This is a genomic window from Microbacterium sp. 01T413_2 (genome assembly GCF_056398985.1).
In genome coordinates, this window is sequence record NZ_JBFTQL010000024.1 from 1 (window position 1) to 57,416 (window position 57,416).

The 57,416-nt window shown below is 70.2% G+C and carries 46 protein-coding genes and 1 tRNA gene (1 of these 47 running past the window's edge); 29 read left to right on the forward strand and 18 right to left on the reverse strand.

The features are described 5' to 3' along the window. Positions 1 to 61: 61 nt before the first annotated feature. The 3 genes from AC1DMN_RS13125 to AC1DMN_RS13135 are packed head-to-tail and all read right to left on the reverse strand — an operon-like array spanning position 62 to position 4,077. A complete protein-coding gene (locus AC1DMN_RS13125; RefSeq protein WP_477229221.1) occupies positions 62 to 961 on the reverse strand; it encodes a universal stress protein in 900 nt (299 codons plus the stop codon). Further along, complete coding sequence (locus AC1DMN_RS13130; protein WP_477229220.1) at positions 958 to 2,460, reverse strand: amino acid permease; 1,503 nt, start codon at positions 2,458 to 2,460, stop codon at positions 958 to 960. The genes AC1DMN_RS13125 and AC1DMN_RS13130 overlap by 4 nt, the downstream gene beginning before the upstream one ends. A gap of 60 nt (positions 2,461 to 2,520) precedes the next feature. Next, positions 2,521 to 4,077, reverse strand: coding sequence for an aminotransferase class I/II-fold pyridoxal phosphate-dependent enzyme (locus tag AC1DMN_RS13135; protein WP_477229219.1), 1,557 nt, complete (start codon positions 4,075 to 4,077; stop codon positions 2,521 to 2,523). 118 nt (positions 4,078 to 4,195) lie between these two features. Here AC1DMN_RS13135 and AC1DMN_RS13140 point away from each other — a divergent pair, with 118 nt between their 5' ends. The 5 genes from AC1DMN_RS13140 to AC1DMN_RS13160 all read left to right on the forward strand — a co-directional run bounded on the left by AC1DMN_RS13140 (position 4,196) and on the right by AC1DMN_RS13160 (position 10,938). After that, complete coding sequence (locus AC1DMN_RS13140) at positions 4,196 to 5,122, forward strand: LysR family transcriptional regulator (protein WP_440731551.1); 927 nt, start codon at positions 4,196 to 4,198, stop codon at positions 5,120 to 5,122. A 109-nt stretch (positions 5,123 to 5,231) separates the two neighbouring features. Beyond that, positions 5,232 to 5,307 (forward strand) — tRNA-Ala (locus AC1DMN_RS13145). Positions 5,308 to 5,405: 98 nt separating this feature from the next. Beyond that, complete coding sequence (locus AC1DMN_RS13150; RefSeq protein ID WP_477229218.1) at positions 5,406 to 6,872, forward strand: DUF3375 domain-containing protein; 1,467 nt, start codon at positions 5,406 to 5,408, stop codon at positions 6,870 to 6,872. Further along, complete coding sequence (locus AC1DMN_RS13155; protein ID WP_441975745.1) at positions 6,869 to 7,585, forward strand: DUF4194 domain-containing protein; 717 nt, start codon at positions 6,869 to 6,871, stop codon at positions 7,583 to 7,585. Before AC1DMN_RS13150 ends, AC1DMN_RS13155 begins: the two co-directional genes overlap by 4 nt. After that, positions 7,582 to 10,938, forward strand: coding sequence for an ATP-binding protein (locus AC1DMN_RS13160; protein ID WP_477229217.1), 3,357 nt, complete (start codon positions 7,582 to 7,584; stop codon positions 10,936 to 10,938). Before AC1DMN_RS13155 ends, AC1DMN_RS13160 begins: the two co-directional genes overlap by 4 nt. 48 nt (positions 10,939 to 10,986) lie before the next feature. Here the strand turns inward: AC1DMN_RS13160 and AC1DMN_RS13165 are convergent, their stop codons facing one another. Next, positions 10,987 to 11,217, reverse strand: a complete 231-nt coding sequence (locus tag AC1DMN_RS13165) for a hypothetical protein (protein WP_477229216.1) — start codon at positions 11,215 to 11,217, stop codon at positions 10,987 to 10,989. Between the two features lie 85 nt (positions 11,218 to 11,302). Here AC1DMN_RS13165 and AC1DMN_RS13170 point away from each other — a divergent pair, with 85 nt between their 5' ends. Both AC1DMN_RS13170 and AC1DMN_RS13175 read left to right on the forward strand, forming a co-directional pair. Further along, positions 11,303 to 12,319 (forward strand): helix-turn-helix domain-containing protein, encoded by a 1,017-nt coding sequence (locus AC1DMN_RS13170; RefSeq protein ID WP_477229215.1) that lies wholly within the window; start codon positions 11,303 to 11,305, stop codon positions 12,317 to 12,319. 139 nt (positions 12,320 to 12,458) lie between these two features. Further along, a complete protein-coding gene (locus tag AC1DMN_RS13175; protein ID WP_477229214.1) occupies positions 12,459 to 13,958 on the forward strand; it encodes an RNA polymerase sigma factor in 1,500 nt (499 codons plus the stop codon). On the opposite strand, the gene AC1DMN_RS13180 is transcribed toward AC1DMN_RS13175, so the two are convergent. Beyond that, positions 13,955 to 14,236, reverse strand: coding sequence for a hypothetical protein (locus AC1DMN_RS13180; protein WP_441975750.1), 282 nt, complete (start codon positions 14,234 to 14,236; stop codon positions 13,955 to 13,957). The genes AC1DMN_RS13175 and AC1DMN_RS13180 overlap by 4 nt on opposite strands. Before the next feature lie 169 nt (positions 14,237 to 14,405). Between AC1DMN_RS13180 and AC1DMN_RS13185 the strand changes: the two genes are divergently transcribed. Continuing rightward, positions 14,406 to 15,479 (forward strand): NAD(P)-binding domain-containing protein, encoded by a 1,074-nt coding sequence (locus AC1DMN_RS13185; RefSeq protein ID WP_477229213.1) that lies wholly within the window; start codon positions 14,406 to 14,408, stop codon positions 15,477 to 15,479. Between the two features lie 134 nt (positions 15,480 to 15,613). On the opposite strand, the gene AC1DMN_RS13190 is transcribed toward AC1DMN_RS13185, so the two are convergent. After that, a complete protein-coding gene (locus AC1DMN_RS13190; protein ID WP_440731560.1) occupies positions 15,614 to 16,897 on the reverse strand; it encodes a threonine/serine exporter family protein in 1,284 nt (427 codons plus the stop codon). 70 nt (positions 16,898 to 16,967) lie between these two features. Between AC1DMN_RS13190 and AC1DMN_RS13195 the strand changes: the two genes are divergently transcribed. Next, entirely contained in the window at positions 16,968 to 18,179 is a 1,212-nt protein-coding gene (locus tag AC1DMN_RS13195) for a glycoside hydrolase family 3 N-terminal domain-containing protein (protein ID WP_477229212.1), read from the forward strand. Between the two features lie 154 nt (positions 18,180 to 18,333). Here the strand turns inward: AC1DMN_RS13195 and AC1DMN_RS13200 are convergent, their stop codons facing one another. Further along, a complete protein-coding gene (locus AC1DMN_RS13200) occupies positions 18,334 to 19,275 on the reverse strand; it encodes a 3-methyladenine DNA glycosylase (RefSeq protein WP_477229211.1) in 942 nt (313 codons plus the stop codon). Then, positions 19,272 to 20,330 (reverse strand): App1 family protein, encoded by a 1,059-nt coding sequence (locus AC1DMN_RS13205; RefSeq protein WP_477229210.1) that lies wholly within the window; start codon positions 20,328 to 20,330, stop codon positions 19,272 to 19,274. The genes AC1DMN_RS13200 and AC1DMN_RS13205 overlap by 4 nt, the downstream gene beginning before the upstream one ends. A gap of 123 nt (positions 20,331 to 20,453) precedes the next feature. Here AC1DMN_RS13205 and leuS point away from each other — a divergent pair, with 123 nt between their 5' ends. Continuing rightward, positions 20,454 to 23,063, forward strand: a complete 2,610-nt coding sequence (gene leuS / locus AC1DMN_RS13210; protein ID WP_477229209.1) for a leucine--tRNA ligase — start codon at positions 20,454 to 20,456, stop codon at positions 23,061 to 23,063. Between the two features lie 54 nt (positions 23,064 to 23,117). Then, on the forward strand, positions 23,118 to 24,851 hold the full coding sequence (locus tag AC1DMN_RS13215) for an SGNH/GDSL hydrolase family protein (RefSeq protein ID WP_477229208.1): 1,734 nt from the start codon (positions 23,118 to 23,120) through the stop codon (positions 24,849 to 24,851). A gap of 11 nt (positions 24,852 to 24,862) precedes the next feature. Here the strand turns inward: AC1DMN_RS13215 and AC1DMN_RS13220 are convergent, their stop codons facing one another. Further along, a complete protein-coding gene (locus AC1DMN_RS13220; protein WP_477229207.1) occupies positions 24,863 to 25,465 on the reverse strand; it encodes an HD domain-containing protein in 603 nt (200 codons plus the stop codon). A 167-nt stretch (positions 25,466 to 25,632) separates the two neighbouring features. Between AC1DMN_RS13220 and AC1DMN_RS13225 the strand changes: the two genes are divergently transcribed. From AC1DMN_RS13225 to holA, 3 genes are all read left to right on the forward strand, one after another. Beyond that, positions 25,633 to 26,298 (forward strand): helix-hairpin-helix domain-containing protein, encoded by a 666-nt coding sequence (locus tag AC1DMN_RS13225; RefSeq protein ID WP_477229206.1) that lies wholly within the window; start codon positions 25,633 to 25,635, stop codon positions 26,296 to 26,298. Positions 26,299 to 26,408: 110 nt separating this feature from the next. Next, positions 26,409 to 28,886 (forward strand): ComEC/Rec2 family competence protein, encoded by a 2,478-nt coding sequence (locus AC1DMN_RS13230; RefSeq protein WP_477229205.1) that lies wholly within the window; start codon positions 26,409 to 26,411, stop codon positions 28,884 to 28,886. A gap of 29 nt (positions 28,887 to 28,915) precedes the next feature. Then, positions 28,916 to 29,959: a DNA polymerase III subunit delta gene (gene holA, locus AC1DMN_RS13235; RefSeq protein WP_477229204.1), complete on the forward strand. Its 1,044-nt coding sequence runs from the start codon at positions 28,916 to 28,918 to the stop codon at positions 29,957 to 29,959. Between the two features lie 117 nt (positions 29,960 to 30,076). Here the strand turns inward: holA and rpsT are convergent, their stop codons facing one another. Then, positions 30,077 to 30,337, reverse strand: coding sequence for a 30S ribosomal protein S20 (rpsT, locus tag AC1DMN_RS13240; protein WP_477229203.1), 261 nt, complete (start codon positions 30,335 to 30,337; stop codon positions 30,077 to 30,079). A gap of 268 nt (positions 30,338 to 30,605) precedes the next feature. Here rpsT and AC1DMN_RS13245 point away from each other — a divergent pair, with 268 nt between their 5' ends. Further along, positions 30,606 to 31,961, forward strand: a complete 1,356-nt coding sequence (locus AC1DMN_RS13245; RefSeq protein ID WP_477229202.1) for a GH1 family beta-glucosidase — start codon at positions 30,606 to 30,608, stop codon at positions 31,959 to 31,961. Then, positions 31,958 to 33,250, forward strand: a complete 1,293-nt coding sequence (locus AC1DMN_RS13250) for an MFS transporter (protein ID WP_477229201.1) — start codon at positions 31,958 to 31,960, stop codon at positions 33,248 to 33,250. Before AC1DMN_RS13245 ends, AC1DMN_RS13250 begins: the two co-directional genes overlap by 4 nt. Here the strand turns inward: AC1DMN_RS13250 and AC1DMN_RS13255 are convergent. The 5 genes from AC1DMN_RS13255 to AC1DMN_RS13275 form a co-directional block, all read right to left on the reverse strand. Further along, on the reverse strand, positions 33,201 to 33,926 hold the full coding sequence (locus AC1DMN_RS13255; protein WP_477229200.1) for an alpha/beta fold hydrolase: 726 nt from the start codon (positions 33,924 to 33,926) through the stop codon (positions 33,201 to 33,203). The genes AC1DMN_RS13250 and AC1DMN_RS13255 overlap by 50 nt on opposite strands. Before the next feature lie 114 nt (positions 33,927 to 34,040). Beyond that, positions 34,041 to 35,750, reverse strand: a complete 1,710-nt coding sequence (locus AC1DMN_RS13260; RefSeq protein WP_440731572.1) for an ABC transporter family substrate-binding protein — start codon at positions 35,748 to 35,750, stop codon at positions 34,041 to 34,043. A gap of 121 nt (positions 35,751 to 35,871) precedes the next feature. Next, positions 35,872 to 37,926 (reverse strand): ABC transporter ATP-binding protein, encoded by a 2,055-nt coding sequence (locus AC1DMN_RS13265; RefSeq protein ID WP_477229199.1) that lies wholly within the window; start codon positions 37,924 to 37,926, stop codon positions 35,872 to 35,874. Then, a complete protein-coding gene (locus AC1DMN_RS13270) occupies positions 37,923 to 38,843 on the reverse strand; it encodes an ABC transporter permease (protein WP_477229198.1) in 921 nt (306 codons plus the stop codon). The genes AC1DMN_RS13265 and AC1DMN_RS13270 overlap by 4 nt, the downstream gene beginning before the upstream one ends. A gap of 1 nt (position 38,844) precedes the next feature. Continuing rightward, positions 38,845 to 39,828: an ABC transporter permease gene (locus AC1DMN_RS13275; RefSeq protein ID WP_440731575.1), complete on the reverse strand. Its 984-nt coding sequence runs from the start codon at positions 39,826 to 39,828 to the stop codon at positions 38,845 to 38,847. 342 nt (positions 39,829 to 40,170) lie between these two features. Here AC1DMN_RS13275 and lepA point away from each other — a divergent pair, with 342 nt between their 5' ends. The 3 genes from lepA (at position 40,171) to hemW (ending at position 44,023) form a co-directional block, all read left to right on the forward strand. Continuing rightward, positions 40,171 to 42,024 (forward strand): translation elongation factor 4, encoded by a 1,854-nt coding sequence (gene lepA / locus AC1DMN_RS13280; RefSeq protein ID WP_440731576.1) that lies wholly within the window; start codon positions 40,171 to 40,173, stop codon positions 42,022 to 42,024. A 72-nt stretch (positions 42,025 to 42,096) separates the two neighbouring features. After that, positions 42,097 to 42,747, forward strand: a complete 651-nt coding sequence (locus AC1DMN_RS13285) for a DUF1990 family protein (protein ID WP_440731577.1) — start codon at positions 42,097 to 42,099, stop codon at positions 42,745 to 42,747. A 31-nt stretch (positions 42,748 to 42,778) separates the two neighbouring features. Further along, complete coding sequence (gene hemW / locus AC1DMN_RS13290) at positions 42,779 to 44,023, forward strand: radical SAM family heme chaperone HemW (protein ID WP_477229197.1); 1,245 nt, start codon at positions 42,779 to 42,781, stop codon at positions 44,021 to 44,023. Positions 44,024 to 44,112: 89 nt separating this feature from the next. On the opposite strand, the gene AC1DMN_RS13295 is transcribed toward hemW, so the two are convergent. Continuing rightward, entirely contained in the window at positions 44,113 to 45,552 is a 1,440-nt protein-coding gene (locus tag AC1DMN_RS13295; RefSeq protein WP_477229196.1) for a carboxylesterase/lipase family protein, read from the reverse strand. Between the two features lie 98 nt (positions 45,553 to 45,650). On the opposite strand from AC1DMN_RS13295, the gene hrcA reads away from it, so the two are divergent. The 9 genes from hrcA to AC1DMN_RS13340 all read left to right on the forward strand — a co-directional run bounded on the left by hrcA (position 45,651) and on the right by AC1DMN_RS13340 (position 53,666). Beyond that, the gene (hrcA, locus tag AC1DMN_RS13300) at positions 45,651 to 46,685 is read left to right on the forward strand and encodes a heat-inducible transcriptional repressor HrcA (protein ID WP_441975771.1); all 1,035 of its coding nucleotides are present in this window, start codon (positions 45,651 to 45,653) and stop codon (positions 46,683 to 46,685) included. Positions 46,686 to 46,734: 49 nt separating this feature from the next. Continuing rightward, complete coding sequence (gene dnaJ, locus AC1DMN_RS13305; RefSeq protein WP_477229338.1) at positions 46,735 to 47,841, forward strand: molecular chaperone DnaJ; 1,107 nt, start codon at positions 46,735 to 46,737, stop codon at positions 47,839 to 47,841. A 6-nt stretch (positions 47,842 to 47,847) separates the two neighbouring features. Further along, a complete protein-coding gene (locus tag AC1DMN_RS13310; RefSeq protein WP_441975772.1) occupies positions 47,848 to 48,576 on the forward strand; it encodes a 16S rRNA (uracil(1498)-N(3))-methyltransferase in 729 nt (242 codons plus the stop codon). Positions 48,577 to 48,613: 37 nt separating this feature from the next. Then, the gene (locus tag AC1DMN_RS13315) at positions 48,614 to 48,961 is read left to right on the forward strand and encodes an HIT domain-containing protein (protein ID WP_233309285.1); all 348 of its coding nucleotides are present in this window, start codon (positions 48,614 to 48,616) and stop codon (positions 48,959 to 48,961) included. Positions 48,962 to 49,031: 70 nt separating this feature from the next. Further along, on the forward strand, positions 49,032 to 50,057 hold the full coding sequence (locus AC1DMN_RS13320; RefSeq protein WP_477229337.1) for a PhoH family protein: 1,026 nt from the start codon (positions 49,032 to 49,034) through the stop codon (positions 50,055 to 50,057). Beyond that, positions 50,054 to 50,518, forward strand: coding sequence for an rRNA maturation RNase YbeY (gene ybeY, locus AC1DMN_RS13325; protein ID WP_045270489.1), 465 nt, complete (start codon positions 50,054 to 50,056; stop codon positions 50,516 to 50,518). The genes AC1DMN_RS13320 and ybeY overlap by 4 nt, the downstream gene beginning before the upstream one ends. Beyond that, a complete protein-coding gene (locus AC1DMN_RS13330) occupies positions 50,515 to 51,813 on the forward strand; it encodes a hemolysin family protein (protein WP_441975773.1) in 1,299 nt (432 codons plus the stop codon). Before ybeY ends, AC1DMN_RS13330 begins: the two co-directional genes overlap by 4 nt. After that, complete coding sequence (gene era / locus AC1DMN_RS13335) at positions 51,803 to 52,723, forward strand: GTPase Era (protein WP_441975774.1); 921 nt, start codon at positions 51,803 to 51,805, stop codon at positions 52,721 to 52,723. Before AC1DMN_RS13330 ends, era begins: the two co-directional genes overlap by 11 nt. Position 52,724: 1 nt before the next feature. After that, the gene (locus AC1DMN_RS13340) at positions 52,725 to 53,666 is read left to right on the forward strand and encodes an NADP-dependent oxidoreductase (protein ID WP_477229195.1); all 942 of its coding nucleotides are present in this window, start codon (positions 52,725 to 52,727) and stop codon (positions 53,664 to 53,666) included. Between the two features lie 61 nt (positions 53,667 to 53,727). Here the strand turns inward: AC1DMN_RS13340 and AC1DMN_RS13345 are convergent, their stop codons facing one another. Next, positions 53,728 to 55,515, reverse strand: coding sequence for a DUF2207 family protein (locus AC1DMN_RS13345; RefSeq protein WP_441975776.1), 1,788 nt, complete (start codon positions 55,513 to 55,515; stop codon positions 53,728 to 53,730). A gap of 87 nt (positions 55,516 to 55,602) precedes the next feature. Beyond that, positions 55,603 to 57,024, reverse strand: a complete 1,422-nt coding sequence (gene thrC, locus AC1DMN_RS13350; protein WP_440731586.1) for a threonine synthase — start codon at positions 57,022 to 57,024, stop codon at positions 55,603 to 55,605. 246 nt (positions 57,025 to 57,270) lie between these two features. On the opposite strand from thrC, the gene leuA reads away from it, so the two are divergent. Continuing rightward, positions 57,271 to 57,416: the 5' portion of a 2-isopropylmalate synthase gene (leuA, locus tag AC1DMN_RS13355; RefSeq protein WP_477229194.1), read on the forward strand. Its footprint extends 1,618 nt past the window's final position; the window shows 146 of its 1,764 coding nt (coding positions 1-146); the start codon lies at positions 57,271 to 57,273; its stop codon lies off the right edge, out of view.

Sequence of the window (57,416 nt, forward strand, 5' to 3'; positions counted from 1 at the left end):
GTGCGGTGCGGTGCGGTGCGGTGCGGTGCGGTGCGGTGCGGTGCGGTTCGGGGTGGCGGCGTCAGGCGGGATCCAGGGCGCGTCGCGGGACGACCACGACAGGCACGGGGGAGTGCCGCACGACCTTGGTCGCGTTGGATCCGAGGAAGACCCGGGCGATCGGCCCGAGACTGCTCGATCCTACGACCAGCACCTCGTCGGCGTCCCACTCCACGTCATCCACGGCGGACTCCCACGTGTCGCCCAGGCCGATCACGGTGCCGGCGAGTTCCGGCGCGTCCGGAAGGGCGGAGACCTCCGAGAGCAGCTGTGCGGTGTGGGCGTGGATGTCGTCGGCCCACTGCTCGGCGATGCTCCGCTCAGCGTCGAACCCCGCCCCGGCCGTGCCGGAGACGTTCGGCACGACGGCGAACGACGCGATCCGCAGGGCCGCACCGACCGACCTGGCCACGGTCGCCGCGCCGAAGACGAGATCCGCCGACGAGTCCGTGCCGCGGTAGGCCGCGGTGACGCGACCGACCCTGGCGTCCCCCTTGGTGCGGAAGCCGCGCGGCGCGATCGCCACCGGTACCGCGGAGGCGTGCAGCAGCGCGTCGCTCTCGGATCCCAGGGCGATCCGTCCCAGCGGAGCGGCGGACGAGGATCCGATCACGATCATGCCCGCGTCGCGGAGCTCGGCGAGCTCGAGCAAGCCGCGCCGGGCGGACGATGCCTCGTGCACGACGAACTGCGCAGGCACCGATCCGCCGAGCACCGCGGCGGCGTGGTCGAGCACGGCGTTCGCGGCGTCGCGGGTGAACGCGTGCCATTCCGCATCGTCGTGTCCCACGGAGCGCGGCCAGGTCTCCGGGATCACCGTGGTGACGATCAGGCCGGTGTCCGCCGACCGCGCCAGCATCGCGGCGAGGTGCAGCACCGACGCCGAGCGGCTCGCGGGGCTCAGGCCGACGAGCAGGCTCATCGGTCGCCGTCCGTCCGGCGTTCGGCGGCGGCCTGGCGCACGGCGTCCGTGCTCGGCTGGGCGACGGCGGTGGTGTACGGGACGTCCGGGGCGGCGACGACCGGATGGCCCACCCTGAGCGCCGAGTGCGTGCGCCCGTAGAACCAGTAGAAGACCAGGAACACTGCCGCCCAGATCACGAAGACCACGATCGTGATCACGCGCAGCTGGGTGATGATCGCGATGCAGCCGATGATCGACAGGATCGGGATCGTCCAGCCGAGCGGCAGGCGGAAGCCCCGCTCGAGCTCGGGTTCGCGCACGCGCAGGATGATCACGCCGATCGACACCACGAGGAAGGCGACGAGCGTGCCGATGCTGGTCATCTCGGCGAGGAAGTTGATCGGGACGACGGCCGCGAGGATGCTCGTCGCTATCACGACGATGATCGTGTTGTTCACGGGGGAGAGGGTGCGCGGGTCGACCTTCGCGAAGACCGGGGGGATCATGCCGTCGCGCGACATCGCGAACAGGATCCTCGTCTGGCCGTAGAGGCAGACCAGGGTGACCGAGAAGATCGAGATGATCGCGCCGATCGCCACGACCGTGCCGGGCCAGGTAGATCCGATGATGTTCTGCAGGATCGCGGACAGGCCTGCGTCCTGGTTCTCGAACTTCGCCGGGGCCTGGGCGCCGAGGGCGGCGAGGCAGGTGAGCACGTACAGCGTGATGATGATGCCGAGGGCGAACATGATCGCGAGCGGCAGGTTGCGCTTCGGGTTCTTCGCCTCGTCACCGGCGGTCGAGACGGCGTCCAGACCGACGAAGGAGAAGAAGATGATGCCGGCGCCGCCGACGATGCCGGCGAAGCCCGCCGGCGCGAAGTTGTGGAAATGGTCGGCGTTCCAGCCGGTGAAGGCGATCGCGCAGAAGAACAGCACGACCGCGATCTTGACGACCACCATGATGCTGTTGACGAGAGTCGACTCACGGGCGCCGCGCATCAGCAGCAGGCCGCACAGCACGATCACGATGACGGCGGGGACGTTGACGATGCCGCCCTGCTCGGGAGCCTGCGACAGCTGCACCGGGATCTGCCAGCCGAACAGATTCTGCAGGAGCTGGTTGACGTACTGGGACCAGCCGACCGCGACCGCCGCGGTCGAGACGCCGTATTCCAGCAGCAGACATGCGCCGACCGCCATCGCCGTGCCCTCGCCGAGAGTCGCGTAGGCGTAGGAGTAGGTGGATCCGGACACCGGCACGGCGCCGGCCATCTCGGCGTAGCAGAGCGCCGTGAGACCTGCCACCACGCCTCCGATCACGAATGACCAGATCACCGCCGGACCGGCGACGGGCACGGCCTGCGACAGGATGAAGAAGATCCCCGTGCCGAGGGTGCCGCCGACGCCGATCATGGTCAGCGAGAACAGCCCGATGCTGCGTTTCAGGTGGACTTCGCCGGCGCCGACCGGCGTGGTCGGCTTCCGGCGCAGCAGTTGCTGGGCGATGGTGGTCATTCCAGTCTCCTTTGATTGGATGTGTGAGCCTGCGCGATCCGGGTTCGGCAGGATCGGGGGTCAGTCTGCTCTCGTCACCCGGAACAAGGCCACGTCGGGATCGACCGCACCGCGGACGTATCCGCTGGGAGACGCGGCCACGGCCTGAAGGAAGGCCACGATCTGCGCCGTGATCTCCTCGCCCGGGATGACGTTCGGGATCCCCGGAGGATAGGCGGCGAGGGTGTCGGCAGAAATGCGGCCGACCGCCTCCGCGGCGGGGACGAGTTCGGTGCCCGCGAAGTATGCGTCGCGGGGGAGCATGCGCAGCGCACCGGAGGGTGGCAGCGCCGGGAAGCCGGCGGTATCCGCCTGGGCGCGCTCTGCGTGCGCCTCGTCCGAATCGACCGCCGCGGAGAGCACGCGGAGCACGTGCTCGAGATCGGGGGTCTTGCCGGCGCCGATGAGGGCCACGAGCGCGGTAGCCGTCGAGATCTCGAAGTAGATGCCCTCGACCTCCAGCAGGTGCTGGCGGAGCCAGTGGCCGCTCACGCCTGTGGCGGACACGTCGATCGGCACGCGGAGCGGGTCGGTCGCGACGATGTCGTCGAACGCGTCGAAGCCGTCGCTGACGACGGAGAAGCGCGGATCTTCGCGCAGCGCGGCGCGGAACGCGTTCGCACCGGCGATCGACTGGCCGATCGTCTCCGTCTCGGTCATGAGCGCGTGCCGGGCGATGTCGAGGGAAGCCGTGAGCAGCGCCGAGGAGGAGGTCGATGACGTGGTGGAGACGGCGCGCTCGATGAGCGGCTCGAGGCGGTCGGCGAAGGGGCCTTCGCCGAGGTGCAACATGGCCGACTGGGTCAGGGATCCGGCGAGCTTGTGCGTGCTCGAGACGACGAGGTCGGCGCCGAGGCGGGTCGGCGACTCCGGGAGCTCGGGGTGGAAGCCGAAATGCGGCCCCCAGGCTCCGTCCACGATCAGCGGGGCGCCGTGCGCGTGCGCGACCTCGGCGAGACCGGCGATGTCGGCCACGGAGCCGAAATAACTGGGCGAGACGACGTAGACGGCGTTCGCCGGCTGACCGCGGTCGGCCGCGGCGGTCAGGGCGTCGTCGAGGGCGGCGGGGGAGACGCCGTGCGCGATCCCGTAGCGGGCATCGACCGAGGGGAGCACGAACGAGGGCGTGAGTCCGGCGGTGAGCACCCCGTCGCTGAAGCTCGAGTGCGCGCTGCGCTGGGAGAGGATGTTCGCGCCGAGGCCGCGCACCGCGAGCGCCGCGATCCGGTTGGCCTGCGAAGCGCCACCGGCGAGGAACCAGGTGCGCCGCGCGCTCCAGGCATCGGCGGCGAGGTCGAGGGCCTGCGAGAGCGGGGAGTTCTCGCCGAGGTCGATGTCGTCGAGGAGCATCGGCACGTCGAGCTGCAGCACGCGCTCGCCGAAGTACTCCGCCAGGCGGGCGCTGATGCCGGTGCTGTTGCCGCTGTGGCCGGGGACCATCAGCTGGATCGGCGATCGGCTCGCGTGGCGCTCGAGCGCGTCGGCGTACGGAGTCTCGCGGTGGCGGGAATCCGCGATCGACGACGCCGACATCGCAGACGTGGACGGGTCGACGGTGAGCGAGGCGGAGGACGGCATTGGTCCATGGTGCGGAATTTCCGGCTCGCACGGAATCCCGGAAATTCTCCTGGGCCACATATCCTGTATGTGACTCAGCCGCAAGAGAGGCCTGATCCGACATAGGAGGTTGGTTTCGATGCTCGATCTGCGACAGCTGGAAGCACTCCGCGCCGTGCACGCCGAGGGGTCGGTGACCGCCGCCGCGCGACGGCTCGCCTGGGGGCAGCCGACGGTCGACTATCACCTCAAGAACCTCGAGCGCCTCGTCGGCTCGCCCGTGCTGATCCGCTCGTCGCGCGGCAGCAGGCTGACCCCGGTGGGCACGCTGCTGCTCGAACGGGCGCAGGAGATCCTCACCTTGGGCGAGCGAGCGATCCGGGACGCCAGAGAGCTGACGTCCATGGGGCGGGTGCGTCTGCGCTTCGGGACCTTTCCCACGGCGGGAGCGAAGATCCTGCCGTCGGTCGTGCCCCGGGTCGACGATCTCGGCATCGAGGTCGACGCGATGCTCGAGGAGGTGCCGACGCTCGTGGACCGGATCAACCGCGGAGGACTGGACGCCGCGCTCGTCTATACCGTGCCCGGATACGAGCTGCCGTTCCGGACGCATGTCGCGACTCGGGAGGTGCATCGCGACCCGCTGCTGCTGGCCTTGCCCGCCGGCCATCCGCTCGCGACCCCGAGGCCGATCGACGTGCCGACGCTGCTCACTCTCTGGCAGGAGCGGTGGCTCTTCGCCGCAGCGGGGAACGACCCGATGGACACGATCGTGATCGACGCGTTCGCCGCCCGGGGGCACACGCTCGACGTCGCGATCCGCACGGACGATTTCCAGGTCATGCTCGGGATGATCGCGGCCCGACTCGCCGTAGGGCTGCTGCCCAGTCTCGCCGTCGGCGGTTCGCATCCGGGGATCGTGCTGCGTCCGATCGAGGATCCGTCCTTCGTGCGTTCGGTCCTTGTGGCGACATCGGCGGAGGGATCGACGCGCGGCCCGTCCACCGCGGTCCGCCAGCTGGTGCTGGCGATCCGGGACGCCTTCAGCACGCTGCCCTCTGCGTGACCGTGGGCATGACACGCCCGGCGGCTCGTAGCGGCCCTCTCGATTGGCGCGGTGAGACAGCCATGTTGTAGGCTGAATGAGTTGTCGCGGGAAGCCGCGAACAGCGTCTGGGCCTGTGGCGCAGCTGGTAGCGCACCTGCATGGCATGCAGGGGGTCAGGGGTTCGAGTCCCCTCAGGTCCACCATTGAAAGCCCTCGGTTCGCCGGGGGCTTTCGTCGTCTGTCGGATCAGCGGGAGCGAGGGGGCGCGGTACGTGTCGGCGACTGTCGTTGGGGTGCGATCGTGACGGGATCCAGAGCAGAGGGCGCCTATCTGCGCGCGCTCGCGGCGTTCAAGACGCCGACGCTCGATCTGCTGCACGGCCGGTATGCGCCCTTCGTGGTCGCGGTGCTGAGCCAGATGTTCTCCGCCGATCGTCCGACCGTGGCCGTCGCCGACGCGCATGTCGAGGTCGGCGAGATTCTGGACCAACTGCGTGCAGCGGGCTACGAGGGCGACGACCGGCGGCTGCCCGCCACGTCGGGGCGAGAAGTCTGCCGGTACTGGGTCAAGGTCGGTTGGCTCGGTCAGCAGATCGACGGTGACAACGAGGTCTATCGGCTGACCGCGCATGCCGTGCGCGCACTCGAGATCGCCGATCTCACGGGCGGCGGCTCGCGCGTCTCTAACTCCCGCGTGCGGACCCTGCTCGAGGCCGTGGAGCGTCTCGCCGGAGACGCGGACGGCGACCCGGCGCGACGCCTCGCGCGGCTGCGTGCCGAGCGAGCGGAGCTCGACGCCCGGATCGTGGCGCTCGAGGACGGTTCGGCGGATCCCGTCCCCGACGATGAGCTGCTCGAAGAGGCCGAGAACGTGCTGCACCTCTCCCGGGGTCTGCCCGCGGACTTCACCCGCGTCGCGGAGTCGATCAAGGCCATGCAGCGCGATGTCATCCGCGATCTGCGCCGCGACGAGCGTCCGACCGGCGAGGTGCTGCGGGAATACCTGCTGCGTGGTCAGCAGGTCATGCAGTCCACGCGCGAGGGACAGGCGTTCGCCGGAGCGCTGCGCCTCATCGGCGATCCTGAGCGGATCGACGCGCTGGCCGATCAGCTGCACGGGCTGCTCGCGCGCCCGTTCGCCCAGCTGCTGGATGTCACCCAGCGAACAGAACTCGACATGATCGGGCGGCGCATGGAACTCGGCGTGCAGGAGGTCCTGACAGCCCAGCGCCGTGCCTCACACGTCATCGCCGGCCAGGTGCGCACGCATGATCCCGCCCGGGACCGCCAGGTCGACGAACTGCTGCGCGATGTGATCGCCGGCCTGCAGGCGTGGACGCAGACCCGCACCCCTGAGACGCCCGTGGATCCGCTGCGTCGCCTGCCCGTGACGAGCATCGGTCACCTGCGCCAGTCGCTCGGCGACATCCGCCCGCCAGGAGCGCCGGCGGCCCTGGCGACGCAGGGCCAGGAAGTCGAGTTCGTCGATGCCGACACCCGCGCCTGGGGCGGCCCGCACTATGCGGAGCTCGAGGAGTACGTCGCCGGGCTCGGCGACGCGTTCGATCTGGGGGAGGCGTTCCAGGCGATCGGCGAGGGTGCCCGCCGCCCGGTCGACCTGCTCGGCCTGCTCGAGATCGCCCACCGCAACGGACTCTCCGACGGGGAAGGCGTCTCGATCGTGGAAGCCGTGCGCCCCGACGGCACGGCACGGCGGTTCGCGTTCGGATCCGTGACCGTGCAGGCGAGGAAGGAAGAGCAATCATGACCGATGACCGGACCGGAGCCTCCGGGTTCATCGAGCCCGTCGCGATGGAGGAAGACCTCGCCGAGCTGTTCCCGGGCGACCGCGGAGTACTCGATCCCGAGGTGCGGCGCACTCTCGCGCTGATCCTGCATCGGCGCTTCCTGCTCGCGGACCGCAACCGCACCGAGTGGCGCACTCTTCTGGACCACCAGAGCGTGATCGAATCGCGTCTCAACGACGTCTACATCCGGCTGGTCGTGGACCACGCACGCGGACTCGCCTACAAGCAGCAGGTCCGCATCGACGAGCTCGACATCCCGATCCTGCTGCGGGACACGCCCTACACGCGCTCCGAGACCCTCGTGCTCGTGCACCTGCGCACCGTCTACGAGCGCGAGAACGCATCGGGCGAGGCGGCGCCCCGCATCGACATCGAGGACGTGGAGGCGACGGTACTCAGCTACTTCACGGACGCGGACGGCGACATCTCGCGCCGTCAGAAAGCCGTGCGCGACGCGATGCGCAAACTCTCGAACGACGGGATCATCAGCGAGGAGACCACCGGCCGCTTTCGGATCGGACCTCTCGTGGAGGTCGTACTGAGCGCGGAGAAGCTCACCGAGCTGCGCGACTGGCTGCGCGAGACCGCCGCGGCGCGTGTGTCCGGCGCCGAGAGCGTCGCGTTCGACGTCGTCGCGGACGCCGAGGAAGCACTGGAGGACGCCCTCTCATGACGATGATCGACACGCTCTTCGGACTGATCCCCACCGCCTCCCGCGGACAGCAGTGGGTCGCGGAGGATCTGCAGCTCGTGAACTGGGGCGGCTACGACGGCGGACCCCACCGCGTGCGGTTCTCGCCCGCGGCCACGCTGCTCTGCGGCGGATCCGGATCCGGCAAGTCGACGCTCATGGACGCGTACATCGCACTGATGATGCCGCACACCACTCCGTTCAACGGCGCGTCGAACGGCGGTGTCACCGGGCGCCCGCGCGGCGACGAGCAGCGCAACGTGCTCTCCTATGGTCGCGGCAAGCTCGACGAGACGCGCACCGAGGAGGGTACGAAGGTGCAGGTGCTCCGCGGCGACGGGGAGGACACCTGGACCGCGATCGCGATGACGTGGCTCGACCACGACGGCTCGCGCTTCACCGCGGTGCGCGCCTGGTACATCCCGGCCGGCGCACGCGTGCTCGAGGACACGGTGCGCGTGCGCGCCACCACGAACGCCGCGTTCGACCTGGCCGTGCTCGAGCGGGCCGCTGCGCAGCGCCTCACCGATGCCTCCGTGCGCGCCGCAGGCCTGGAGCCGGTGGGCACGGACCGCGAGTTCTCGGCGCGGCTGCACTCGGTGCTGGGCATCGGCGCTGCAGGGTCCGGATCGAATGCGATGAGCCTGCTCGCGCGTATTCAGGCGGGACAGCAGATCACCACGGTCGACGACCTGTACAAGCGACTGGTGCTCGAAGAGCCCGAGACCATGCGCACCGCGGACGCCGTGACGCAGCACTTCGACGAGCTGGAGAGCACGAAGCAGCGGATGCTCGTCGCACGGCAGCAGGTTGCCGCTCTCGAGCCGATCCGCGACCTGCGTCACCGCATCGATGCGGCAGCCGTGCGGATGGCGCTCATCGACGAGGTCGGCGTGTTCGAGGATCCGGACTCGATCGCGTCCCTGTGGCGTGCCGAGCGGCGCATGGACTTGCTCCGCGATGTCGAGGACGAGCTGCGCGATCGCACGCGCACTCTCGAGGTGCTCGTGCGCGAGAAGCGCGTGCAGGCGGAGGCGGCGGAGGCCGAGCACGACGGACTGCGCGACCTGCTGCGCGAACGGGGCGGTGACAGGCTCGAGACCGCCCAGCGCGAGCTCCGCGGCGTGGAACGTCGCCTCGACGAGGCGCGGACGCTCCGTGCCAGGTTCGACGAGGACGCACGCGCACTCGGCGCCGAGGTGCACGGCCGGACGCAGTTCGAGAAGCTCGTGGCGCGCGCCCGTACGGTGCTCTCCGACGTGGGCGCGAAGGGCCGGGCTCGCGACGCCTGGGCCGATGCACGGCGCGCGCGGGACGCGCTGAAAGCCGAGTTCGTCCAGCGCGAGCGCGCGCTGGACGAGGCCTCGGGGTTCTCGGGAAACATCCCCGGTGACCTGTACCGCTCGCGCGAGTTGCTCGCCGCGGCTGCCGGGCTCGAGCCGCACCAGCTGCCGTTCGTGGGGGAGCTGATCGAGGTCCGCACGGAGTACGAGCCGTGGCGGGAGGCGTTCAACCTCGCCCTCGGAGGCTTCGCGACCACGGTGCTCCTCGACGTCGCCGACCTCGACCGGTTCCGCACCGCGATCGACGGTGTGCGCACACCGCGCCGGCTCACCTACCACGGCGTGCATACAGGCCTCCGCGCGAGCGGCGGGGGAGCGGACGACCGGCTGCCGGGCCGGCTCGATTACGCCGACACCCCGTTCACGGGCTGGCTGCAGGTGCGGCTCGCCGAGCGGTTCGGCTTCGTGTGCGTGCCCACCGCGGCAGATCTCGTACAGCATGAGCAGGCGCTCACCATCGCCGGCCAGATCTCCCGCGGCGATCAGGGTGCGCATGGCGGCCATGGCCGCACGAACGTGCTCGGATTCTCCAACCGCACGCGGCTGCGCGAACTGGAACACGCGGTGAGCGAGCTGCGGCCGGCCCTCGATCGCGCCGAGGAGGCGGTCGCCGCGGCCGAGGCGGCACTGGACGGGTTCGATGCTGAGCGCGCTGCCTTCGCGCGCGTCGTGGACGTCATCTGGGATCGGGTCGATGTCGACGCACTGGTCGCCGAGCAGGAGCGCTGGCGCGGCGTGGAGGCCGAGGCTGCCGAGAAGAACCCGGATATCGCCGGGATCGGTGCGCAGATCGAGAAGGCCAAGCGGCTTGCCGGGCAGCTGCGGGAGGAGATCGGCGCAGCCGTCGCGGAACGTCAGCACGTCGAGCAGCGCTGGGGGGAGATCACCGACGATGTGGATGCCGGGCAGACCCTCATCGAGGCGGCGGCCGGATCCGGTCGTGCGGTCGACGCCGAGCAGGCGCAGTATCTCGATGCCCGTTTCGCCACGCCCGCATCGGCCAAGGCGGCCCCGTCGGTGCTGCTGGAGCGTTTCGACGGCGCCCTGCAGACCGCCGGCGCGCGGCTGACCGAGGACCGCACGGCGGCGTTCGAGGCCCATCACGAGCAGCGCGAGGCCATGCGCCGACTGATGACCGGCTTCCTGGAGCGCTGGGAGAACCCGAACCTGCTCGCGGATCCGGATCTGTATGTCGACGACTTCGAGAGCATCCTCACCGCCCTCGAGACAAGCGGTCTGCATCAGCTCGAGAGCGAGTGGCGGGACAGCCTGGTGCACCTGTCCGGCAACGACCTGACGAACCTCGACTCCACGCTCGGACGGGCGCTGCGGGAGATCCGCGAGCGGATCGAGCCGATCAACCGGATCATGCAGGACCTGCCGTTCTACGACGATCACCACTGCCTGCAGATCACCACCCGCGAGAGTCAGTCCGAAGCGCGAAAGCGCTTCCGTCGTGATCTGCGCGAAGTGCGCGGGCTCATCGAAGCAGCCTCGACCGATCAGGAGCGAGAACACGCCTATCGCCGGATGTCTCGGCTCATCGGGCACCTGCGGCGCTCGGCGCCGGATTTCGCCGATCTCATCGACGTGCGCAATCACGTGCGGGTGAGCGCCGAGCGGGTCACCGCCGACACCAAGGCGCATGTCGCACTCTACGACCACATCGGCGAGAAGTCCGGTGGCGAGTCGCAGGAGCTCATCGCGTTCATCGTCGGCGCGGCTTTGCGGTATCAGCTCGGGGATGCCGGGGCTGAACGCCCGCGGTACGCCCCGGTGTTCATGGACGAGGCCCTCATCAAGGCGGACGCGCACTTCACCAAGCGCGCGATCGGCGCGTGGCGTGGGCTCGGGTTCCAGCTGGTCATCGGGGCACCGAACGACAAGTACAGCGCGATCGAGCCGCATGTCGACGTCGAATACGACATCCTGAAGGACACCCAGGGCCGCTCCTGGGCGAAGCTCAAGGTCGCGATGCCGGAGACTCGCTGAGCGATTCGCGCTCCGGGCAGACGGTGTCGGCCCAGGACCGCAGCGGCGTCACCAATCGCTGCGGTCCTGCGCGGCACGCAGGTCGTGCAGGGCGCGCTCGTCCTCGCGGGTCGGGGTTGCGCCGCGGCGAAGAACCGTGCGGGGCAGCCAGTCCGGCAGGGTGAGGCGCACACCACGGCGCGACGACGGTGCGGGGGGTCCCATCGCGGAGCGCGTCGAGCCGTCCGTGAGGGGCAGCGGGATCCGGAGAGTAGTGGGGGTTGCGCTGGTCTCGGTCATGGCTCTAAAGCTATGACCGCCCGAATCCTGCCACCAGATGGCGGAAAGACTTTCGCCATAAAGATCCAGCCAGTACAATCGCCCCATGCTGCACAGCGTCACTCTCCCCGTGATCGACGGCCTCGCCGTGTTCGAGTTCGGCCTCCTCACCGAGGTGTTCGGGCTCGACCGCAGCGTCTATTCGGACGTGCCGGCCTTCGACTTCCGCGTGTGCGGGCTCGAGGCCGGGCGGCCCGTGAGTACGCAGGTCGGCGCCCAGGTCATCCCGGAACACGGACTCGAGGCGATGGAGCACGCGGACGTGATCGCGGTGCCCGCGGTCCGGGTGCGCCCGGAGGAGGAGTATCCGGTCGAACTGCTCGACGCGCTCCGCCGGGCGTCGGCACGCGGCGCCATCCTGCTGAGCGCGTGCTCCGGGGCTTTCCTGCTGGGTGCCGCGGGGCTGCTCGACGGGCGGCCGTGCACGACGCACTGGCGATATGCGGAGGAGCTGCAGCGCCGCTATCCCAGTGCCCGCATCGATCCCGATGTGCTCTTCGTGGATGACGGCGATCTGATCACGAGCGCGGGCACTGCGGCGGGCATCGACGCGAGCCTGCACCTGGTGCGACGCGAGCTCGGCAGCGGGATCGCGAACGTGATCGCCCGCAACATGGTCGTGCCGCCGCAGCGCGACGGCGGGCAGCGGCAGTACATCAGCCGGCCGGTGCCGGAAGCGGAGTGCGATGCACTGGTCGACGTCCTCGCCTTCATGAACGCCCGGCTCGCCGAGCAGCACTCTGTGGCGTCGCTCGCACAGCGCGCCCACATGTCCACCCGCACGTTCGCGCGGAGGTTCGTGGCAGAGACCGGCGTCACGCCCATGCAGTGGCTGATCTCTCAGCGCGTGCTGCACGCCCGGCTGGTCCTCGAGACGAGCGATGCGTCGATCGAGGAGATCGCTGCGAGCTGCGGGTTCGGCAGCGCGACGCTGTTCCGGCATCACTTCACGCGTGAGGTCGGGATCGCGCCGACGGCCTACCGCCGCACCTTCGCCTGCGATGCGCCCGATGCCGAGGCCGCCGGTGAGCGAGCCGGACGCGAATTGCTGTCCCTCGGCTAGAGTCGGCCCGCTGGTCCCGCCGGACAGCCGGCACGTCAACAGAGCGAGCCTGAGCGCGCCACGCGCACGAGCACCAAGACGAGGATCCGGCGACGGGATGACAGACTGAAGTCGGTCCGCACGTCTTCGGGAGGAACCCATGCACGAGGTTCGCAGCGATGCGGAGCTGCTTCGTGCGGTGCGGGACGGCGACGGCGGCGCTTACGAGGTGCTGTGGCAGCGGCATTTCGACGCGGCTCTGCGCTACGCCGGGCACCTGTATCCGTCCCGGGCGGAGGACCTCGTGTCGGAGTCCTTCCTCGCGATCTACCAGCAGGTGCGAACCAGTCAGAAGGGTCCGGAATTCGCGTTCCGGCTGTACCTGCGGTCGGTGATCCGCAACACGTCCATCCGGTGGCGCAGAGACGCCGCTCGCGTGCTCGACGCGGAGGACCTCGACGAGGCGGACCCGCGGGATGGTCTCCGCCACGTCGAGCGCGAGTCCGACTCCGCGGAAGTGCTCGCCGCGTTCGGCGCCCTTCCTGATCGCTGGCAGCGCGTGCTCTGGCTCTCCGAGGTCGACCGGGCGCGCCGCCCCGAGATCGCCCGCGCGCTGGGGATCAAACCGAACGCGGTGTCTGCGCTGCAGCGTCGCGCCCGCGCGGGGATGAAGCACCAATGGCTGCTGCAGCAGGTTCCGGTGTCGCTGCGCGGCGACGACGCGCACGTCGCCCGGCTGCTCCCGCGGCATGTGGCGCAGCCCCGGAACGCGGCCCTCGCCGCGGAGGTCGCCGCGCACCTGATCACCTGCGTCCTCTGCGAAGACCTGCTCGTCGGCATGCGCTCGTCCGTCGCGCGAGCGCAGGGCGGGGCGCTGGCCGCAGTCCTGGTGGGTGCAGCCGGCGCTGGACTGCCGATCACTGCGTCGCTCAGCGGCGGGACGGCCGCCTCGGCCGCCACCACGACGGCCGCCGGGGCGGGCCTGCTCGCATGGATCGTCGGCGGGGGCGTCAGCGCGGCCACCGTCGGGAGCCTCGTGCTGACGGCGCTCATCACTGCGGCGCCACCGGTCGCACCGCCGGTCGACGCCCAGAGCAGTCCCGAGCCCGCGCTCACGGCCTCGCCCGCACCACCCGCGCCTGCGCAGGCGATGCGCGCCGTCCCCGCCGTCGACACGCCCCCGGCTTCCGTCGACGTCCCGCAGGATCCCGGCCCGGGTCCGGCCCCCGCGCCGTCTCCGATCCCCGTACCGGTGACGCCGCCTGCAGTTGTGGCGCCGAGCCCGCCGATCGCGGAGCTGCCGATCACGGAGCTGCCGGGCGCGGGGGTGCGGGTCGCCGGGACGATGTCCGCCGAGGTGGCGCCGATGACGGTCGCGGCCGCTTGCGCCGTGGAGTTCTCGTCCGGAGCGGACGAACCCGCCGTGACTGCGACGGCCGAGCCGGCCGCCGCAGCCGACGTGTCCGCCGTGTTCGACGCGACTGCGACGACGGACGTGGCCACGACGTCCGACGCGACTGCCCCCACTGCGACGACCGCTGCGGTCGGGGTGGGCATCGTCGTGCTGCCGATCGGCGCGGGTGATGGCGAGTTCTCGGCGTCGGCATCGGCGGACGCCTGGAGCGGGCTCTCGCTCGGACTGAGCGTGGTGCTTCCCTAGGCGCGGACCGAGCCGATCGCCCTGCGAGCCATCGTGTGGGGATGCTCGGCGGCGCGAGGGCCGCTCCTCGTGCAGGACGGCATCGGACTCGCTGCCGCAGCCTCGGCCATGTCGTCGGCAGCCGCGGCCGCCATGATGACGGCCAGATCCCACGCAGCGCCGAGTCGCACCGGCCTCTGGTCGATCGTCCGCTCGACCGGTTCGACCGATCCACCCGGTTCGACCGATCCATCCGGTTCCGGCTCGGATCCGTCAGCCGGCATCTCGGGGTTGCGCATTTCATCCTCCCTCGTGGTCGGCCCGCGGGAGCCCACCTTCGGGCCCGAACGGGCCATCGACCAAGAGAGTCCGCCGCGCGCGGAAAGTGACGCGTCCCGGCGAGGATCCCGGTGAAGTCGGAGGATCGGCGCAGGGAACAGCGGAAGCGCTCAGGACGTTGCACACGCCGTGGACATCCTCGACAGCATCGTGATCGGCGCCGGTCAGGCCGGCCTGTCGAGCTCCTACCACCTGCGTCGGCTCGGCATCGAGCACGTGGTCCTGGACGCGGACGAGGCGGCGGGCGGGGCCTGGCAGCACCGCTGGGACGCTCTCACGATGCAGGACGTGCACGGCGTGGCCGAGCTTCCCGGATCCGTTCCGCCTCGGCGCACGAGCGAGCAGGCGAACCTCGCGGTACCTTCGTACTTCGCCGCGTACGAGCGCGCCCATGATCTGCCGGTGATCCGGCCGGTGCACGTCGAGCGCGTGACGGACGAGGATGGGATCCTCGTGGTGCACGCCGGCGACCGCGCCTGGCGCTCGCGCACCCTCGTCAACGCCACAGGCACCTGGACGCAGCCGTTCCTGCCGCACTACCCGGGCATGGAGACGTTCCTCGGCGAGCAGTTGCACACCGTCGACTACCCGGGGCCGGAGCATTTCCGCGGAAAGCGGGTACTCGTGGTCGGAGGCGGAGCCTCGGCCGTGCAGTTCCTGGGGGCCCTCGCCCCGATCACCGACGTGCTGTGGGCCACACGTCGCCCTCCGGTGTGGCGCACCGACGACTTCACTCCCGAGGCGGGAGCTGCCGCGGTGGCGCTCGTCGAGCAGCGTGTCGCGCAGGGGCTGGCTCCGCAGAGCGTGGTCAGCGTGACCGGCCTCATGCTGCGACCGCAGGAGCAGGCGGCGGCGCGGCTCGGCGTCTACGACGCGCGCCGGCCCATGTTCGAGCGCGTCGAGCCGGACGGCGTGCGCTGGGCGGACGGTTCGTTCGAACCTGTGGACGTGATCCTGTGGGCCACCGGCTTCCGGCCCGCGATCGGCCACCTCGCCCCGCTGCATCTGCGCAGCGAGCGCGGCGGTATTCAGCTCGATCGCAACGGGCGGGGCACGACAGCGGTGAAGGACCCGCGGATCCAGCTCGTGGGTTATGGACCCTCCGCCAGCACCATCGGCGCGAACCGCGCGGGCCGGACCGCGGCACGAGGCGTGCAGCGGTATCTCGCGCGAGCGCGAGCGGAGCAGGTCCCGGTTCCCTGATGCGTCGCGGATCTGGGAACGGGATCTCGTATCTCGGATCCGCTCGGTGGTCGCGAATTGCGGCATAGAACCCGGCAGAACCGCGCTTTGCGACCAGTGAGCCTCAAGAAAGCGACCAGTGAGCCTCGAGGGGATCAGCGGATGATGCGGATCGAACCCGTCATGGTGGTCGCCGAGACGGGGCGCGTGATCCGCAGCAGATCGGCGAGCAGCGCGCCGACCTTGGTCCCGATGCACAGGCTGATGAAGATCATCGGCGCGGCGGCGAGCGCCGCGGCGTCGAACGACGCGAGGGCGACGAGCCCGACCGTGCCCGGGACGAGCAGCAGGAACGCCGGCTGGAACGACACCGTCGCGGGAACCGCCAGCGTCACCCGCTCCAGCACGCGCGCGGCGAGGAACAGCAGCCCGGCGGTGATCCCCGTGGCGATCGTGCTTCCCGTGAACGGGCTCAGCAGCATGAGCGCCGCGTAGGTGCAGATCATCACGATCACGGTGGCGATCGTGAGGCGGAATCCGGATCCGAAGCTCAGCCCGATCCCGATCGCGAGCACCACCACGCCGACCCAGCTCCAGGCGAGCGGTGGGACGGCCTCCCAGCCTCCGTGCCCGGTGACCAGCGACGTCTCGCCGACGAGGGCGGCGGAGCGCGGGTCCACCCTGAGCCCGGTCGCCGCGGCGCCCGTGAAGATCCCTGCGGCCATGAACGTGAGCATGATCAGGCCGTACACCAGGCGGGATGCCCCGGTGACGATGTCCGCCGCGGTGAGCTCGAGCAGCGCGTTCGTGATGAGAGCGCCGGGCACGAGCAGGGCCACCGGCGCGCACACCGCGAACAGCGGCACCGCGCCGAAGTCGAGCCGATCGGCGACCACGCCGACGACGAGGGTGGAGATGAGCGAGGCGACGAAGGGCACCACGGCCGCCGCCGCCCGGATGCGCTCCGTCGCCATCACGATCGCCGCGACCAGCCCGCCGACGAGCAGGGCCAGCACGACCGCCCACCACGGGCAGCGGAACAGCACGGCGAGCCCCGCCGCCAGCAGCCCACCGCCGAGCGTCGTCTGCAGCACCGGGTGGCGGCGTTCCAGGCCGCGGATGTGCGCGATGTGCGCCGGCACCTGGTCCAGCGTGACGCGACCCGCCTCCAGCCGCCGCGCGAGGCGTGAGGCGTGCGCAGTCTGGCGGAACGTCAGCACGGGTCCTCCGCCGGCCGAGATCGTCGTGGCACCCGGAACTCCGGGGCGACTGACGAAGACATGCTCGGGGAGGACGGCGAATGCCAGGTCGGTACCGGGTGCGGTCGCGTCGCGGGCGCGTTCGAGCGTGCCGCGCACATCGGTCACGGACACGCCGGTGTCCAGCAGCAGCGCGCCGAGATCGCCGAGTGCGACGTCGGGGGAGATCGGGTCTGACATCACCTGAAATCGTAGGACCTGCGCCGCCCGCACGACGAAGGCGCTCAGAGGGGCGGCCTAGTCTGGAGGCATGCGGTTGTCCTCGACCCGAGCACACGAGCCGCACCCGGCCCGCCGACGCGGGGGTGTCGTGCTCCTGCTGCTCTCGACGCTGCTCGCCGGCGTGGCGTGCGCGCCCGGTGGCTCCTCGCACCGACCCGCCGCCCCGACCACCTCGGCCGCGTCGGCCGCGACTCCCGCACCGTCGTCCTCGGCTGACAATCGATCCCGAGCCCAGGAGATCCTGAGCCGGATGGATCTCGCCCAGCAGGCGGCCTGCGTGGTGATGGGGAACGTGCCGGGCTCGGATCCGGCTCCGATGCGGGCGATGATGGGCGGCGGCTTCGGCGGGTTCATCCTGATGGGCTCCAACATCCCCGCAACCCCTGAGGAGCTGCATTCGATGACCGCGGCGCTCACCGTCGATCCGGGGCTGCGGCCGTTGATCGCCACGGACGAGGAGGGCGGCGACGTCGTGCGGCTGCCCTGGGACGACCAGCCGGGCGCGGACGTGCTCAAGGCGCAACCCGCGGATGCCACCAGGGCCGCGTTCGCGCAGCGCGGGCTGCTGCTGGCGCAATCGGGTGTCACCGTCAACTTCGGCGTGGTCGCGGATGTTGCGCAGTCGCCGGAGTCGTTCATCTACGCCCGTTCGTTCGGGACGGACCCGGCCGCGGCCGCCGAACGGGTCGACGCCGCCGTGCGCGGGCAGGCGCCCTGGGTCTCGGCCACGCTCAAGCACTTCCCCGGGCACGGCGCCGCCGAAGGGGACTCGCACCACATGATCCCGAGCACCGGGATGGACCTGGCGACGTGGCGGGCACAGGTCGCGCCGCCGTTCCTCTCCGGAATCAGGGCCGGTGCGCCGATCGTCATGATGGGGCATCTCGCGTACACCGCCGTCGATGCACAGCCCGCATCCTTGTCGCCACGCTGGCATCAGATCCTGCGCGATGACCTCGGCTTCCGGGGTGTCATCGTCACCGACGACCTCGACATGCTGGTCGACTCCGGTGAGCCCGCCTATGCCGATGAGGTGGCCGACGCCGTGCAGTCGGTCGCGGCCGGGAGCGATCTCGTGCTGGCGCTCGACGGCGCGGGGCCGGACACCGCGCAGAAGATCGCAGACGGGCTGGTTGCGGCCGTGCGCAGCGGCGCACTCCCCACCGAGCGCCTCAGCGAGGCCGCCTCCCGGGTGGTCGCCCTCCGGCTCGACATCGCGGATCGCAGCAGGGGGCGTTGAGCGACGGCACGCCGGGGCCGAGTGCACCTCGCTCACTGGTCGCAGATTGCGGCTCAGCGTCGAGGAGAACGACAATTCGCGACAAGTGAGCAGGGGAGAAGACCGAGGGAGCACTCCTGCGGGGGTGCGGGTGAAGGAGCTGAGCGGGAAGGCGTCAGCCCAGCCAAGCCTCGAGGATCCGTGCGCGCAGAGTGTTGCCGCGCTCGGCGAACTCGCGCTGCCGGCGCACGTACTCGGCCTTGCCCTCCGCCGTCTCGATCCGCACCGGCTCGACGCCCCAGTCGCTCAGGTCGTACGGGGCGGCCTCCATGTCCAGGATCCGGATGTCGCGGGCCAGCTCGAACGCGTCCAGCAGGATCTCGCCCTCCACGAGCGGTCCGAGCTTCATGGCCCACTTGTAGACGTCCATGCCCGCATGAAGGCATCCGGGCTGCTCGAGGAGCGGCTGTGTCTCGCGGGTCGGGGCGAGCCGGTTGCGCGGCACCGCCCCCGGCGTGAAGAACCGGTACGCGTCGATGTGCGTGCAGCGCAGTTCGCCCTGCTCCACAACCGCATCGGTGCCGGCCTGGCCCAGACGCAGCGGCACCTCATGCCGGTGATCCGGCGTGCGATAGACCATTGCCCATTCGTGCAGGCCGAAGCAGCCGAACTGGCCGGCACGGGCGGCGGTACGCGCGAGCATCGCGTGCACGAGACGCGCGAGCTCAGGCTTCTCCGCGGCGAAGGCCGCCGCGTCGGGCATGACCGCGGATCCGGGAACCGCCGCCGGTGCAGGGGAGTACCAGCGCCACTCCGCACGCTCGGAGGCATCCTCCAGCACGACGCCCGCCCCGGGGTGCCACCGGCGCAGCTGTCCCGGCTTGTAGCCGTAATACGTGAACAGGAAGTCATGGACCGGGTGCTTCTCGCGGCGCGCCTGGCGGGCGCGGTGCTCCGCCGTCAGCGCGTCGGCGCGCTCGGCATGGGCATCGGCGCGGGCGGACCAGGTCCCGCGGTCGAGACGGGCGCGCACGACCGTGGCGGCGATCGCGCTCTCCGAAGTCGGGGGAACCGAAGTCGGGGGAGCAAGGGCCGGTGTCCCGGCGGCGCGGCTCATGACTCGGAATGCACGACGCCGACGTCGATGAGCTCGTCGAGGATCCCGGCGCCGTCCTCCGCGCTCACCCAGGGGGCGAGGTCCTCGTCGCGCGCCTCGGCATCGGCCGCGTCACCGTCGGCGCGAGCCGCGGCGCGGCGGCCGGCGAGCACGCCTTCGGCCGGAAGCAGCCGACGGATCGCGACCGCGGCGACGTTCTCGGGGTGGTCGACGAGGAACTGCCCGTAGATCGCCTCGTCGTGCTGCCCGTCGTCGCCGATCAGCAGCCAGCGCATGTGCGGGAACTCCTCGGCGAGTCGCCCGAGGTTCTGCAGCTTGTGCTCGCGCCCGCTGCGGAACCAGCGCTCGTGGGTGGGGCCCCAGTCGGTGAGCAGCATGGATCCGGCCGGGAACAGATGCCGGGAGAGGAAGCGGTTCAGCGTCGGCGCCACGTTCCAGGCGCCCGTGGAGAGGTAGATCATCGGCGAGCCGGGGTTGTCCCGCATGAGCCGTTCGAGCAGCACCGCCATGCCGGGGACCGGGGTGCGGGCGTGCTCGTCGACCACGAAGGAGTTCCACGCCGCGATCAGCGGACGCGGCAGAGCGGTCACCATGACCGTGTCGTCGACATCGGAGACCACGCCGAAGCGCACGTCCTCTGCGACGACGAAGATCCGCGCGGGGGTCGCTTCCTGCCCTTCGACCGACATCGTCACCTGCTGCCACCCGCTGGGCAGGTCGGCCTCGATCCGGCAGTCGATGACCCCGCCGCGATCGGCCGCGACCTCGTGCGTGCGTCCCGCCACGGTGATCGTGACAGTGGCGAAGCTCACCGGGATGCCTACGAAGCTGCGCCAGCCGCGCACGCTCGCGTCCTTGCCCCGCCCACGCGTCTTCGGCAGGATCAGTACGCGGCCGACTACCCGGATCCAGCCGGGTCCGCCGTAGCCCGGGAACGGCACCACCGTGGCGGTGCGGCCCCGTCTGCGGGCGCGCCGTTCACGCCACGCGTGGAAGCGGTGCTCCAGGCGGGCGAACCAGTGGATCCGCACCGGTCGTGATGAGGGCGAGGGCATAGCGCGTCTAGTCTTTCACGTCCGCACCGCGATGCACGCTCCGGGCGCGGAACGCCGCCCCTCACGGGCTGGGATAACCTGGAGGTTGCCCTGTTCGGGGCATTCTTTTCCCTGCCACAGAGAATGGTCGTCGCGTTGTCTGAGAACCCGTCCCACACCGCATCCCCGTCGAACGACGGCGAGCCGCTGTCGGCCGCGGAGCAGGCACACGCGCTTCAGGCCAAATGGCAGAAGTACTGGGCGGAGAACGAGACCTTCCAGGCCGGCGGGGCCGAAGACGTGCGCCCGCGCAAGTACGTGCTGGCGATGTTCCCGTATCCCTCGGGCGATCTGCACATGGGCCACGCCGAGAACTACCTCTACTCCGACATCGTGGCGCGCTTCTGGCGGCACCGCGGGCACAACGTGCTGAACCCGATCGGTTGGGACTCGTTCGGCCTGCCGGCCGAGAACGCGGCGATCCGTCGCGGAGCGGATCCGCGCGAGTGGACGTACCAGAACATCGCGCAGCAGAAGGCGGGCTTCCAGGCCTACGGGGTCTCGTTCGACTGGAGCCGTGTGCTGCACACCTCCGACGAGGAGTACTACCGCTGGAACCAGTGGCTGTTCCTGAAGCTCTACGAGCGGGGCCTGGCCTACCGCAAGAAGAGCCCGGTGAACTGGTGCCCGAACGACCAGACGGTGCTCGCGAACGAGCAGGTCGTCGACGGGCGCTGCGAGCGCTGCGGTGCGGAGGTCGTGAAGAAGAACCTCACGCAGTGGTACTTCAAGATCACCGACTACGCCGATCGTCTGCTCGACGACCTGAACCAGCTCGAGGGCTTCTGGCCGCACAAGGTGCTGCAGATGCAGCGCAACTGGATCGGCCGCTCCGTGGGCGCCGACGTCGACTTCGCGATCGAGGGGCGCGAGGGCGTCGTCACCGTGTTCTCCACGCGTCCTGACACCCTGCACGGCGCCACCTTCATGGTCGTCGCGCCGGACTCCGACCTGGCCGCGGAGCTGGCCGCCGGGTCGTCGGCGGAGGTGCAGAAGCGCTTCTCCGAGTACCTCGCGCAGGTGCAGAAGACCAGCGAGATCGACCGGCAGGCGACCGACCGGCCGAAGACCGGCGTGTTCCTCGACCGCTTCGCGATCAACCCCGTGAACGGCGAGCGGCTGCCGATCTGGGCCGCCGACTACGTGCTGGCCGACTACGGACACGGCGCGGTCATGGCTGTGCCCGCGCACGATCAGCGCGACCTCGACTTCGCCCGCGCCTTCGATCTGCCGGTGCGGGTCGTGGTCGACACGACCGCCCCGATCACCGGCGCGCTGCCCGTGATCGAGGTGGACGAGGACGGCGTGCCGCTCGAGCCGCTGGAGTCGCTGGACGACCAGCACCCGGCGAAGACCGGCATCGCCCTGACCGGCGACGGCCGCATGATCAACTCCGGCGAGCTGAACGGCCTGTCCAAGCGCAACGCGATCGCCCGTGCGATCGAGCAGCTGGAGGCCGCGGGCCGAGGCCGTGCCGCGAAGAACTATCGCCTCCGCGACTGGCTGATCTCGCGTCAGCGCTTCTGGGGCACTCCGATCCCGATGCTGCACACGCAGGACGGCGAGATCGTGCCGGTGCCCGAGGAACAGCTGCCGGTGCGCCTGCCCAGCGTCGAGGGGCTGGACCTGTCGCCGAAGGGATCCTCCCCACTTGGAGCCGCGACCAGCTGGGTGCAGACGACCGTGCCCGGCACCGGGGAGCCGGCGCTGCGCGACCCGGACACCATGGACACGTTCGTGGACAGCTCCTGGTACTACCTGCGGTTCCTGTCACCGAACAGCGACACGGTGGCCTTCGACGTGGACGAGGCCCGCCGCTGGGCGCCCATCGACTCCTACGTCGGCGGCGTCGAGCACGCGATCCTGCACCTGCTGTACGCACGCTTCATCACCAAGGTCCTCTTCGACATGGGCCTGATCGACTTCACCGAGCCGTTCTCGAGCCTCATCAACCAGGGCATGGTGATCCTGGACGGCGCGAAGATGTCGAAGAGCAAGGGCAACCTGGTGCTCTTCCAGGAGGAGCTCGACGCCTACGGCGCCGACGCGCTGCGTGTGGCCCTGGCCTTCGCCGGGCCCGTGGAGGACGACAAGGACTGGAAGGACGTCTCGACCACCGGCGCCCAGAAGTTCCTGGCCCGCGCGCTGCGTGCGGCGCACGATGTCGCGAGCCCGGTCGATGTCGTCTTCGCCGGCGGCGATGCGGCGCTGCGCCGCGCCACCCACCATCTGCTGGCCGATGCGCCGGCGCTCGTGGAGCAGACCAAGTTCAACGTGCTGGTCGCACGCCTGATGGAGCTGGTGAACGCGATCCGCAAGACGATCGACACCGGCGCCGGTCCCGCCGACCCCGCCGTGCGCGAGGCCGCCGAGACCGTCGCCGTCATGCTCGACCTGGTCGCTCCGCACACGGCGGAGGAGATGTGGGAGATCCTCGGGCACGAGCCGTCCGTGGGACTCGTCACCTGGCGTCAGGCCGACCCGGTGCTGCTCGTCGAGGACACCGCCACCTGCGCCGTGCAGGTCAACGGCAAGGTCCGTGCGACGCTCGAGGTGCCGGCCAAGATCGGCGACGCGGACCTCGAGACGCTGGCCCGCGCCGACGAGAAGGTGCAGCGCGCCCTGGACGGCAAGGAGATCGTGCGGGTCATCGTGCGGGCGCCGAAGATCGTGAACTTCGCCGTCAAGGGCTGAGATCCATTGCGCTCCGGGGGGAAGGGAGCGCGCGCCCTCAGGGTGATGCGGCGCGTGCTCGGCACGGTGGCTCTGATCGCGGTGCTCGCCGGTGCGGGCCTGCTGCTGGCGTGGCAGCTGCCGCGACCGGTGAGCGACACCAGCGCGATCGGCGTGCTCTGGCACCAGCACGACGCTGAGCTCGGCGCTGCATGGAACCGCGAGACGTGCACGGGCGGAGTGTGCCGGCAGGACTTCCGTGCGGGCACGATCTACGCGGCCGCGAACGGCTCCGCGCACATCGTGCGTGCGAACGCGGTCGGCGGGGCCTTCGACGAGTTCGGCGGCGTGGCGTCGCTCGGCCTGCCGATCGCGGAGCAGAGCGGATCCGCCGACCGGCCGTGGCAGGCGTTCCAGCGTGCGGGGATCTTCGCGGACGGCGATGGCGATCCGATCCTGGTGCGCGGCGTGCTCTGGCGGTCGTGGTTGCGCTACTCGCAGGAACGCGGCGGACTCGGCTTCCCGAAGGGCGCCGAGCACGCGGATCGGCGCGGCACCGTGGTGCAGGAGTTCGTGAACGGCACGATCTATGTGCGCGACGGCAAGGCGGTGCCGACTGTGTCTGACATCGCCGAGGCCCATCGTCGTGCCGCGGGGGCGTTCGGACCGCTCGGGTACCCGAAGAGCACTCAGCGAGCGGTCGGCGATCGCCTGGTGCAGGAGTTCGACGGCGGCGAGGTGTGGTGGTCCGGCGGGACCGGGGCGGCATCGGTGCAGCCGCCGTTCCTCGCGGCCTACCACGATCGCGGCGGAGCGGGCGGCGCGCTTGGCCTGCCGACGGCCGAGGCGTCGAAGCTCGCCGGCGGCGCCATGCAGTCTTTCCAGGGCGGCGCCCTGTACCGCTCGGACAGCGACGGGGCGATCCTCGCGACCACGGCGGGCGACATCCAGAACCGGTACGAGGAGCTGGGCGGCCCCACGGGCGAGCTCGGCCTGCCGGCGGGAGAGAAGGTCGACGTCACGGGCGGTCGCTATCAGGCCTTCGCCGGTGGCGTGCTGCTGTGGCATGAGGGCGTCGGGGTATTCCGTCTCGATGCGGAGGACTTCGCGATCTGGGCGGCGGATCCGGCCCGTTTCGGCTGGCCGATCAAGGACTCCTGGACGGATGACCGCGGCGCGCATCAGGACTGGGAGAAGGCGCAGACGGTGCTGCGGGCGGGCCGTCTTCTCACCGTCCCTGGGACGCCGGTCGACGGATCCACGGCCGTGCTCATCTGCGACTCCCAATGCTCGGGCGACTCCTGGATCGACCAGGGTGCGCGGGGCGCAGGCTTCTCGAACATCGCGAAGTTCGGGTATCCGGGATCCGGATACCTGGCTCCGATCGGGGGCAGTGCGGCGGGGGTCGTGGAGAGCGTGGCCCGCAACCTCGTGCTGCTGCCCGAAGGGGACCCGGGGGTGGTGATCGTCACCCTGGGCGGCAACGACACCGCGCAGAAGCGCCCCACGGCAGAGGTCACCGCTGCGGAGGGCCAGCTGATCGGCCTGCTGCGGCAGGCGTACCCGAACACTCCGATCGTCGTGAACGGCGTGATGAGTCGCAGCGATGCGGCGCACGCGGCACGACGGGCGATGGATGCGGCGGTCACCGAGGAAGCGCGGACCCAGGGCGTCTCGGCGATCTCGGTCGCGGGCTGGGTCAGTGACTACTCAGCGCCCCAGGCGGACGCGGTGCACCTGACGCCAGCGGGGCATGCGAAGATCGCGCCGCACTACGCGGAGGCCCTGCGCGCGGTGCTCGGGCGCTGACCGACTGCGGGTCAGATCCGCTCGAGCGGGTTGTCGGCGAGCTTGCCCAGCAGCCCGCCGTCGACGAGGCGGCGCGCGTGGCTGTGCGGCTTGCGCGCCGACTGCTGCTGCACGCAGTCGCCGAACTCCGCGGCGAGGCTGAGTCGGGGGTAGGCGGCGAGCACCTCGCGGCGGAACTCGAGGGGGATCTCCTCGTCGCGGCGCCCAGAGACGTCGAGGCCGGTCGAGGTCTCCAACAGGTACCCCTCGACGTCGTCGGCCGGATCCACGGACGGCCAGTTGTGTCGCACGATGATCTCGTTGACGCGGCGCTGACGGCCGGCGGACCATCCGGCGCCCGCCGTCAACGCCTCGCCGACGAAGCCGCCCGCCTCCTCATAGCCGAGGACGTGATTGTCGTACGCAGGAGCGAGTCCGATGTCGTGCAGCACGGCGCCTGTGTAGAGCAGCTCGTGGTCGATGCCGCGGTGCCCCTCCACGAGCGCGAACGCCTCCGCCCACAACCAGCTGCGCAGCACGTGGTTGACCAGCGCGGGGGACTGGAACCGCGTGACGATCTCGCGCGCTCCGCGGGCTGCGGCGGTGTCGGGCGGGAGGAAGTCGTGCAGGCGCATGGCGGCTCCGGGTCGTTCGGACGGTGGGATCAGCGTATCGGTCGGGGCGGCTCGAGGTCGCCGCGTTGCGGTCGTCCTTGTCCTCCACAGCGTCGGGGCGCCCCGGGTTGTGCACGGATTGCGCGGACCCGGATCTGCGCGTCCGCCTGTGCGCCTAGCGTCGGCGTGTGAGCGAGCACGTGGAGTCTGAGGGCGTCGCGCCGACGGTCGTCGTGCGTGCGCCCCGACGGCTCCGCCTCGGACTCGGCGCGGCCGTGGTGGTGGCGCTCGTCGCCGTCTCCGTCACCGTCGGCATCGGCCTGCTGAGCCGGTCCACGGCGCCGGAGAGCATCTCCCTGATGCCGGAGCCCAGCGCGAGCGGATCCGTGATCTCCGCCGGCTCGGTCTACGTGCACGTGCTGGGCGAGGTGGCGAAGCCGGGGCTGTACGTGCTCGACGACGGCGCGAGGGTCGCCGAAGGGCTCGCCGCGGCCGGCGGCACGCCGCCGACCGCGGATCTGACCGCGGTGAACCTCGCCCGGCAGGTCGTCGACGGGGAGCAGATCCTGGTCCCCGCCGTCGGTGCGGCAGCCACCGCCCCCGGCGCGTCTGCCGGCGGATCCGGTCCGACGGGCGGGGGAGCCGCGGGCCAGGGACCCGGAGGCCTCATCGACCTCAACACCGCGGACGCCACCGCGCTCGAGGAGCTGCCGCGGGTGGGTCCGGCGCTCGCGCAGCGCATCATCGAATGGCGTACGACCAACGGGCGGTTCACGAGCGTGGACGACCTCCTCGGTGTCTCCGGCATCGGCGAGAAGATGCTGGCCGGGATCCGCGACCTGGTGCGGGTATGAGCCCGCCCGAGCACGGCACTCCGGCAGCGGCCCGGAGCGGCGTCGTTCCTCCGGAGACCCGCTCGGCGGACGCTGCTGCGCCGATCCGGCGTCGGCTCAGGGACGTGCGCATGGTGCCGGTCGCCGTCACCGCCTGGGCGATCGCGCTGGCGGTCTCGTTCCTGCCTGGAGTGGCGGGAATCGTGATCGCTCTGGCGGTGCTGGGCGTCGTGGTCGTTCTCGTCGCCCGCCGTTCGTCGTCTGCCGTGCCCGTGTTCGCATCGCCGAGTGGTGCGCCGTCGCTTGGCGTGCTGTCGCGTGGTCCGAGAACGCTCGACGCGGTGGCCCGAGCGGCGCCCCTCGCGATCGTGTGCCTCGCGGTCGCGGCCGCGATCGGCGGCGCTGCAGCGGCGACGGCACCGGCCCGCGACCAGGCTGCGTCGCTGGCCGGACATGCGGTGACCGCGGAGGTGAGCGTGCGGTCGCTGCCCTCGCTCGGCGCGGACGGTCGGCTCTGGGCCGATGCGGACACGTCCCGGCTCGGGCCGGGCGACGATCCCCGGCCGCTGCGGGTGCCGGTGCGGATCGGGATCCCTCCCGATGCGCACGCCGCTACGCTCGGCCCCGGGACCGTGCTGCGGCTGACGGCAGAGGCGAAGGGCACCGACCCCGGGGAGCGTGCCGCCCTCGTGCTGTTCGCGAAGGGCGCTGCCGAGCAGCTGTCGCGCGGCGGCCCGGTCGAGCGTCTCGCGGGGGACGTGCGGGCGGCCTTCATCGAGCGCACCCAGCGCCTGCCCGAGCCCGGTTCCGAGCTGCTCCCGGGACTCGCCGTGGGAGACGTGCGCGCGGTGAGTGACGACCTCGATACGGCAATGAAGGCCAGCGGGCTCTCGCATCTGACGGCCGTGTCCGGCAGCAACCTCGCCCTCGTGGCCGCGGCTGCCTTCGGGATCGTCGCGCTCTGCGGCGGTGGCAGAGTGTTCCGCATCACGGTCGCGGTGCTCGCTCTCGCCGGGTTCGTGGTGCTGGTGACACCACAGCCGAGCGTCATCAGGGCCGCGGCGATGGCCGGGGTGGCCATGGCGGCACTGCTGCTCGGGCGCCCGCGCGCCGGCCTCTCGGTGCTGCTGCTCGCGATCACGGTGCTGCTGCTCGCGGATCCGCGTCTCGCCGCGGCCCCCGGCTTCGCACTGTCGGCCGCCGCCACAGCGGGCCTCATCGTGCTCGCTCCGCCGCTGGCAGCCGGGCTCGGACGCCGGCTTCCGAGGCCGGTGGCGTTGGCGATCGCGGTCCCGCTATCGGCGCAGCTCGCCTGCGGGCCGATCATCGCCCTGTTCGCGACACGGCAGTCGCTGGTCTCCGTGGTCGCGAATCTCCTGGCCGAGCCCGCCTCGCCGATAGCGACGATCCTGGGCCTGCTCGCGTGCCTGGCCATGCCTGTCCCCGCGCTCGCCGACCTGTTCGCCGCCGCGGCCTGGCTGCCCTCCGCGTGGATCGCGCAGACCGCCGTGACCACGGCCGCACTGCCGCTGGCCACGATCGAGACCCCGGCCGGCATCGGCTCGGCCCTCGCCGTGGCGGCGCTCAGCGCGTGCGCCTTCTGGGTGATCGCGCCGCATCGCCCGCTGCGCGCTGGGTGGCGGGCGATCGTGGGGGGTCTTGGGGCGGTCGTGATCGGCACGGCGGCGGGCTGGGGCATCGTCACCGGACCGGTCTCCCTGCTGCAGCGCCCCGCGGACTGGGGGATCGCGATGTGCGACATCGGACAGGGCGATGCGGTGCTGGTGCGTTCCTCCGGGCACACCATGCTCATCGACACCGGGCCGGATCCGGATCCGCTGCGGCGCTGTCTCGACGACCTCGGCATCACGCGACTCGATCTGCTGGTGCTCACCCATTTCGATCACGACCACGCCGGCGCATCCGACGCGCTCGTGGGCCGAGCGGACGCCGTGCTGCACGGACCCGTGGACACGGCGGCACACCAGCACCAGCTCGATCGACTCGAGCGCGGAGGTGCGCAGATCATGGATGCCGCTGCGGGCATGACCGGACGGCTGGGTGGGGCGGACTGGCGCGTGCTCTGGCCTCGCCGCGATGAGAAGGTCTTCCCGCCGGGCAACGACGCCGGGGTGATCCTGCAGGTCACCGGCGGCGGCGTGCCGCGGAGCCTGTTCCTGGCCGATCTGTCGGCCGAGTCGCAGGGCATGCTACGACGGCTCGCGCACCCGCACGACGAGACCGTCGTCAAGGTCGCGCATCACGGCAGTGCCGATCAGGATCCGCAGCTCTACGCCGATCTGGATCCGGCGCTGGCCCTGATCTCGGTGGGCGAGGGGAACGACTACGGGCATCCGCGTGTGCAGACTCTGGACATGCTGCAGGCCCTGCGCACGCCGATCTTGCGGACCGACCAGCGTGGCACCATCCTCGTGTCCGAGGGGGAGGAGGGGCTGCGCGTCTGGACCGAGCGCCCGGCCCCGGCCCGCGATGCGCCGCCGGACGGACGTTCCACCGTGGCACCGACACCGACACCGACCCCGGCCCCGGCAGGCGACGGGCGCTCGACGCCGCACCCCCTGCCGACGTCGACGGCACGGGCGCCGTGAACGTCCGCGCCCGCCGGTACGCTGGTGATATGCCCGCACCGCGCTCCACCTCCGCCGCACGACGTGGAGGGAAGGCGACGAACATCCCGCAGGTGTCCTGGCGCGAGCCGCGGCCGGCGCCGATCGTGCTGGTGTCCGGGCCCGAGGAGATCTGCGCGGAGCGTGCGATCGCGGGAGTGCGCGCCTACCTGCGGGCGGAGGATCCGGCGCTCGAGGTCAGCGACCTGCGCGCCGATGACTACGAGTCGGGCAGCCTGCTCGGCCTGGCCTCGCCGTCGCTGTTCGGCGAGCCGCGCCTGCTGCGTATTTCGGGCGTCGAGCGCTGCACGGACGCGTTCCTCGCCGAAGCCGTCGCGTACCTCGAGCATCCACAGGAAGGCGCGACCGTCGTGCTCCGCCACACCGGTGCGACCGTGCGCGGCAAGAAGCTGCTCGACGCGATCCGCGCCGGCACCGGCGGGGGGATCGAGATCGCCTGCCCGGCCATCAAGCGCGACGACGAGAAGGCCGACTTCGCCGCGGGGGAGTTCCGTGCCGCCGGTCGGCGTATCCAGCCGCAGGCGTTGCGCGCACTGGTCTCCGCCTTCTCCGACGACATCACCGAACTCGCCGCCGCCTGTCAGCAGCTCATCAACGACGTGCAGGGCGATGTCACGCCCGACCTCGTCGAGCGCTACTACGGCGGGCGCGTCGAGGTCTCCGCGTTCGTCGTCGCCGACACCGCGATCGCCGGGCGTCTGGGCGAGGCGCTCATCGCGCTCCGGCACGCCCTGTCCTCCGGGGCCGACCCGGTGCCCATGGTCGCAGCGTTCGCGATGAAGCTGCGGTCGATGGCGCGCGTCGCCGGCTCCCGGGAGTCGAATGCGGCACTCGCCGCCCGCCTGGGCATGAAGGACTGGCAGGTGGACCGGGCACGCCGCGATCTGAGTGGCTGGAGCGAGCGCACCCTGGGGCTCGCGATCCAGGCGACCGCGCGCGCGGACGCCGACGTGAAGGGCGCGGCCCGCGACCCGATCTTCGCGCTCGAGCGCATGATCACGGTGATCGCCACACGCGCGCCCTACGGCGGCTGACCGGATCCACCGCGGCACTGCCGCCGCAGGTCGTGTGAGGGGAACGAACAGCTGTAGCTCGGGTGGGGAACGACGAAGGCCCGCCCCGGATCGGGACGGGCCTTCGGAAGTTCCGGCTCAGAGAGCGGAGACCTGCTTCGCGATCGACGACTTGCGGTTCGCGGCCTGGTTCGAGTGGATGACGCCCTTGCTGACGGCCTTGTCGAGCTTCTTCGACGCCGTCTTCAGCGCGGCCTCGGCGGCAGCCTTGTCGCCACCGGCGACGGCCTTGCGGGTGTTGCGGACGGCGGTCTTCAGCTCGCTCTTGACGGCCTTGTTGCGCTCGTGCGCCTTCTCGTTGGTCTTGTTGCGCTTGATCTGCGACTTGATGTTCGCCACGGATGGAACCTTCGTTCGAGTGATGGATGGTTATGCCGGCCTGGCGGTAGAGGGGCGCCTCCGGCAGCGTGCAGGGGTGGGACCTGACACGCAAGCCAATCACCGATCTTATCAGGGATCCGGTCTGATGCCGAACCGGTGGATCGGGTCCCGGCGGTTTCGGCATCATCGTGGGACGCGGTCTCGTTCCTCATGACACGCCGTCGCGTTCGGGGCGAGGCGTCGGTGTAGGGTGTGCACGCTGGCGAAGGACCCGAAGGAGTCGTCCATGCCCGAATCCGTCATCGCTGACGTGCCTGCGCTCGAGCGTGGGCTGCTGCGCCGGCTGCGCTTCTCCGCCGCGACGGCGGCCTTCCAGATCGAGGGGGCGAGAGCCGAAGACGGACGCGGCAGATCCATCTGGGACGACTTCGTGGACACGCCCGGCCGGGTGCGCGATGCCAGCACGGCGGATCCAGGACCGGACAGCTACCACCGTGCCGCCGAGGATGTCGCGCTGCTGGCACGACTCGGCGTCGACGAGTACCGGTTCTCGATCTCCTGGGTGCGCGTGCTCCCCGACGGACGGCCGAGTCCGCAGGGGCTCGCATACTACGACCGGCTCGTCGATCGCCTGCTCGACGCCGGGATCGTGCCGACGCCGACCCTGTACCACTGGGATCTGCCGTCCCGACTCGAGGCGGACGGGGGCTGGCTGAGCCGCTCCACCGCCGAGCGATTCGCGCAGTACACCGAGGTGGTCGCCGATGCGCTCGGCGACAGGGTGCGGCAGTGGTACACGATCAACGAGCCCGTTTCCACGACTCTGCAGGGCTATGCGATCGGAGAACTCGCGCCGGGTCGCACGTTGCTCTTCGACGCGCTGCCGACGGTGCATCATCAGCTCCTCGCGCACGGATACGCGGCGCGGATCCTGCACGCGCGCGGTGCGACCAGCGTCGGCATCGTCAACAACCACACGCAGGTGCTGCCCGCAACGGACTCGGAGGCCGACCAGCGGGCCGCGTACCTGTACGACCTCATCCACAACCGGATGTACGCGGATCCGGTGCTGCTCGGGCGTTACCCCGACCTCGAGCCGCTCGGCGTGACGCTCCCGGTGCAGGACGGCGATCTCGCGCTGATCAGCGCCCCCTGCGAGGTCTACGGCGTGAACTACTACAACCCGACGACCGTCGCGACATCGGCGGGACCGATTCCGTTCGAGGTGGTACCGACCCCCGGCGCCCCGGTCACCGGTTTCGGGCCGTTGTGGCCGATCGTGCCCGAGGCGCTGACCACCTTCCTCATCGATGCGAAGGAGCGCTACGGTCTCGCGCTGCCGCCCGTCGTCATCGCGGAGAACGGCGCGTCGTTCCCCGAGCCGGACCATGTCGACCAGCGGATCGAGGACGCCGCGCGCGTCTCCTATCTGCGCGGCCACCTTGCCGCGGTGCTCTCCGCGATGCGCGCCGGGGTGCGCGTCGATGCCTACACGGTGTGGTCGCTGCTGGACAACTTCGAATGGGCCGACGGGTACACGCAGCGGTTCGGGCTCGTGCACGTCGACATGGACACGGGGCAGCGCACCCCGAAGGCCTCGTACGCCTGGTACCGCGCGCTCATCGAGGAGGCACGCTCATGACCGATCACTCCGACGCTGCCGCTCCGAGTGCGCGGAAAAGGGTCGGCCCGCTCTGGATGACGCTGTTCACGCTCGCCTGGCTGGCGATCTGGACGGTCCAGTTGACCCCCATCCAGCTCCTGCTGCCGCTGCAGCTCGACACCGGCGCCCCGGGCGAGAACTGGATCGCCGGCGTCGTGTGGGCGGGCGTGGTGCTGTCAGTGGGCGGGCTCGTCGGCATCATCGCCGCGCCCGTCTCCGGTCGCTGGTCGGATCGCACCCGCTCGCGGTGGGGACGCCGCCGGCCATGGGCGATCGGCGGATCCTTGCTCGCCGCGGTCGGGCTGGTGCTGACCGGCATCGTGGCCGGTCCCGTCGCCGTCGGCGGTGCGTGGATCGTCGTCTCGGTGGGCGTGTCGGTCGCCTCGGCGGCTCTCACGGCGATGATCGCGGACCAGCTCACCACTCAGCGCGGCGCGGCCTCGGCCGCGGCGAGCTCGGCCCAGGCGGTCGGCATCGTCGTCGGCGTGGGGGCCGTCGTGCTCATCGGGCTGAACGTGCAGCAGTCCTACTATCTGATGGCCGCGATCATCGCCGTGATCGGATCCGGCACGGCCCTGCTGCTGCCGGACGCGCCGGCGCACGAGCTCGCCCTTCCCGCTCCGCGCACCGTCGCCCGCACGGCGTCGTGGCGCGACCGGGACTTCCTGTGGCTGCTCGTCAGCCGCTTCGTCGTGAACATCGGCAATGCCTTCGGCACCTCGCTGCTGCTGTTCTTCCTGCTCTACGGCGTCCGCGTCCCTTCGCCGCAGGCGCAGGACGATCTGCTGATCCTGATCGTGATCTACACGGTGTTCGTCGTGATCGCATCGATCGTCGCCGGCATACTCTCCGACCGCGCCTCGGCGAACCCGCTGCGGGTGCGCCGGACGATCACCGCGGTCTCCGCGGTCGTGCAGGCGGTCTCCGGCGTGGTGATCCTGATCAGTCCCTCGTTCGAGATGACCGCGGTCGCCGCCGGGATCATGGGAGCGGGGTACGGTGCGTACATGGCGGTGAGCCTCGCGTTCGCGACGGATCTGCTGAAGGATCCGGACGACCACGCGCGCGACCTCGGGCTCGTGAACGTCTCGGCGCAACTGGGGCAGCTACTGGGGCCGTTGCTCGGTGCGGGCCTCGTCGCCCTGGTGGGCGGGTTCGGGCTGCTGTTCGGCGCCGCGGCCGTGCTGTCGCTCGTGGGGGCGGCGATCACCTATGCGGTCAGGGCGCCGTCTCCAGCGTCGCCAGTGCCAGCTGCAGCACCGCGTTGAACACCCGCGGCCTCATCGCGGTCACCAGGTGCGTCGTGCGCGGCACGATGATGAACTCCGCGTCGGGCGCGAGCCGGCGGTACAGCGTCTCGTGGGTGCGGAGCTGGTCGAACTGCCCGTTGACGAACCAGGTGGGCACAGAGATCCGGGGCACCGCGGCGATGAGATCCAGCTCGGCGAGCGAGCGCAGCGCCTCGTCCTGCGTGGCCATGGCGTAGCCGCCGGCGCCGAAGTCCTCGCGCGTCGAGGCGGGCAGCGTCGCGTCCAGCACCTGACGGCTCAGCCACATGCCGCGATCCGGCATCGCGTTCAACGCGCCCGCGAGCACGCGATAGGCCGCGAGCCCCGCGCCACGGGGGAGAGCCGTGCAGGAGGCCCCCACGAAGCCGATGACCGGCGGCGTCGGATCCGCCCCGGCATACGCGGTCGAAAGCAGCCCTCCCATCGAGTGCCCGACCAGCAGTACGGGTCCGTCGGCGCTGCGCACCGCGGTATCGACCGTGCGCATCGCCTCTTCGAGGGCGAACGGCTCGTCCATGCGGGTGCCGTGGCCGGGCAGATCCACGGCGACCGCCGGATTGCCGCGCTCGGCCAGGAACTCCTCTTGCGCGCGCCACATCGTCGCCGAGGTGCGGATCCCGTGCACGAGCACCACGGACACGGGGGAGCGGCTCATGGCCGCCAGTCTAAAAGGTGCGACCGCCCGGGCCGCGCGTGTGCAGCAGGCGCAGAACGACGAAGCGGGGCCGGTGGCGAACCACCGACCCCGCTCCAGAATTGCGGCGGGTGCTTACTTCTCCCAGCCGACGTTCTCGACGGGACCGACCCGGTAGAGGTCGAGGCCCACGTAGGTCTCGGGGGTCAGGTTCGCGAGGCCCTTCTTTGCGACCTGGATCGAGGGACCGTTGTAGAGCGGGATGACGCCCCAGGTCTCCTTGATGATCTCCGGCTCGAGCTTCATCGCAGCCTTGGTCCACGACTCGGTGGTGGTCTGCGACTCGACGTCGCCCTTGATCTTCTTGTCGATCTCAGCCGTGCCGGTGCTCGACAGGTTCAGGTTGCTGTCAGAGCAGTACATCTGGCAGAACCAGGCCGGGCCGAACGGGTCGGAGTCGGTGAACCGGAGGCCGAGGGCGTCCCAGTTCTTCGTGGCGACGTCGTTCGAGAAGTTCGACGGCGCACGCGTGTCGATCTTCAGGTCGATGCCGACAGCCTTCTCCTGCTGCTGCAGCGCCTTGGCGAGAGCGGCCTGGACGGGGCTGTCGCTGAACACCGGGTAGGTGACGGTCAGCTTGACGCCGTCCTTCTCCCGCACGCCGTCCGAACCGGCCTTCCAGCCGGCGTCGTCGAGCAGCTTCTTAGCGGCGGCCGTGTCGAACTTCAGGCCGGCAGCCTTGAACGAGTCGTCGTAGCCCTTCTGGAAGGGGTAGAGGATCAGCGAGCCGGCTGCCGGCTCGGTGTAGTCCAGACCGTTCCAGGCGATCTTCTTCTGCTGGTCGATGTTGATCGCCATGAAGAAGGCCTGACGTACCTTCGGGTCCTTCAGCTGCGGCTTGGATCCGTCGAGCTGGATCACCGTCTTGGCCGTCTGCTGGGCGCGGTAGATGACGGCGTCCTTGACGTCCTTCACCTGCTTGATCGCGTCTGCCGAGGCGGTCTCGACCTGGTCGATCTCGCCGTTCTTGAAGGCGTTCAGCGAGGCAGCGCGGTCCATGCCCGAGAAGGTGACCTTGTCGAGCATGGGCTTGTCACCCCACCACTTGTCGTTCGGCTCGAGGGTGACCTTCTGGCCGTTCACGTCGAAGTTGGTGATCTTGTACGGGCCGGCGCCCCACTCGGGGTGCGCGTTGCCGTTGTACGCGTCGTTGTACAGCTCCGGCGTGTTCACCTTGGGGTTCAGGATGCCGGTGAGGAACGGCATGGCCGGCCAGGCGAACTCGCGATTGAACGTCACGATGACGTCCTTGTCGGTGTCGCCCTTCGTGACGGACTCGATGTCCTTGTAGCCGTCGGTGGCGCTCGCCTTGAAGTCGGGGTTCGACCCGTTGTTGTCCTTCCACGTCGTCTCGAAGGCGGTCCAGTCGATCGGAGAGCCGTCGTTCCAGACCGCCTTCTCGTTGATCTTCATGGTGACGACCGTCTTGCCGTCCTTGACGGACGTGTCCCACTTGTCGAGGTAGGCGGGGTTGGCCTTGACGGTGCCGTCCGGATCCATCAGGAACACCTGCGGGGTGTACCAGGCGGCCAGGCGCGAGGTGTCGGCCGTGCCGTCACCGTTCATGAAGTTCATCTGCGCCGGAACTTCGCTGATCCAGAAGTGCGCCTCTCCACCCTGCTTGAGGTTCTCGCGCGGCTGCGGGTTGTAGTCCGCGGTCTTGGTCTCGGCGGGCTTGTCGGTGCTTCCGCCGGTGGATCCTCCGGTCGCCGAGCAACCGCTGATGGCGATTGCCAGCGCCCCGCTGAGGGCGACGACGCCCCACAGCTTGTGCTGCCTTTTCATGGTTCTCCTTCGATGCCTTTCGGCTATTTGGGGACAAGGGACAGTTAACCGGCGTGAACCGAAGCTCCCCGGTATATCGAGACAAACCGTTACCGTTTCGAGTTCAACGGCTGCCGTTCGGTCACCGCCAGTGGCAGGCGTTCACGTGCGACTCCGGACCGTGCAGCTCGGGGACCACGGTCTCGCACCGGGTGCGCTGATTCTCCGGGAGCATCTTGTACAGCGGGCAGCGCGAGGTGAAGGAGCAGCCGTCGCGGCGGTCCGCCGGACTCGGCAGATCGCCCTGCAGGACGATGCGCTCGCGGGTGCGCTCAATGTCGGGATCGGGGACGGGGATGGCCGACAGCAGCGCCTGGGTGTACGGGTGCTGTGGATCGTCGAAGATCTCGTCCACGTCGCCGTGCTCGACGAACTCGCCGAGGTACATGACTCCGACGCGGTCGGCGATGTGCCGCACCACAGAGAGGTCATGCGCAACGAAGAGGTAGGAGAGCCCCAGCTTGACCTTGAGCTCGTCGAGCAGGTTGATCACACCGGCCTGGATCGAGACGTCCAGCGCCGAGACGGGCTCGTCGAGGACGACGATCTTGGGGTTGGTCGCGAGCGCGCGGGCGATGCCGATGCGCTGACGCTGACCACCGGAGAACGCGCCGGGGAACCGGCTCGCGTGCGCCGGGTCGAGGCCCACGAGGTCCATGAGCTCGTCCACCCTGAGGTCGGCTTCGGCTCGTGGCACGCCGATCGCGCGCAGTGGCTCGGCGATCACGTCCGCGACGGTGAGGCGCGGGTCGAGCGCTCCCATCGGATCCTGGAAGACGATCTGCAGATCGCGTCGGATGGTCCGCTCCGCCTTGCCGCCGTGCAGCTCCGACACCTTGGTGCCGGCGATCGTGATCTCGCCATCGGTCTGCTTCACCAGGTCCATGATCTGGAGCAGGGTCGTGGTCTTGCCGCAGCCGGACTCGCCGACGATCGCCATCGTCTCGCCCTCGCGGATGTCGAAGGTCAGTCCCTTGACGGCGTGGACCTCGCCGACCTTGCGCTTGAGGAAGGCGCCCCGGGTGAGCGGGAACGTCTTCTGCATGTTGCGGACGTCGAGGGTGACCGGTCGCTCTTCTCGCGGGATGCGATCGAGGGCGCTGGTGGGGAGCTCCGGGACCGGATACACCGGCACCCCGCCGATGAGGCCGTTCTCGATCTCGTCGGCGCGCACGCATGCGACCCGGTGTTCGCCGCCTTCGCTCGTCTTGATCGCCCGCAGCTCGGGTTCCCTGGTGCGGCAGGCCTCGGTGGCTATGGGGCAGCGCGCCACGAACGGGCACTCGTCGGGGAGGTTGATCAGTAGCGGCGGGTTGCCCTTGATCGGCACCAGCGGCTGCTTCTGGGCCTTGTCCACGCGCGGGATCGCGCCGAGCAGGCCGATCGAGTACGGCATCCGGGTTTCGTGGAACAGCTCGCGCACAGGAGCCTGCTCCACGGGCTTGCCGGCGTACATCACTAGCACGTCGTCGGCGGTCTTGGCGACCACGCCCATGTCGTGCGTGATCATGATGACCGCGGCCCCGGTCTCGCGCTGCGCCGTGGCGATCAGGTCGAGGATCTGGGCCTGGATCGTCACGTCGAGGGCCGTGGTGGGCTCGTCGGCGATGATCAGCTTCGGGTTGTTGGCCATCGCGATCGCGATCACCACGCGCTGGCGCATGCCGCCGGAGAACTCGTGCGGGAACGACTTCAGTCGCCGTTCCGGGCTCGGAATGCCGACGAGCCGGAGCAGCTCGACCGCTCGCGCGGTCGCGTCCGCGTGCGACATGCTGCGGTGCACGGTGAGTGCCTCGATGAGCTGGTCGCCGACGGTGAACACCGGGGTGAGCGAGGTGAGCGGATCCTGGAAGATCATCGCGATGCCGTTGCCGCGCAGTGCCGAGAGTTCCTTGTCGCTCTTTCCGACGAGCTCGATGCCGTCGAACATGATCGACCCGCCGACCTTCGCGTTCTCATCGAGCAGACCCATGATCGCGAGCGAGGTGACCGACTTGCCGGAGCCGGACTCGCCCACGATGCTGAGCGTCCGCCCCGGCTCGAGGTCGAACGAGACACCGCGGACGGCGTCGACACGGCCGGATTCGGAGGCGAAGCTGACGTTCAGATCGCGGACGGAGAGAAGAGGAGCGGTCATGCGCGGCCTCCCGCCGCCGAGGTGGGGTCGAGGGCGTCGCGGAGGCCGTCGGCGACGAGCGCCATGGAGACGGTCAGCAGCGTCAGCGCGAGGGCGGGGAAGTAGAACGTCCACGGGGCGCTGGCGAGGGAGTTCGCTCCGATGCCGATGAGGGATCCGAGCGAGACGTCGGGGATCTTGACGCCGAAGCCGATGAAGGACAGGCCGGTCTCAGTGATGACCGCGCCGACGACGCCGAGCGTGAAGTTGATCACCAGGAGCGAGCCGATGTTCGGCAGCAGGTGGCGCAGCACGATCTTCATGCCGGGGACGCCCATGTAGCGCGCGGCGTGCACGTACTCGCGCTCACGCAGTGACAGCGCCATCGTCCAGATCACGCGGGCGGGGAAGAACCAGCTGATGAAGATCATCGCGGCCGAGATCACGCGCCAGTCCCCGCCGGCGTTCGAGGAGACCAGGGCCAGGATGAGGAACGTCGGCACGACCATGAGGAAGTGGATGATCAGCAGGATGATGCGCTCGGTCGTGCCGCCGAAGTAGGCGGCTGCCGTGCCGACGATCGCGGAGATCACCGTGGTACCGATCGAGACCGTGAGTGCGATCATCAGCGACCGCTGCAGGCCCACGGCGGTCTGCGCGAACAGGTCCCCGCCGTCCGCGGCGGTGCCGAACCAGTGCGTGCCGTCCGGCGGAGTGCCGAGCGCCAGGAAGTCGAGTTCGCTGAAGCTGAAGTGCGCGATCAGAGGGCCGAACACCGCGAACAACGCGAGGAAGGCGAAGATGAACACGCCCGCGACCGCGGGACGGTTTCGCACGAAGCGGCGGTAGTAGAGCCGGAAGGTGCCGATGCGCTTGCGCGGGATCCGCGCGGCGGTGGTGTCGGGCCCGACGGGGGGCTGGACGGTCTGGGAAGTCATGTCAGCTCACCCTCACTCGCGGATCGAGGACCACCACGGCGATGTCGGCGAGGATGGCGCCGATCGCCGTGAGCACGGCGCTGAAGGCGGCGATCGCCACCACGCCGTGGACATCGTTGGTGCCGATGGTCTGCACGAAGTACCGGCCCATGCCGTTCCACGCGAAGATCGTCTCGGTCAGCACCGCACCGGTGAACACGGTGGGGATGCTGAAGGCCAGCTGGGTCGCGACGGGGATCAGCGACGTGCGCAGCGCGTGCTTGCGGATCGCTTGCGGCTTCGTCAGGCCCTTTGCCCGCGCGGTGCGCACGTAGTCGGCTTTGATGTTGTCCAGCAGCAGGGAGCGCTGCAGGAAGTGGTAGCTGGAGTAGCCGATGAACACCAGCGCGATGGTCGGAAGGATCAGATGCTGCAGGGTGTCGATCAGCACCGGGAAGAACCCCGTCACCCCGTCGCTGCGCGCCCCCGTGACGTAGAACAACCGGAAGCCGAGCGCGTCGTTGATCGCGATCGCGATGATCACGATTCCGAGCGCCGCGACGATGATCGGGATGTTCATGGTGACGATGGAGATGCCCTGCCAGACACGGTCCGCGACCTTGTACTGCCGAGAGGCGGTGTACACGCCGATGGCGATGCCGAGCACCGCCGTGATGATCGTCGCGCCGAGCACGAGTTCGCCGGAGACCCACATGCGATACGCGATCTGGTCGTTCACGGACTGTCCGACCGGGCTCACTCCCCAGTTCCAATGCAGGACGATGTCGGTGAACCAGTGCCACCAGCGCTCCAGCAGCGGCACGGTGTCACTGAGGTTGCGAGGTTCGAGGAGGCGGTTGATCTGGTCTTCGCTCAGCGGAGGGCGACGGCCGACGTAGTTGCTGCGCGGATCGAGGAAGGCCCACGCGAGGAAGTACGTGACATTGGTCGCCACCACGATCATGAGGAGCCAGCCGAGAGCCCGGCGCAGCAAGTACTTGATCAAGATGGTTTCTCTCTCTGGTCACAGGCGCAGCGCGGGATCTCCGACGCAGCGCTGGGTCGATGCCATATCAACACGACCCGAAACCGGTGACGCGGTGCTCCGGCCCGCGCAGCGCGAGACGGAGTGTTGCTGCCGCTGACACCCGGTTCCGGGGAGCGGCAACCTCGCGAGACTATCATCGGCCGGGCGTGATGCCGTATATCGGGCTCGCCTGCCGCGGAACCCGCCCGCGGGGAGCGGCCGCCTCCGCGGGCATCCGGCACTCCCGTAGAATCGTAGGGATACCCGTTTCGCCCGGGTCAGCCCGATCCGCCCGCCGGACCCCGCATCGTTCAGGACCCCATGTCACCTCGCGCACTCACTCCGCTGCAGCCGGCCGCCACGCCTCCGCAGCAGATCCGCAACTTCTGCATCATCGCCCACATCGATCACGGCAAGTCGACGCTGGCCGACCGGATGCTCCAGATCACCGGCGTGGTCTCCGACCGCGACATGCGCGCGCAGTATCTGGACCGCATGGACATCGAGCGCGAGCGCGGCATCACGATCAAGAGCCAGGCCGTGCGCATGCCCTGGCAGGTCGACGGCGAGACCGTCGCGCTGAACATGATCGACACTCCGGGGCACGTCGACTTCACCTACGAGGTCTCCCGCTCGCTCGCCGCGTGCGAAGGCGCGATCCTCCTCGTCGACGCCGCGCAGGGCATCGAGGCCCAGACACTCGCGAACCTGTACCTCGCGCTCGAGAACGATCTCACGATCATCCCGGTGCTGAACAAGATCGATCTGCCCGCCGCCGAGCCCGAGAAGTATGCCAAGGAGCTCGCCGATCTCATCGGCGGCCGCCCCGAGGATGTGCTGAGGGTCTCCGGCAAGACCGGCGTCGGCGTGGAGGAGCTCCTGGACCGTCTCGTGCAGCAGATCCCGGCGCCGTCCGGCGATGCGGACGCCCCGGCGCGCGCGATGATCTTCGACTCGGTCTACGACTCCTACCGCGGCGTGGTCACCTACGTGCGGATGGTGGACGGCAAGCTGTCGCCGCGCGAGCGCATCCAGATGATGTCCACGGGAGCCAACCACGAGCTCCTGGAGATCGGCGTCTCCAGCCCAGAGCCGGTGCCCTCCAAGGGCCTCGGCGTCGGTGAGGTGGGTTACCTGATCACCGGCGTGAAGGACGTGCGCCAGTCGAAGGTCGGCGACACGATCACCAACGCCCGCAAGCCCGCGACCGAGGCGCTGGCCGGATACACCGACCCGAAGCCCATGGTGTTCAGCGGCATCTACCCGATCGATGGCAGCGACTACGCGGAGCTGCGTGAGGCCCTCGACAAGCTCAAGCTCTCCGACGCGTCGCTGCAGTACGAGCCGGAGACCTCGGTCGCACTCGGCTTCGGGTTCCGCTGCGGCTTCCTCGGCCTGCTGCATCTGGAGATCATCACGGAGCGGCTGTCCCGCGAGTTCGGCCTCGACCTCATCACGACCGCACCGAGCGTGATCTACGAGGTGCTCACCTCCGACACCGGCGAGACGGTCACCGTCACCAACCCCAGCGAGTACCCCGACGGGCGGATCGGATCCGTCTCCGAGCCGATGGTGAAGACGGCCATCCTGCTGCCCAAGGATTACGTCGGCACCGTGATGGAACTCTGCCAGTCCCGCCGCGGCACCCTGCTGGGCATGGAGTACTTCTCCGAGGAGCGCGTCGAGCTGCGCTACAACATGCCGCTCGGCGAGATCGTGTTCGACTTCTTCGACCAGCTGAAGTCCAAGACGCAGGGCTACGCCTCGCTCGACTACGAGCCCTCGGGATCCCAGGAGTCCGACCTGGTCAAGGTCGACATCCTGCTGCAGGGCGAGAAGGTCGATGCGTTCAGCTCGATCGTGCACCGCGACAAGGCCTACGCCTACGGGACGATGATGGCCGAGCGGTTGCGCAAGCTGATCCCGCGTCAGCAGTTCGAGGTGCCGATCCAAGCTGCGATCGGCGCACGCATCATCGCCCGCGAGACCATCCGCGCCATCCGCAAGGACGTGCTCGCCAAGTGCTACGGCGGTGACATCACCCGTAAGCGCAAGCTCCTCGAGAAGCAGAAGGAGGGCAAGAAGCGGATGAAGATGGTCGGCCGCGTCGAAGTCCCCCAGGAGGCGTTCATCGCCGCGCTCTCGGGAGATGTCGAGGGCAAGGACAAGAAGTAGGCTGCGCGCGATGCACCCCACCCTTGGGAGAACCTGGGTGGGGCGCCGGGGCCAGCAAGTAGGGTGGTTGTCATGCGTCGCGGGACATTCCGAGAAGGAACGGTGGACTATGCCGCCGTGGGGGCAACCCACGCGCCCGACCTGATGCAGTATCCGCCGGAGCGGAGCATTCCCGCCGAGGAGTCGTGGCGGCTGGGCAGTGGCGAAGAGCGGTTCCGCACCGCCGGCGACGCCCTGCTGTCCTGGACGGCGCAACGTGCGGCGGGTCTTCAGCTCACGGATGTGCGTCCGGCATCGAGCCCCGGGTACGCCGGGGTCAGCTTCGACGCCGAGGGCGCCCCGATCGCCCCGAGCCGTACCGAGGTGGAGCCGCGTTACGACGAGGACGGCACGCCGTGGGTGGGCCCCGGCATGACTCTCAAGCTGCACGGACGGGTGTCGGGCATGCGTGCGGACGCCGAGCTGCGGGTGATCTCGGTGACGGAGCAGACCCACCGGATCGGGTTCGTGCTGGGCACGGTCGCCGGATCCGTGGTGAGCGGCGAGGAGTCGTTCGACATCGAGTGGAACGACGCCGACGAGGTGTGGTTCACGGTGCGCGCCTTCGACCGACCGAACAGCTTTCTGTACCGCAGCTTCCCGTATCTGGTGAAGCGCCGCCGTCGCGAGCTGTTCGCTCGGTACCTGCGGGCGATCTCCCCGCTGTACGCGACGCCCCTCTGATGGGGTCTCTGCTGACGGGGAGGACGGCCTGATGGCCGGCCCCCTGCCGCTCGGGGATCCGGCTCCCGCGGATGGCCGCCTGCCGGATGATCTGCCGATCGATCCTGACGCGCCGTTCTCCGCGTATTTGCACGTGCCGTTCTGCCGGGTGCGCTGCGGCTACTGCGACTTCAACACGTACACGGCGTCCGAGCTGCGCGGTGCGCGGCAGGACACGTACGCCGACACCCTGATCCAGGAGATCTCCCTCGCCCGCGACGTGCTGGCCGAGCGCGGTCCGCTCCGCCCGCTGAGCACGGTGTTCTTCGGCGGCGGGACGCCCACGCTGCTGCCGGCGGGCGACCTCGGCCGCATGCTCGGCGCCGTGGTCGGCGCGTTCGGCATCGCCGCCGATGCCGAAGTGACCGTGGAGGCCAACCCCGACACGGTGACCCCTGAGGTGGCCGAGGAGCTCGCGGCCGCCGGTGTCACCCGGATGTCGATCGGGATGCAGTCCGCCGTGCCGCACGTGCTCGCGGCGCTCGACCGCACGCACCGGCCGGAGAACGTGCGCACCGCGGTCGACGCGGCCCGCGCCGCAGGGCTCGCGGTCAGCTTGGACCTCATCTACGGGGCACCGGGGGAGTCGCTGGAGGATTGGCGTTCCTCGCTGACGACCGCAATCGCCCTGGATCCGGATCACATCTCCGCGTACGCGCTGATCATCGAGGACGGCACGAAACTCGCCCGTCAGATCCGGCGCGGCGAGGTTCCCGCTCCCGACGACGACCTGCAGGCCGACATGTACGAGCTCGCCGACAGCCTGTTGAGCGAGGCCGGGTTCGACTGGTACGAGGTGAGCAACTGGGCCCGTCGGCCTTCGACCGAGGTCGGTCGCAGTGCCGCGGATCAGCGCTCCCGGCACAACATGGCGTACTGGCGCGGCACGGACTGGTGGGGCTTCGGGCCCGGGGCGCACAGCCACGTCGCCGGCCTGCGGTGGTGGAACGTGAAGCACCCTGCCGCGTACGCGCAGCGGCTCGCGGTGGGGGAGTCACCGGCAGCGGGCACGGAGCGGCCCGATGCAGATGCCGCCCTGCTGGAGCGGATCCTGCTGCGCTCGCGCATGGCGGAGGGCATGCCGCTGGACGCCATCGCGGCCGACGCCCGCACCAGGGTCGCGGGGCTCATCGCCGACGGCCTCGTCGAAGCCGGTCCCGCACTGCGCGGCACCCTCGTGCTCACGCTGCGCGGACGGCTGCTCGCCGACGCCGTGGTGCGCGCGCTGACGGATTGATCCGGCGCAGGCCGTTCACTGGTCGCGAAATGCGCTCATTCGCCGCAGCGAACCGCAATTCGCGACCAGTGAGCGGAGGCGGACGACGCTCAGCCCCTGGGTGCCGGCAGCAGATCCAGCACCGTCTGCCTTCGCTGCGGGCCGATGACGGGCCCTTCGCCTGCGCCATCGAACAGCGCCGCGGTGCGCTGCATGTCGAACGCCGGCCATCCCGGATCGCCGTCGCGGATGAAGCGCACCCAGGCGTCGTGCATCGCGCTGGCCAGGGCCTGCGGGGGCGCGGTGCCCGCGATCTTGGCGCTCTCGGGATCGCGGAGCCGGTCGAACACGAACCCGATCTCCAGGGCATGCGCGGCGCGCAGGTCACGCACCGGACTCGGCCACGAGAACTCGTACACGAACGTCTGCGCGGTGCGGGCGCGCGCGACCCGGGCGGCCGGCGCGCGCAGCAACAGGTCTGTGGCGAGCTGGCCGAACACCTCCCCGGTGCTACCTCCAGGATGGTCGGCACGTACGGCCCTGGCGGCTGCGGCCGGGATCCGCAGGGCGAGCCGCGCGAGCAGGAGCTTCGACGGCCGGATTGCGGCCAGCGCCTCCGGCGGGAACCACAGACGGTACTCGTCGGTGTTGGTGCCGATCAACAGCGGCACATCGACGTCGGCGAGCGCCTCGTGCGGTGATCGCGGCAGCGAATCGGGATCCAGCACGAGCTGGAAGCCGGGGGCACCGCCGAGCGGGGAGGATCCGGCGGACTGCGCGCGCCGTGCCTCGAGCAGGGCATCCGGAGTGAGAGACGTGAATGCCTCGCGCGTCGCCGCGACGCCGAGGCGCTTCGCGAGCTGCTGGGTCACGCGTCCGCCGCGCTCCGGCGTCTGCGCCTCCAGCGGTCCGGACTGCACGATCGCGCCGCGCACCAACGCGCGGGTGTCGGGCCGGGAGAGCAACGCTGCCACGAGCGCGCCGCCCGCGGATTCGCCCATGAGCGTGATCCGATTCGGGTCGCCGCCGAACGCCGCGATCTCGTCGCGCACCCAGTGCAGGGCCGCCGCAACGTCCTGCAGCCCCAGGTTGCGGGGCGCCCCCTCGAGCACCGAGAAGCCCTCGGACCCCAGCCGGTAGCCGACGCTGACGAACACCACCCCGTCGCGGGCGAACGCCGTGCCGTCGTACATCGACAGTGCCGCCGTGCCGCGCTCGAGTGCGCCGCCGTGGATCCACAGCACGACAGGGGCCGAGTTCGCGTCGGCCGGAGCCCAGACGTTCGCCGTGAGGATGCCGTCGCCGTCGATGCGGACGCTGCCGAGGATCTCCGCGGTCGCCCCTGCATACGGCAGTTGCGGGGCCGTCGGACCGAATGTCTCGGCGTCGCGAGGTGCAGACCAGGGTTCCACCGGTTGCGGGGTCCGGAAGCGGAGTTCGCCGAAAGGGGGCGCCGCGTACGGCACGCCGAGGTAGCGATCGATACCGACGTCACGTCGGCCGAGCAGGTCGCCGGAGGAGATCCTGGTGCGCACGACGTCCTGACCCATGGCCACATCCTAAGAGTGTCGTATCCTCGGTCCGCTCCCGGCCCGGCAGGATAGGATTGGCACTCAGGTCGCACGAGTGCCAACGGTGAGGAGGAGTGATGGTCTCAGAACGCGGACTCCAGGTGCTCCGTGCCATCGTCGAGGACTACGTGGAGACGAACGAGCCGGTCGGCAGCAAGTCGATCGTGGAGCGGCACGCGTTCGGCGTGTCCGCGGCCACGATCCGCAACGACATGGCCCAGCTCGAGGACGAGGACCTCATCGCGGCGCCGCACACCTCTTCCGGGCGCGTGCCGACCGACAAGGGATACCGTGTCTTCGTCGACCACCTCGCGCAGGTGCGACCGCTCTCTTCGGCACAGCGCAACGCGATCACGGCCTTCCTCGCGGATCCTGCCGACCTCGATGACCTCATGGTTCGCACGGTGCGCGTGCTCACACGCCTCACCGGCCAGGTCGCGCTGGCGCAGTATCCGTCTTTCGCTCGTGCGCACGTCACGCACGTCGAGCTCGTCGCCCTCGGCCCCAGCCGGCTGCTGATCGTGCTGGTCACCGACGCCGGCGGTGTGTCGCAGCGGATCGTGCCGCTGCCGGTCGAGCTCGACGAGCCAGAGCTCGGCGTGCTCCGCGCGGTCATCACCGAGCTGTTGACCGGCCGTTCGGTGCGCCGCGGTGCCGAGCGCGTGGAGGCGGCGGCGGAGACCTCGTACGGCCCTCGGATCGACGCGGCCCTTGGTGCGCTGCTGCGCGCCGTTGCCGAGGAGCTCGCGGAGTTCCGGCAGGAGCGCCTGGTCATGGCGGGGGCGGCGACCCTGGCCCGCCGGGAGCACGACTTCCGCGGCAGCATCCATCCGCTCCTCGAGGCCATCGAGGAGCAGGTGACGCTGCTGCGCCTCATGAGCGAGATGCACGTCGACGAGCACGGACTCGCGGCGAGCATCGGCACGGAGAACGCCGCGTTCGGCCTCGGCGAGGCCTCGATCGTGGCGAGCGATTACCTGACGCATGGCGGTACCGCGCGCGTGGGCGTGATGGGGCCGACCCGCATGGACTATCCGAGCAACCTCGCGGCGGCGCGGGCCGTGGCCCGCTACCTGTCGCAGCTGCTCGAAGAGGATGAGACCGGCCGTTGATCGGCCGCACGAACACGCATGCCGCCGACGGCGGCCCGGAAAGGCGATGGTGACGGATCACTACGAGGTTCTCGGCGTCTCGCGCGATGCGAGCGAGGACGAGATCAAGAAGGCGTATCGACGGCTCGCGCGTCAGCTGCACCCCGACGTGAACCCCAGTGAGGATGCGGCGGAGCGGTTCAAGCTCGTCACGCACGCCTATGACGTGCTGAGCGACGCCGACTCGCGGCGCCGCTACGACATGGGCGGCGACCAGAACGGCAACGGCGGTTTCGGTGGGTTCGGTGGCTTCGGCGACATCTTCGAGACCTTCTTCGGGGGCGGAGGGGCGCGCGCGGCCCGGCCGCGTTCGCGCCGGGAGCGGGGCCAGGACGCGCTGGTGCGGGTCACGCTCGAGCTCGGCGACGTCGTGTTCGGTGTGCACCGCGACATCGACGTGGACACCGCCGTGCTGTGCGAGACGTGCCAGGGCTCCTGCTGCCAGGAGGGCACCTCACCGGTCACCTGCGACATCTGCGGCGGATCCGGACACGTGCAGCAGCAGGTGCGCAGCCTGCTCGGCAACGTCATCACGACCGCGCCGTGCGGCTCCTGCGAGGGCTTCGGCACGACGATCCCGTTCCCGTGCCAGACCTGCAACGGTCAGGGACGGGTGCGTTCGCGCCGTACCGTCGGCCTCGACATCCCCGCCGGCGTCGAGACCGGCCTGCGCCTGCAGCTGCCCGGATCCGGCGAGGTAGGCCGCGCGGGCGGCCCGAACGGCGACCTGTACGTCGAGGTCACGGTCTCCCCGCACGCCCGCTTCAGCCGCGACGGCGATGACCTCCTCGCCACGCTCGAGGTGGCCATGAGCGACGCGATCCTCGGGACCACCACGACCATCGAGTCGCTGGACGGACCCGTGGATCTGGAGATCCGCCAGGGTCTGCAGTCGGGGGACGTCCTGACGATCAAGGGCCGCGGCGTCACGCCGCTGCGCGGAACCCAGCGCGGCGACCTGCGCGTCGGCGTACAGGTGCTGACCCCGACCAAGCTCGACCATAAGGAGCGCCAGCTCATCGAGGACTTCGCCAAGCGCACCAAGGCACCGGCGCCGAAGCTGGCCGAGTTCCACCAGGGGCTGTTCTCCAAACTGCGCGACCGCTTCCGGGGCTGACCCGCGATGGCCCTGCACTTCGTGACGCCCGACGCGACGGCGGCCGCGGCCGGTTCGGTCCTCGCCCTCACCGGCGCCGAGGCCAAGCACGCCGCTGTCGTGCGCAGGGTGCGGATCGGGGAGCCGATCACGCTCGGAGACGGGGCGGGCGTCTGGCTCGAGGGCGAGGTCGCGTCCTCAGCCCCCGGCCTGGTGGAGGTGCGCATTCTGTCGCGCAGGGAGGATCCGAGACCGGATCCGCGGATCCTGCTCGTGCAGGCGCTGGCGAAGGGCGACCGCGACGAGCTCGCGGTGCAGGCCGCGTGCGAGCTCGGCGTCGACGAGATCGTTCCGTGGCAGGCGGCGCGCAGCGTCTCCCGGTGGGAGGGGGCCAAGGCGGTGAAGGGCCGGGAACGCTGGGCCACGATCGTGCGCGAGGCCGCCAAACAGGCCCACCGATCCTGGATCCCGGAGGTCGCATCCGTCGAAGCGACAGCCGATCTGGCGCGCCGTGCGGCGACGCAGCGGGTGCTGATCCTGGACCCGACGGCGCCTGCGGCGCTGTCCGCCCTCGTCCCGGACGAGCGCGACATCGTGCTGGTCGTCGGCCCCGAGGGCGGGATCGCCCCCGAGGAGATCGAGCGTCTTGTCGCCGCCGGCGCGGAACGCGTGCTGTTGGGCGACACCGTGCTGCGCACCTCGACCGCGGGCCCCGCCGCCATCGCGGTGCTGAACGTGGCGCGCGGGCGCTGGTAGCCGACGCCGCCCGGCACCGCGCGGATAGACTGATTCCATGAGCGAACCCTCGATCTTCACGCGCATCCTGAACGGGGAGATCCCCGGCGAGATCCTGCTGGAGACCGAGGATGTCTTCGCAATCCGCGACATCAACCCGCAGGCGCCTCTGCATGTGCTCGTGATCCCCAAGTCCGAGCAGTTCCGCGACGTCACCGAGCTCGCCGCAGGCGACCCCGGACTCATGGCGAAGATGGTCGCTGCGGCGAAGGAGATCGCCGATGAGCACGCGAACGGCGAGTACCGCCTGATCTTCAACAACGGCGCGAGTGTCGCGCAGTCCGTCTTCCACGTGCACGCCCACGTGCTCGGCAATCTTGAGGAGAACAAGCTCGTTGGCTTCTGACGACACGGCCGAGGGCGTCGCGCCCTCCCAGTCCGTGACCTCCGCCCGCATCGAGGTGGACGGGGTCGCGATGGTGCAGCTGCTCGGACCACAGGACCGGCTGCTGCGCATGCTCGAGAAGGAGCATCCGGCGGTCGACGTGCTGGTGCGCGGCAACGAGGTCACTCTGACCGGCGAGCCGGCCGCGGTGCGCTCGGCGCAGAAGCTCGTGGATGAGCTCATCGAGCTGACGCGCTCCGGGCATGCACTCGTCCCCAGCGATGTCGCGCAGTCGGCGCGGATGCTGGAGCGGGAGGGCGTGCGCCCGAGCGAGGTCCTCGGCGAGGCGATCCTGTCGACGCGGGGTCGCGTGATCCGGCCGAAGACCCTCGGCCAGAAGGAATACGTCGACGCGATCGATGAGAACACGATCGTGTTCGGCATCGGCCCCGCCGGCACCGGTAAGACCTATCTCGCGATGGCGAAGGCGGTGCAGGCGCTGCAGCGCAAGGAGGTCGAGCGGATCATCCTCACCCGCCCGGCCGTCGAGGCCGGGGAGCGGCTCGGATTCCTGCCGGGAACCCTCACCGACAAGATCGATCCGTACCTGCGCCCGCTCTACGACGCGCTGAACGAGATGATGGATCCCGAGATCGTCCCCAAGCTGATGGCGAGCGGCACGATCGAGGTCGCCCCGCTCGCGTACATGCGCGGCCGGACGCTGAACGACTCGTTCGTCGTGCTGGACGAGGCGCAGAACACCACGCCCGAGCAGATGAAGATGTTCCTCACCAGGCTCGGGTTCGGCACGCGCATGGTCGTCACAGGCGACATCACCCAGATCGATCTTCCTCAGGGCGCCTCCGGATTGCGCGTCGTGACCCGGGTGCTGAAGGACATCGACGACGTCCACTTCTCACGGCTCACGAGTGACGACGTCGTGCGCCACTCGCTGGTGGGTCGCATCGTGGATGCGTACACCGAATACGACGAGCAGCGCACCGCGGTCCGCGCCGAGCGCGAGCAGGCGGCGGAGTTCGCCAACCGCGCCGAGCGACGTGCCGGGCAGCAGCGCCCCGGACCCCGAGACCGCATGCCGAAACGAGGCCTGAAATGATCGAGATCAACAACGAATCGGCCATCGCGATCGACGAGACGGTGCTCCTGCGCCTCACCGAGCGCAACCTGGGCCAGCTGAACGTGAGCGCGGATGCGGACGTGGCCATCGTCCTCGTCGACGAGGGCGCCATGGAAGCGCTGCACGTGCAGTGGATGGACGAGCCGGGACCGACCGACGTGCTGAGCTTCCCGATGGACGAACTGCGTCCCGGCACCATCGACCGGCCGACGCCGCCCGGGCTGCTCGGCGACATCGTGCTGTGCCCCCAGGTCGCGGAGACCCAGGCGGCCGCAGCCAAGCACACGCTCATGGACGAGCTGATCCTGCTCACGACGCACGGTCTGCTGCACCTCCTCGGATTCGATCACGCCGAACCCGAGGACGAGAAGGAGATGTTCGGCCTGCAGCGCGAGCTCATCGCCGGTTTCGCCGCCGACGAGCGCTCGCACGGTCGATGACGCCATTCCTGCTGCTCGCCGGCGCGATCCTGCTCGTCGCGTTCGGCGGCCTGATGGCGGCGATCGACGCGGCGCTGTCCGTGACCTCGCGGGCGGATCTGGAGGAGATGGGAGCCGAGGGGCGCAATGCGCCGGCCCTCGCCAGGATCGCCGCGGATCCGGAACCCCACGCGAATGCGGTCGCCTTCATGCGTGTGTTCGTGGAGACGGCGGCCGCAGTGCTCGTCACGGTCGCCTTGGTGCTGCTGTTCGACGATCAGATCTGGTGGGCGATGCTCGCCGCCGCGGTGATCATGACCGGCATCACCTTCGTCCTCGTCGGGGCGAGCCCGCGATCCTTCGGTCGCCAGCACGCCGACGCGATGCTGAGGGTGTGCGCTCCCACGATCCGCGCCGTCCGGGTCATCCTCGGCCCGGTCGCGCAGGGGCTCGCGGTCTTCGGCAGCCGGGTCACCCCGGGGGCGGGGCGGAGCACGTTCGCGACCGAGACGCAGCTTCTCAGCATGGTCGACGAGGCGGCCTCGCACGACCTCATCGAGGCGGACGACCGCGAGCTGATCCACTCCGTCTTCGACTTCACCGACCAGTTCGTGCGCGCGGTCATGGTGCCGCGCACCGACATGGTCACCGTCGACGCCGCGGCGACCACATCCGAGGCGATGGATCTCTTCCTGAACCGCGGCGTCTCGCGTATGCCCGTCGTCGATGACGAGGCCGATGATGTCGTCGGCGTGCTCTACCTCAAGGATCTGGTGCAGTTCGCCTACCGGGACGACCGCAGCTGGCGGGCCGCCTCGGTGCGCCGGCTCGCCCGGCCCGCCGTGTTCGTGCCGGAGTCCATGCGTGCGGAGACGCTCCTGCAGCAGATGAAGCGCGAGGCCGTGCACGTGTGCATCGTGATCGACGAGCACGGCGGGATCGCCGGGCTCGTCACGATGGAGGACCTCATCGAGGAGCTCGTCGGGGAGATCTCCGACGAGTACGATCGGCCCGGCTCCGAGGTCGTCGAGCTCGAGCCGGGGCACTATCGGGTGAGCGGGCGGATGAGCCTCGAGGACGTCGGCGAGTTGTTCGGCGTCGAGCTCGAGGACGACGACGTGGACTCCATCGGCGGCCTGCTGGGCAAGGAGCTCGGCCGCATTCCGACTCCCGGCGCGACGGCCGTCGTGCGCGGGCTTCTCCTCACCGGCGGGGCCTCACGGGGTCGCGGCCGCGGCATCGAACATGTCTTCGTGGAGCGGGCCGAGGAGCCGCTCGCGGGGGATCAGAACAAGGAGAACCACGATGAGCGATGAGCGCGACACCGAGACCCCGGCCCCGCACCGCAGCGGGTTCGTGACGTTCGTGGGTCGGCCGAACGTCGGCAAGTCCACACTCACGAATGCGCTGGTCGGCGAGAAGATCGCTATCACCAGCGAGAAGCCGCAGACCACCCGGCGCGCGATCCGCGGCATCGTGAACCGTCCGGACGGACAGCTCGTGATCGTGGACACCCCGGGCATCCACCGCCCTCGGACCCTGCTGGGCGAGCGCTTGAACGACCTCGTCGGGCAGGTGCTCGGTGACGTCGACGTGATCGGCTTCTGCGTGCCGGCGACCGAGAAGGTCGGCCCCGGTGACAAGCGCATCGCGGCGTCGCTGGACGGCTATCCGCGGGCGAAGAAGGTCGCGATCGTGACCAAGGTCGACATCGCGGAGCGCGACGAGATCACGGAGCGGCTCATGGAGGTCGACTCCCTGCGCGAGGACTGGGCGGCCGTGATCCCGCTCTCCGCACTCACTCGGGTGCAGCTGGACGTGCTGGCGGACGAGGTGCTCTCGCTCATGCCGGAGGGCCCGTCCCTGTACGAGGACGACATCGTCACGGACGAGTCCACCGAGGACCGCATCGCCGAGATGATCCGCGAGGCGGCCCTCGAGGGCGTCCGCGACGAGCTGCCGCACTCGATCGCCGTCGTGGTCGACGACATCTCACCGCGCGAGGATTCCGACCTGACCGATGTGCACGCCTCGATCGTCGTGGAGCGAGACAGCCAGAAGGCGATCATCATCGGACGCAAGGGCACTCGGCTCCGCGATGTCGGCGCGACCGCCCGTGCGGGCATCGAGGAACTGCTCGGCACCCGGGTGTTCCTGGGTCTGCACGTGAAGGTCGCCAAGGAATGGCAGCGCGACCCGAAGCAGCTCGGGCGGCTGGGTTTCTGACATGAGCGTCGCCGCGCGGCAGTGGATCGCTCCGGAATGGGGCGGTCCGGAGCGCTGGCGGCTGGCCGACACGACGGCACCGGATCCGCAACAGGGCGAGGTGACGATCCGCGTGCACGCGGCGGGGATGAACCCTGCGGACCGCAAGCACGTCGCCGTGCCGAGGCCGGGCGTCGAGCTGCCGGTGCCGATCGGCTATGAGGTCTCGGGCGAGATCCTCGCGATCGGACCGGGCACGCGGATCGGATCGGGGGAGGCGCGAGTTGGCGACGAGGTCGTGGCCTTCCGGGTCCAGGGCGGGTATGCGAGCGCGCTCACGATCCCCGCGGAGAAGGCCTTCCGCAAACCCGCACGCCTGTCGCACGCCGAGGCGGCGAACCTGCTGCTCGCCGGCACCACGGCCGCGGAGATGCTCGAGCGCGTGCACGCTGAGGAGGGTGAGACCATCCTGCTCCACGGCGCCTCGGGCGCGGTCGGGGTCATGGTGCTGCAGCTGGCCGCACTGCGCGGCATCCGCGTGATCGGCACCACGAGCGAGGCCGGCGCCGAGCGCGTGCGTCGGTTCGGCGGCACCCCCGTGGCTTATGGCGAGGGTCTTCTGGACCGGGTCCGCGCCACCGGCCTGGCCGTGGACGCGGCGCTGGATGCGGTCGGCACGGACGAAGCCGTCGACGTCTCCCTCGCTCTCGTCGGGGACCGTTCCCGGATCGTCACGATCGCGGCACCCGGTCGCGCGGCGGAGCACGGCTTCCGCGCCATCGCGGGATCCCAGCCCGGCAGTGCAGCGTTCCGCGACGGGATCCGTGGCGAACTGGTGCGTCTCGCGGACGAAGGACGGCTGGTGGTGCCGCTCGCGCGCACCTATCCGCTCGCCGAGGCCGTCGACGCCACTCGTTTCCTCGCCGAGGAGCATCCGGGCGGCAAGCTCGCGCTGATCCCCTGACGGACAGCGGCGATCTCGAGCGCGGTCTCCGCAGACTCCGCGCATCGGGAGGGCGCCGGTATCACCAGCCGCCGGAGGATCCGCCTCCTCCGCCACCGCCGGAGAACCCGCCGCCGAAGGAGCCGCTGGAACTCGACGACGAGCTCGGCGTGGGGGTCGGGCTGAGCGAGCTGTTCATGCCGCTGAGCGAGCCGGCGAAATTCGCGCCGGTGTAGCCGTAGTACCAGCCGGGCGTGATGCCGTCGTGCTCGTACTGCACGGCAAGCACCTGCCCCCACTCGCGTTCCATGCCGAAGAGCATCGCGTAGGGGAGCAGCCGCTCGTACAGCACGATGACGTCCACCGTGCCGTCCGCGCGGCGTTCCGCGCCCCGGTACGACTGCAGCATGCGGATCCGGTCCGCCTCGGCCAGCCGGATGTACTCGCGCACCCCGAGCAGGTACTCGCGCGCCTCAGCGCCCTGCGGCGTGAGGACGGCGCGGCGCGGCAGCGACACGAGGATGGCGACGATCGCGACCGCCGATGCGACGATCGCGACGACGAAGGTCGCGATGGCGGCAGGACGGCCCACCGCCATGCCGGGCGCGGCCAGCACGATCGCGCCGAGGCCCGCCGCGAGTGCGATGACGCTCAGGACCACCGCGAGCACCGAGCGCCGCCGGGTGAGCAGACCACGCTCGAACGCGGCGACATGGGCGGACCCGGCGAGGGCCTTGAGCCGGGCGACCAACGGATCGTTCGGCACCTCGAGATGCAGCGTCGTGCCGACAGGATCTCCGGGGAACAGCGCATGCAGAGCCTCCGCGTCGAGCGCATCGGGGGAGCTCGACGGGTCGAGGAGCTCGAGCACGGGCTTGCTCTCGCCGTCAGAGATGCGGATCGCCCTGTGGACGGCGAGGTGCACGATCTCGGCGGAGTTCGCGACGGGCCGTCGACCCTCGATCTCGGCGGCGAGGACCGGGGGAAACGTGTCAGGCACGTCGTACTGGGCGACCACGATGCCGCGGCCGCTGCGCCGTCCGTTCCGGCGCAGCAGTCCGATGCCGAGGATCGGGCCACCGATCGCGAGCAGCACGGCGAGACCCGCGACGGGATACGGCGCGACGTCGGTCATCGGATCCGGCTGGCGTGCCGGAGCCTGGGCGAAGGTTCCCGCCTTCATCGGGAAGGCGACGGTGACACCGGATCCGGCGGGGACGTTCTCCTGCGTCACGGCGAACCCGGTCCCAGAGGCGGGGGAGAGCGTGCAGCGGGTGGTGGAGTCGACGGGCCCGGCGTAGCAGGAGGGGGCGCCGATCATGGCGGCATCGACGTCCGGGGCGAAGGAGAGCTCGGCGGAGAAGTGCGCGATCGGCTGCGCGGAGTTCAACGGGAGCAGGTTCCAATACCACTCGTCGATTGCCCGGTTGGTGGGCCGATGCACGACATCGCGCATCGTGTAGCGGATCACATAGGTGTTGCGTCCGTGCGCGAACCTGTCAGGATCGCCGATCTTCAGTTGCCGCTCGCCGTCGTCGGTCTCGCTGTCGTCGTACGGCACCGCCTTGCCTGCGCCGTCGGTGATCGAGACGACGTGCAGCCCGAGTGGCGCGCCCTCGTACCAGGTGGGCAGGCCTCGGAGGATGCCGTGGTTCTGGTCGAAGTCGGGGAACTCCGCGACGAGCGTCTCGGTCACCGCCAGCATCGCGCGGCCGTCGGCGTCGCGGCTGAGCAGATACCGCGCGTCCCAGGACGCGTAGGAGAAGTCGTTCGTGTCGGCGTGCGCGGCGGGTGCCGCCAGCAGTGGGGCCAGCACGAGGGCGAGGGCGCCGAGCAGGGTGAGCAGCCGGGCGCGCAGTCGAGCCGTCATGCCAGCCAGACTATCCGTCTCACCCGTCGCCCCGAGGTCGTCCGCGAGCGGGCGCGCTGTGCGCGTGCCCGCTCCCGCACGCGAGGATCAGTGCAGCGCACTCGTCTCGATGATCGTGCGCAGCGCCGCCTCGTCGTTCGCGATCTCGGTGACGCGCTGCGGGGCCGCGAGCAGGGCCTGCAGCTCGTCCGACAGCGGCAGCTCGATCCCGAGCGCTTCGGTGATGGTCTCGCCGAACTTCTCCGGCTTGGCGGTCTCGAGCACGAGCATGGGCACGCCGTCCTCGATGAACGTGCTCGCGACCTTCACGCCGTCGGCGGTGTGCGGGTCGATGATCGTTCCGCTCGCGTCGTGCACGGCGCGGATCGTGGCGAGCCGGTCTTCGTGCGTGCTGGTGCCGCTCACGATCCCGAACTCGTCGGCGAAGCGCGGCAGATCCGCGGTGAAGTCGAAGACGCCGGTGCGGGCGAGGTCGTCCCAGGCCCCGACGACGCGCTGCGGGTCGCGGCCGACGAGGTCGTAGATGAAGCGCTCCAGGTTCGATGCCTTGGAGATGTCCATCGACGGGCTCGACGTCGCGAGCGTCTGTGCCGCGCTGCGCGGACGGTAGAGCCCGGTGCGGAAGAACTCGTCCAGCACGTTGTTCTCGTTCGCGGCGAGCACGAGACGGCGGATCGGCAGGCCCATGCCGCGCGCGAAGAAGCCGGAGAGAATGTTGCCGAAGTTCCCGGACGGCACCGCGAAGGACACCTCGAAGCCGTCCCGCTCGGCAGCGGCGAGGCCGTCGGTCGCGCGCAGCCACGCCCAGAAGTAGTAGACGACCTGCGCGGTGATGCGGGCGAGGTTGATCGAGTTGACCGCGCCCAGGTGCTGCGCGTTCTTGAAGTCGAGGTCGCCGGCGAGGTCCTTGACCAGGTTCTGGCAGTCGTCGAAGACGCCGTCCACGGCGATGTTGTGCACGTTCGCGTCCTGCAGCGAGTACATCTGCGCGCGCTGGAACGGGCTCATCCGTCCCTGCGGCGAGAGCATGAAGACGCTGATCCGGTCCTTGCCGCGGAGGGCGTGCTCGGCCGCCGAACCGGTGTCGCCCGAGGTGGCGCCGACGATGTTCAGCACGCCGCCCGTGCGCTCGAGGGCGTACTCGAGCGCCTGCCCGAGGAACTGCATCGCCATGTCCTTGAACGCCAGCGTCGGCCCTTCGGAGAGCCCGACGAGCGTGATCCCGCCGCCGATCGGCGTCAGCGGCACGGGCTCGGCGAACACCGCGGGGGAGTACGCCGCCGCGCACAGCTCCGCCAGATCCTCGCGCGGGATGTCGGTCGCGAACAGGCCGAGCACCTCGGTCGCCAGCTCCGCGTAGTCGAGTGCCCGCCAGGACTCGAGGGTCGCCGCGTCGACCTCGGGCAGCCGCTCCGGGACGAGCAGGCCGCCATCGACGGCCAGGCCCTCCAGGAGCGCCTCGCTGTAGGTCTTCGGCTCCCCGCCACCGCGGGTGGAGATGTACTGCACGAGTTGCTCCTCGATTCTCGGGCGTCTCGGATCCGCTCGTAGGGGGTGCGGATCCGCGTGCATCGATTCTCGCAGGTCCGTCACAGCCCTGACGCCCCTGTGTCGCCGTGCTAGCATGACGGCATGCGCGCAGGCGGTCTGCTCCTTCTTATCTGCCGCGACGAGTCCCGTCTCTGAGGGCCCCACTCGTCGCGGTGTTCGTGTTGGCCCGCTCCCACACTTGAAGCGACGAGAAGAGCAACCCTCATGAAGAACAACCAGCGCCCCACCTCGATGCCGGTCCACAAGTACCGGCCGTACCACGAGCAGATCGCCGTCGATCTGCCCGACCGCACCTGGCCCTCGGCCCGCATCACGAAGGCGCCGCGCTGGTGCGCGGTCGACCTGCGCGA

Excerpts from the sequence above, each read along its gene's own strand:
- AC1DMN_RS13125 (WP_477229221.1), bottom strand. The coding sequence starts at position 961 with ATGAGCCTGCTCGTCGGCCTGAGCCCCGCGAGCCGCTCGGCGTCGGTG.
- AC1DMN_RS13130 (WP_477229220.1), bottom strand. The coding sequence starts at position 2,460 with ATGACCACCATCGCCCAGCAACTGCTGCGCCGGAAGCCGACCACGCCG.
- AC1DMN_RS13135 (WP_477229219.1), bottom strand. The coding sequence starts at position 4,077 with ATGCCGTCCTCCGCCTCGCTCACCGTCGACCCGTCCACGTCTGCGATG.
- AC1DMN_RS13140 (WP_440731551.1), top strand. The coding sequence starts at position 4,196 with ATGCTCGATCTGCGACAGCTGGAAGCACTCCGCGCCGTGCACGCCGAG.
- AC1DMN_RS13155 (WP_441975745.1), top strand. The coding sequence starts at position 6,869 with ATGACCGATGACCGGACCGGAGCCTCCGGGTTCATCGAGCCCGTCGCG.
- AC1DMN_RS13160 (WP_477229217.1), top strand. The coding sequence starts at position 7,582 with ATGACGATGATCGACACGCTCTTCGGACTGATCCCCACCGCCTCCCGC.
- AC1DMN_RS13165 (WP_477229216.1), bottom strand. The coding sequence starts at position 11,217 with ATGACCGAGACCAGCGCAACCCCCACTACTCTCCGGATCCCGCTGCCC.
- AC1DMN_RS13170 (WP_477229215.1), top strand. The coding sequence starts at position 11,303 with ATGCTGCACAGCGTCACTCTCCCCGTGATCGACGGCCTCGCCGTGTTC.
- AC1DMN_RS13175 (WP_477229214.1), top strand. The coding sequence starts at position 12,459 with ATGCACGAGGTTCGCAGCGATGCGGAGCTGCTTCGTGCGGTGCGGGAC.
- AC1DMN_RS13180 (WP_441975750.1), bottom strand. The coding sequence starts at position 14,236 with ATGCGCAACCCCGAGATGCCGGCTGACGGATCCGAGCCGGAACCGGAT.
- AC1DMN_RS13190 (WP_440731560.1), bottom strand. The coding sequence starts at position 16,897 with ATGTCAGACCCGATCTCCCCCGACGTCGCACTCGGCGATCTCGGCGCG.
- AC1DMN_RS13195 (WP_477229212.1), top strand. The coding sequence starts at position 16,968 with ATGCGGTTGTCCTCGACCCGAGCACACGAGCCGCACCCGGCCCGCCGA.
- AC1DMN_RS13200 (WP_477229211.1), bottom strand. The coding sequence starts at position 19,275 with ATGAGCCGCGCCGCCGGGACACCGGCCCTTGCTCCCCCGACTTCGGTT.
- AC1DMN_RS13205 (WP_477229210.1), bottom strand. The coding sequence starts at position 20,330 with ATGCCCTCGCCCTCATCACGACCGGTGCGGATCCACTGGTTCGCCCGC.
- leuS (WP_477229209.1), top strand. The coding sequence starts at position 20,454 with ATGGTCGTCGCGTTGTCTGAGAACCCGTCCCACACCGCATCCCCGTCG.
- AC1DMN_RS13220 (WP_477229207.1), bottom strand. The coding sequence starts at position 25,465 with ATGCGCCTGCACGACTTCCTCCCGCCCGACACCGCCGCAGCCCGCGGA.
- AC1DMN_RS13230 (WP_477229205.1), top strand. The coding sequence starts at position 26,409 with ATGGTGCCGGTCGCCGTCACCGCCTGGGCGATCGCGCTGGCGGTCTCG.
- holA (WP_477229204.1), top strand. The coding sequence starts at position 28,916 with ATGCCCGCACCGCGCTCCACCTCCGCCGCACGACGTGGAGGGAAGGCG.
- AC1DMN_RS13245 (WP_477229202.1), top strand. The coding sequence starts at position 30,606 with ATGCCCGAATCCGTCATCGCTGACGTGCCTGCGCTCGAGCGTGGGCTG.
- AC1DMN_RS13250 (WP_477229201.1), top strand. The coding sequence starts at position 31,958 with ATGACCGATCACTCCGACGCTGCCGCTCCGAGTGCGCGGAAAAGGGTC.
- AC1DMN_RS13255 (WP_477229200.1), bottom strand. The coding sequence starts at position 33,926 with ATGAGCCGCTCCCCCGTGTCCGTGGTGCTCGTGCACGGGATCCGCACC.
- AC1DMN_RS13260 (WP_440731572.1), bottom strand. The coding sequence starts at position 35,750 with ATGAAAAGGCAGCACAAGCTGTGGGGCGTCGTCGCCCTCAGCGGGGCG.
- AC1DMN_RS13265 (WP_477229199.1), bottom strand. The coding sequence starts at position 37,926 with ATGACCGCTCCTCTTCTCTCCGTCCGCGATCTGAACGTCAGCTTCGCC.
- AC1DMN_RS13270 (WP_477229198.1), bottom strand. The coding sequence starts at position 38,843 with ATGACTTCCCAGACCGTCCAGCCCCCCGTCGGGCCCGACACCACCGCC.
- lepA (WP_440731576.1), top strand. The coding sequence starts at position 40,171 with ATGTCACCTCGCGCACTCACTCCGCTGCAGCCGGCCGCCACGCCTCCG.
- AC1DMN_RS13285 (WP_440731577.1), top strand. The coding sequence starts at position 42,097 with ATGCGTCGCGGGACATTCCGAGAAGGAACGGTGGACTATGCCGCCGTG.
- hemW (WP_477229197.1), top strand. The coding sequence starts at position 42,779 with ATGGCCGGCCCCCTGCCGCTCGGGGATCCGGCTCCCGCGGATGGCCGC.
- AC1DMN_RS13295 (WP_477229196.1), bottom strand. The coding sequence starts at position 45,552 with ATGGGTCAGGACGTCGTGCGCACCAGGATCTCCTCCGGCGACCTGCTC.
- hrcA (WP_441975771.1), top strand. The coding sequence starts at position 45,651 with ATGGTCTCAGAACGCGGACTCCAGGTGCTCCGTGCCATCGTCGAGGAC.
- AC1DMN_RS13310 (WP_441975772.1), top strand. The coding sequence starts at position 47,848 with ATGGCCCTGCACTTCGTGACGCCCGACGCGACGGCGGCCGCGGCCGGT.
- AC1DMN_RS13315 (WP_233309285.1), top strand. The coding sequence starts at position 48,614 with ATGAGCGAACCCTCGATCTTCACGCGCATCCTGAACGGGGAGATCCCC.
- AC1DMN_RS13320 (WP_477229337.1), top strand. The coding sequence starts at position 49,032 with ATGGTGCAGCTGCTCGGACCACAGGACCGGCTGCTGCGCATGCTCGAG.
- ybeY (WP_045270489.1), top strand. The coding sequence starts at position 50,054 with ATGATCGAGATCAACAACGAATCGGCCATCGCGATCGACGAGACGGTG.
- AC1DMN_RS13330 (WP_441975773.1), top strand. The coding sequence starts at position 50,515 with ATGACGCCATTCCTGCTGCTCGCCGGCGCGATCCTGCTCGTCGCGTTC.
- era (WP_441975774.1), top strand. The coding sequence starts at position 51,803 with ATGAGCGATGAGCGCGACACCGAGACCCCGGCCCCGCACCGCAGCGGG.
- AC1DMN_RS13340 (WP_477229195.1), top strand. The coding sequence starts at position 52,725 with ATGAGCGTCGCCGCGCGGCAGTGGATCGCTCCGGAATGGGGCGGTCCG.
- AC1DMN_RS13345 (WP_441975776.1), bottom strand. The coding sequence starts at position 55,515 with ATGACGGCTCGACTGCGCGCCCGGCTGCTCACCCTGCTCGGCGCCCTC.